The organism is Vibrio sp. LB10LO1 (assembly GCF_010092875.1).
Classification (GTDB): Bacteria; Pseudomonadota; Gammaproteobacteria; order Enterobacterales; family Vibrionaceae; genus Vibrio; species Vibrio campbellii.
In genome coordinates this window covers 57,672-115,342 of record NZ_JAADJW010000006.1, presented here as the reverse complement: position 1 = coordinate 115,342, position 57,671 = coordinate 57,672, and the positions used below count along the sequence as shown (strand labels likewise).

Below are 57,671 nucleotides of genomic sequence, written 5' to 3'. Positions count from 1 at the left end.
CGGTAGTAACAAAACCGTTCAGCTTTGAAGGCAAAAAGCGTTTGGCATTTGCAGAGCAAGGTATCGATGAGCTTTCTAAGCACGTTGACTCTTTGATCACGATTCCAAACGAAAAGCTACTTAAAGTACTTGGCCGTGGTGTAACGCTGCTAGAAGCGTTTGCAAGCGCGAACGACGTTCTTAAGAACGCAGTTCAAGGTATTGCAGAGCTAATCACTCGTCCTGGCATGATCAACGTCGACTTTGCAGACGTACGCACTGTGATGTCTGAAATGGGTCACGCAATGATGGGTAGCGGCATCGCGAAAGGCGAAGATCGTGCAGAAGAAGCAGCAGAGATGGCTATCTCTAGCCCACTTCTAGAAGACATCGATCTAGCGGGTGCTCGTGGTGTTCTTGTTAACATCACTGCTGGTCTGGACATGCGTCTTGATGAGTTTGAGACTGTAGGTAACACAGTGAAAGCATTTGCTTCGGACAATGCGACAGTGGTTATCGGTACTTCTCTAGACCCAGATATGACGGACGAAATCCGCGTAACAGTTGTTGCGACAGGTATCGGCAACGAGAAAAAACCAGACATTACGCTAGTTGCTGGTGGCAAAGCGAAAGTAGCTCCGACGGCTGCACCGCAAGCTCAACCACAACAGCAAGCTGTAGCGCCACAAGCTGAAGAGAAACCGGCACAAACTTTGCAGACTACTCCAGTGCAAGAGAAGCCACAGGTAACTCCTCAGCCGACAAACACAGTTTCTTCTTCTCCAGCTTCATCTGCGGGCCAAAGCTCAGCAGCACCAAAGCAAGAGAAAGAAAGCGGTTATTTAGATATTCCGGCATTTTTGCGTCGTCAGGCTGATTAATCTTTAACCCGTAAATTTGACATAGCTCAAAATTATGGTAGCATTCACGGTCGACGTTACAGACGGCCGTGTTTTGTAGCATATTTTAGAGAGGCAAGCAGATGATCAGACAACGTACTCTGAAAGAAATAGTGAAAACAACTGGTGTGGGTCTCCACTCTGGTCGTAAAGTCACACTTACTCTGCGCCCAGCTGCTGCTAATACAGGTATCATTTACCGTCGTACAGATGTAAACCCACCTGTAGATTTTCCAGCTGATCCAGCGTCTGTTCGTGACACTATGCTATGTACAGCACTAGTGAACGATGAAGGCGTGCGTATTTCAACTGTTGAACACTTGAACGCGGCACTTGCTGGTATGGGCATCGACAACATTATTGTTGAAGTTGACGCACCTGAAATTCCAATCATGGATGGTAGCGCTAGCCCATTCGTATACTTGCTACAACAAGCAGGTATCGAAACGCAAAATGCGCCTAAGCGTTTTATCCGTATTAAGAAACCAGTTCGTTTTGAAGATGGCGATAAGTGGGCAGAATTTGTTCCATTTAACGGCTTCCGTATGGACTTTGAAATTGAATTTAACCACCCTGCGATCGAATCAGACGAGCAACGTCTTCTGTTTGATTTCTCATCTCAAGGTTTCGTTCGCGAGATTTCTCGTGCACGTACATTTGGTTTCATGCGTGATATCGAATATCTACAATCTCAGAACCTAGTTCTTGGTGGTAGCTTTGATAACGCAATCGTACTGGATGATTACCGCATTCTTAACGAAGAAGGCCTACGCTTTGATAACGAGTTTGTTACTCACAAAGTATTGGACGCGATTGGTGACCTTTACATGTGTGGTCATGCAATTATCGGTGAATTCCGTGCGTTCAAATCAGGTCATGGTCTAAACAACCAACTTCTACGTGCTGTTCTTGCTGATCAAGAAGCATGGGAATGGACAACATTCGAAGAAGAAGAAGGTTCACCAGTCGCATTTGCACAACCAAATATGGTTCTAGCGTAAAATACGCAAACGCAAACAAATTAAAAAAGCCAGGCAATGCCTGGCTTTTTAGTATCTGAAGTTTCGTTGCTATTTTTCGCTTTTCTTCTCTGCCATATCGGCAAGGCGCTTCAAACGTTCTTGGATCTTCGGTGGCGCCATATCAGCAATGATCAACAGTGAGTTTGCCGCGGATTCGGTTAATGGTGGACGCTTTGGTTTGTTCTCTTGTTCGAACCGATTACGGTAAAGGGAAGGGTTGATTCTTACCTCCACACTCATTAATTTTGCGTAGCCCTGAGTTCTCAGTTTATTGAGGATCATTAGGCGATCGTAATCGATCTTCATTTTGATCGCAGCACTTGATACATCAATTAATAAATGACCGCTGCGAACGTTCGCCACACGGCAATGATCGGCCGTTCCTTTTGGCAAGATCTCCTGCAATGCCTGATTCAGCTGCAAGATTTCCCCTGCGTGCTCTTGAATCTGCTTAAACTGAGATTCAGCAATAAGGTCGTCTGTTGAGGTAGGGCGATGATCACGCATAGGTAAAATCTAATTTTGTTGAGATATGGGTATTCTAGAGCAGCTTTCTGCTTAGGTATAGTTTACATTATGGCCTTAATCTTCAACTTCACCAGACGATTTGGGTTTAGCAAGTAAAAGCGGATTGTTTTGAAAATGCTGACTTTACGCCGTGAGGCTTGTGTAATACTGGCTAATCCTCCATCAGTTTGTCTAAAAACTTACGAGTGCTTCAAACAAATACGTCTATTTATGGTTGTATCGATGAAAAATCCTTACACTAAGCCACATTGATTCAAAATTTAGCCTTGAAATATGGATGTTTGAACTCAATATCTTTGATAAATGATTTATCTCAGTATTCTTAGTTCCAAACTGGCAGAGACTGAAGGCATTACGAGTAGATCGGGAACGGTCTGATTAAAGAGAGATCCACGAAAAATGATAACTAAGCTACTGACAAAAGTAATTGGCAGTCGCAACGACCGAACACTGCGCCGCCTTAGAAAAATTGTAAAAGAGATTAATAACTACGAACCAACGTTCGAAGCACTTTCTGATGAAGAGCTAAAAGCGAAGACAGTTGAGTTCCGTGAGCGCCTAGAGCAAGGCGAAACTCTTGATAAGCTACTTCCAGAAGCTTTTGCTACGGTTCGTGAAGCATCTAAACGTGTTTACGGCATGCGTCACTTCGACGTTCAGCTTATCGGTGGTATGGTACTGAACGGCGGTCAAATTGCGGAAATGCGTACTGGTGAAGGTAAAACTTTAACTGCAACCCTTCCTGCTTACCTAAACGCACTTCCAGGTAAAGGTGTACACGTAGTCACAGTGAACGACTACCTAGCAACGCGTGATGCTGAGACTAACCGTCCACTATTTGAATTCTTAGGTATGACTGTTGGCGTAAACGTGCCAAACATGCCTCCTCAAGCGAAGAAAGAAGCTTACCAAGCTGACATCCTATACGGTACAAACAACGAATTTGGTTTTGACTACCTACGTGACAACATGGCTTTCCGCAATGAAGACCGTGTTCAACGTGAGCGTTTCTTCGCTGTAGTCGATGAGGTGGACTCAATCCTTATCGATGAAGCTCGTACTCCTTTGATCATTTCAGGTCCTGCAGAAGACAGCTCTGATCTATACACTCGTATCAACCTGCTTATTCCACAGCTTCAAAAGCAAGATAAAGAAGATTCTGAAGAATACCGCGGTGACGGTCACTACACAGTAGATGAGAAATCTAAACAGGTTCACCTAACAGAAACGGGCCAAGAATTCGTTGAAGAATTGATGGTGAAAAACGGTCTGATGGAAGAGGGTGATACGCTTTACTCTCCAACGAACATCAGCCTACTGCACCACGTAAACGCAGCGCTTCGCGCACACGTGTTGTTCGAACGCAATGTAGATTACATCGTTAACGAAGACGGTGAAGTTGTAATCGTTGATGAGCACACGGGTCGTACAATGCCGGGTCGTCGTTGGTCTGAAGGTCTTCACCAAGCGGTTGAAGCAAAAGAAGGCGTTAAGATTCAAAACGAAAACCAAACGCTGGCTTCGATTACTTTCCAGAACTACTTCCGTCTATACGAAAAACTGTCAGGCATGACAGGTACAGCGGATACAGAAGCATTCGAATTCCAATCGATTTACGGTCTTGAAACGGTTGTTATCCCAACTAACAAGCCAATGATCCGTAACGATATGCCAGACGTGGTTTACCGTACTGAAGCAGAGAAGTTTGCTGCAATCATCGAAGACATCAAAGAGCGCGTAGAGAAAGGTCAACCATCTCTAGTAGGTACGGTTTCTATCGAGAAATCAGAACTGCTATCGAACGCACTTAAGAAAGCGAAGATTAAGCACAACGTACTGAACGCGAAATTCCACGAACGTGAAGCTGAGATTGTTGCAGAAGCTGGTACACCTGGTGCAGTAACTATCGCAACGAACATGGCAGGTCGTGGTACCGATATCGTGTTGGGTGGTAGCTGGCAAGCGAAAGTGGAAGCACTGCAAGATCCGACTAAAGAACAGATCGACGCGATTAAAGCTGAGTGGAAACAAGTTCATGATCAAGTACTAGAGTCTGGTGGTCTACACATCATCGGTACTGAGCGTCACGAATCTCGTCGTATCGATAACCAGCTACGTGGTCGTTCTGGTCGTCAAGGTGATGCGGGTTCATCTCGTTTCTACCTATCGATGGAAGATTCACTATTGCGTATCTTCACTTCAGACCGTATGGCTAGCCTTATCCAAAGTGGTATGGAAGAAGGTGAAGCAATCGAATCTAAGATGCTGTCTCGTTCAATTGAAAAAGCACAGCGTAAAGTGGAAGGCCGTAACTTCGATATCCGTAAACAGCTTCTTGAATACGATGACGTAGCGAACGATCAACGTAAAGTGGTTTACGAATTGCGTGATGAGCTAATGAGCGTTGACGACATTAGCGATATGATCGAGCAAAACCGTGAAGATGTAATCACTGCGATCATCGACGAATACATTCCACCACAATCTCTAGAAGACATGTGGGATGTGGAAGGTCTACAAGAGCGCTTGAAGGCAGACTTCGATCTAGACGCGCCAATCAAGCAATGGCTTGAAGAAGACGACAAGCTATACGAAGAAGCGCTACGTGAGAAGATCACTAACCTAGCGGTTGAAGTTTACAAAGCGAAAGAAGAAGTGGTTGGCGCACAAGTGCTACGTAACTTCGAAAAATCAGTAATGCTTCAAACGCTAGATACGCTATGGAAAGAGCACCTAGCGGCGATGGATCACCTACGTCAAGGTATTCACCTACGTGGTTACGCGCAGAAGAACCCGAAACAAGAGTACAAGCGTGAGTCGTTTGAACTGTTTGAAGGTCTACTAGAAGCGCTGAAAACAGACGTAATTACTGTTCTATCTCGTGTTCGTGTTCAACAGCAAGAAGAAGTTGAACGTATGGAAGAGCAACGTCGCGCGCAAGCTGAAGAAGCGGCACGTCGTGCACAAGCTCAACACGCGGCAGCACAAAACCCATTGTCTGAAGGCGAAGAGTCTGAAGAAGGCGCTCACCAACCAATGGTTCGTGAAGAACGCAAAGTGGGCCGTAATGAGCCTTGTCCATGTGGCAGTGGCAAAAAGTACAAACAGTGCCACGGTAAAATCGACTAATACAGTCTGAAAACATAAATAAAGAGTCGCTTAGGCGGCTCTTTTTGTATTGATAGATCTAGGAACGAATCTAATGAAAAGAATTCACATTGTTGCGGCGATCATCTTTAACCAAGACAAATCGCAAATCTTCATCACCAAACGTCCAAGCGACAAACACAAGGGCGGTTTTTGGGAGTTCCCTGGTGGTAAAGTTGAACAAGGCGAAACGGTTGAACAAGCGATGGTTCGTGAGCTTGAGGAAGAGATTGGCATTACGGTGACTGAGCAAGCTTTGTTTGAACACTTGGAATACGATTATCCTGATAAGTCCCTGAAGTTTGATTTTATGACAGTATCTCAATTCGATAACCAACCTTATGGTCGCGAAGGCCAAGAAGGTTGTTGGGTGGATATTGCAGCATTGCCTGAGTACGCCTTTCCTGAGGCGAATGTGCCGATTCTGGAACGTGTGGTTAAAGAGTTTTCTTAACCTGCATCTAACTGCCTTGTGGTTAACACGGGATATTGTTAGTTTAAAAAGATACAGCGAAACGAGAGAAGGCGAGGTAAGCCTCGTTTATCCAGAGAAGGAGAGAAAGCGCAATGGTTCGTATTGCAATCGCAGGAGCTGCCGGCCGTATGGGTCGCAATCTAGTTAAAGCATCACATATCAATCCAGAAGCATCCGTTACTGCTGGTTCTGAACGTCCAGAATCGTCTCTAGTTGGTGTTGATGTAGGTGAACTGTGTGGTGAAGGTAAGTTTGATGTCTTTCTGACGGATGATTTAGCCAAGGAAGTCGACAACTTTGACGTTGTAATCGATTTTACTGCTCCAGTGAGCACGTTAGCGAATCTAGAGCTGTGTAAACAACATGGTAAAAGCATTGTCATCGGTACTACGGGCTTTAGTGAAGAAGAACGTGACCTGATTGATGAAGCAGCAAAGCAAATTCCTGTTGTTATGGCTCCGAACTACTCTGTAGGTGTGAACCTAGTCTTTAAGCTTCTTGAAAAAGCAGCCAAAGTGATGGGCGATTACTGTGATATAGAAATCGTAGAAGCGCATCACCGTCATAAAGTTGATGCTCCGTCTGGTACCGCGATTGGTATGGGGGAAGCCATTGCTGGCGCGATGGGTAACAAACTGAGTGACGTTGCGGTATATGCACGTGAAGGTATCACGGGCGAACGTACCAAAGATGAGATCGGTTTTGCGACTATCCGCGCTGGTGATATCGTCGGTGAGCATACTGCAATGTTTGCTGATATCGGTGAGCGTGTCGAAATTACCCACAAAGCAACGGATCGTATGACCTTTGCTAATGGTGCTGTAAAGGCCGCAGTTTGGTTACATTCTAAACCAGCGGGCTTTTATACCATGACCGATGTCCTCGGGTTGAATGAGCTTTAAGTACATAATTATTCGCCGGCGTAAGCCGGCTTTTTTGTATTTGAAGAAAATTATGTAAATGAAATGAGTACGTGCGATGCGCGTGTTATCGATAGTTTGGTTGGTTTTTTGGGTGGTTTAACTGTTTATTTGTGTGTAATGCTCAAAAATGATAGTTGATTTTGCTGGATGAACGTTTGCGCAAAAAACTCGGAAAATTTTGTGATCTGTAATAAGTTCAAATTTGTAAAATTCACAAAAAAGTCATGGCAACTGATGTGTAGGTAAGTAAAACTTACTTTTTTAGGGCTTTTTCTGTTGAAATGCCCTTACTCGCTAGAAAGTACTAATTTATTTTTCAATGTGTGTTGACAGTTTCCAAGTCCGTCTTTAGAATACCGCCAATTTGTCAAAAATACCTGTTTATGTAAATAATCAAGGTAAAGGAAGGCAAATTTGCAGCTTAATTTATTTTTTATGCATTTTTATTCTGGAGGTTGTCTTGGGTAAATTAGCACTGTTAGTCCTAGAAGATGGGACAGTGTTCCGCGGTGTTTCCATTGGAGCAGATGGTATTTCCGTTGGTGAAGTTGTTTTTAATACCTCGATGACGGGGTACCAAGAAATTCTCACTGATCCTTCCTATTCTCAACAAATCGTTACTCTTACTTATCCTCACATAGGCAATACCGGAACCAATTCCGAAGACGAAGAATCTTCTTCAATCCACGCACAAGGCCTTGTGATTCGCGATCTCCCTCTTATCGCTTCTAACTTCCGTAATGAACAATCCCTTTCTGATTACCTCAAGTCGCAAAACATCGTCGGCATTGCAGACATCGACACGCGTAAGCTAACTCGTATCCTGCGTGAAAAAGGTGCTCAAAACGGTTGTATCGTAGCTGGTAACAATCTAGACGAAGCTTTGGCACTAGCGAAAGCAAAAGAATTCCCTGGCTTGAAAGGAATGGATCTTGCGAAAGAGGTTACAACAAAAGAAGCGTATCAATGGAAACAAGGTTCGTGGACGCTTGAGGGTGGACTTCCAGAAGCGAAAGACGACAGCGAATTGCCATATCACGTTGTTGCCTACGACTTCGGCGCAAAACGCAACATCCTGCGCATGTTGGTTGACCGAGGCTGCCGCCTAACGGTTGTTCCTGCTGAAACTTCAGCAGAAGAAGTTCTGGCTCTAAACCCAGATGGCGTTTTCCTATCAAACGGCCCTGGTGACCCAGAACCATGTACTTACGCGATTGAAGCGACAAAAGTATTCCTAGAAAAAGGCCTGCCAATCTTTGGTATCTGTCTAGGCCACCAAATCCTTGCGCTAGCATCGGGTGCACAAACAGTGAAAATGAAGTTTGGTCACCACGGCGCAAACCACCCAGTAAAAGATTTGGAGCGTAATGTTGTGATGATTACGTCGCAGAACCACGGTTTTGCAGCAGACGAAGCAACACTACCTGAAAATCTACGTGCTACTCACGTATCGCTATTTGATGGCTCTCTACAAGGTATTCACCGCACAGACAAGCCAGCATTTAGCTTCCAAGGTCACCCTGAAGCGAGCCCAGGTCCACACGACGCGGCACCGCTATTTGACCACTTTATCGAACTAATCAAAAAACACAGCGCTTAATTCGGAGTAGTAGATAATGCCAAAACGTACTGACATTCAAAGTATTCTTATTCTTGGTGCTGGTCCGATTGTTATCGGTCAGGCATGTGAGTTTGACTACTCTGGCGCACAAGCGTGTAAAGCACTGCGTGAAGAGGGTTACCGAGTTATCCTAGTAAACTCTAACCCTGCAACCATCATGACTGACCCAGACATGGCGGATGCAACTTACATCGAGCCAATCCAATGGGAAGTGGTTCGCAACATCATCGCGAAAGAAAAGCCGGATGCAGTACTACCAACAATGGGTGGTCAAACTGCATTGAACTGTGCACTAGACCTAGAGAAGCACGGTGTTCTTGAAGAGTTCGGCGTTGAGATGATTGGTGCGACTGCTGACGCAATCGACAAAGCGGAAGACCGTTCTCGTTTCGATAAAGCGATGAAGTCTATCGGCCTTGAGTGTCCACGTGCAGATACTGCAAAAACGATGGAAGAAGCTTACGCTGTACTCGATATGGTTGGCTTCCCTTGTATCATCCGTCCATCATTTACTATGGGTGGTACTGGTGGTGGTATCGCATACAACAAAGAAGAGTTCGAAGAAATCTGTCGTCGTGGCTTGGACCTATCTCCAACCAACGAACTTCTTATCGATGAATCTCTTATCGGTTGGAAAGAGTACGAGATGGAAGTGGTTCGTGACAAAGCGGACAACTGTATCATCGTATGTGCGATTGAAAACTTTGACCCAATGGGCATCCACACGGGTGACTCAATCACGGTTGCGCCTGCGCAAACACTAACAGACAAAGAATACCAGCTAATGCGTAACGCATCTCTAGCAGTACTGCGTGAGATTGGCGTTGAAACTGGTGGTTCTAACGTACAGTTTGGTATCAACCCGAAAGATGGCCGTATGGTTATCATCGAGATGAACCCACGTGTATCTCGCTCTTCTGCTCTAGCTTCAAAAGCAACAGGTTTCCCAATCGCTAAGATTGCTGCGAAACTGGCAGTTGGCTTTACGCTAGACGAGCTAATGAACGACATTACTGGCGGCGCTACGCCAGCATCATTCGAACCAACAATCGACTACGTAGTAACTAAGATTCCTCGCTTTAACTTCGAGAAATTTGCTGGTGCTAACGACCGTCTAACGACGCAAATGAAGTCAGTTGGTGAGGTAATGGCAATTGGTCGTAACCAACAAGAATCACTACAGAAAGCACTTCGCGGCCTAGAAGTTGGCGCGACAGGCTTTGATGAGATGGTAGACCTAGATGCACCAGACGCACTGACGAAAATCCGCCATGAGCTGAAAGAAGCAGGCGCAGAGCGTATTTGGTACATCGCGGATGCATTCCGTGCGGGTATGTCAGTAGATGGCGTATTCAACCTAACGCAAATCGACCGTTGGTTCCTAGTTCAAATCGAAGACATCGTGAAGCTTGAGCAAGAGCTAAAAGCAAAAGGCTTCGCTGGTCTAAACAAAGAAGAACTTAACAAGCTGAAGCGCAAAGGTTTTGCTGATGCACGTCTATCTAAGATTCTAGGTGTTGCGGAAAGCGAAATCCGTCGTCTACGTGACCAGTACGACATCCACCCAGTGTACAAGCGCGTTGATACGTGTGCGGCTGAGTTCTCTTCTGATACAGCTTACATGTACTCATCTTACGATGACGAGTGTGAAGCGAACCCAACAGACAAAGACAAGATCATGATTCTAGGCGGCGGTCCAAACCGTATCGGCCAAGGTATCGAATTTGACTACTGTTGTGTACACGCATCGCTAGCACTGCGTGAAGATGGCTACGAAACTATCATGGTTAACTGTAACCCTGAGACTGTTTCTACGGACTACGACACGTCTGACCGTCTGTACTTCGAACCAGTAACACTGGAAGACGTACTAGCAATCGCTCGTGTTGAGAAGCCAAAAGGCGTTATCGTTCAGTACGGTGGTCAAACACCACTTAAACTGGCTCGTGCACTTGAAGCGGCTGGCGTGCCAATCATCGGTACTAGCCCAGATGCAATCGACCGTGCAGAAGACCGTGAGCGTTTCCAAGTTGCTGTTGACCGTCTAGGTCTTCTACAGCCAGAAAACGCGACAGTAACGACGATGGAGCAAGCGGTAGAGAAATCTCGTGAAATCGGTTACCCACTGGTTGTACGTCCTTCTTACGTACTTGGTGGTCGTGCGATGGAAATCGTATACGATGAGCAAGACCTACGTCGCTACTTCAACGAAGCAGTAAGCGTATCAAACGAATCTCCAGTTCTACTAGATAGCTTCCTAGACGACGCAGTTGAAGTCGATATCGATGCTATCTGTGACGGTGAGCGTGTGGTTATCGGCGGTATCATGGAGCACATCGAACAAGCGGGTGTTCACTCTGGTGACTCAGCATGTTCTCTTCCTGCATACACGCTAAGCCAAGAAATCCAAGACGTAATGCGCGAGCAAGTTGAAAAGCTAGCGTTCGAGTTGGGTGTTCGTGGTCTGATGAACACGCAGTTCGCGGTTAAGAACAACCAAGTATACCTAATCGAGGTGAACCCTCGTGCAGCGCGTACAGTACCGTTCGTATCTAAAGCGACAGGTGCACCAATCGCTAAGATTGCTGCGCGTGTAATGGCGGGTCAATCGCTTGAAGCTCAAGGATTTACGAAAGAAATCATCCCACCTTACTACTCAGTGAAAGAAGTTGTACTTCCATTCAACAAGTTCCCTGGTGTTGACCCACTGTTAGGCCCAGAAATGCGCTCTACTGGTGAGGTTATGGGTGTTGGTGCTACGTTTGCAGAAGCTTACGCGAAAGCAGAATTGGGTTGTGGCAACATTTACCCAGAAGGTGGTCGTGCACTACTGTCTGTTCGTGCAGGTGACAAAGAGCGCGTTGTAGACCTAGCGTCTAAGTTGACAAAACTTGGTTACCAGTTGGATGCAACACACGGTACCGCTGTCATTCTTGGTGAAGCGGGTATTAACCCACGTCTAGTAAACAAAGTACACGAAGGTCGCCCTCACATTCTTGACCGTATCAAGAACAACGAGTACACCTACATCGTAAACACGGCTGCTGGTCGTCAAGCGATTGAAGACTCTAAAGTTCTGCGTCGCGGCGCACTGGCTGAGAAAGTGAACTACACGACAACGCTAAACGCTGCATTCGCAACTTGTATGGCACATACGGCAGATGCGAAGAGCACAGTAACTTCGGTTCAAGAGCTACACGCAAAAGTGAAAGCTAGCCTAGAAGCGTAATAGATAAAAATCAGTAAGCCCGAAAAATAGGGCTTATATGACAACCTCATTGCCCGCTCATTTGAGCGGGCTTTTTTTGTCTTTAAGGTTTCTTAAAATGGAGAGAATTGAAATGCGCTAAGAAAGCTTGGTAGAGCGGACTTTTGTATAGCATCAAACTGATAACTGAAAGTAACGTCCCTAAAGATGAAGCAATAGTACTGCCATTTGTAATAACAAAATTAGCGCTGCAAGTAACCAGAATAAATGCAATGGTGAGCAAGTTTACTTTCGCTGCAATACTCAAGCCCTTACTTATCGTCAGAATGTTTGGCACACATATTACTGCTGCAGTTATGGTACCGAAGAGAATGAAATAAGTATCGAGTTCCATTTGTTGAGTGATAGAAAACCACTCATTCCAGATGCTTAGGCTTATTGCTAGACCAATGATCAAGCATAGATATAAAGCTACAGGGAGAACCATTTTAGTCATGTGACTCTCTTTAATTTTTAAACTGAAATTCGGTATGTGTCCGACACTACGAAGTAATTCATAATTAGATCAGTGCTCCACATGCTGAGCTCTATCAGTGTGTAGTTATAAAAAACTCTACTTACTTATTTATTTTGTATGCTCTTTTTTCCAGTAAAATATTGTAAGTCGATTCGTCTTTGCTAAATGTATAGTTATTAGACTTAGCAAATACATCAGCTAAGATAGTTGCAGGGTATAATGATAAAAAAGTAGTTATGGAGAGTGCTAAAAAAATCTTACTTGATTTTTTGAATTGGCTCTTAGTTACAAAGTTATTTGATATAATTGAGATAACAAGTATTCTCAAGCATTCAAAAAGAATGAAACTCGCTCCAAGCATATATACATATACTTGATCAAAAGTTGCTATTTCACTTTTAGTGGTTATATTGTCATAGAAGCCACTTATTCCTTTTAGTGAGTATATAAATAGAGAGGTTGATGATATGAGTAAGAATATCAAGTAGAACAATGCTTGTTTTCTATCGTAGTTACCATGCGTCATCATAGTAGTCCTTTGCTCATGTTTTGAGAAAATACCATTGAATGAGCTCTTCTGATAGTTTCGTTGTGTTCTTCTTCTATGTCACTTTTTATGCTTCTATTTATGCTCTCTATATGGTTGTCAATAGAACGAATTAGCTTTTGAGTTAAGCCTTTATCCTGATCTTCCTTATTTAGATAAAGGCCAACAGCGCTACTTATTACAATGGCTGCAAGAATAGGTCCAGCACTTAAAGTCACAGTTACACCAGCAACAGAAGCCGCAAAATTAACAAATATGGCAGCGGCAGCTGATGAAAGTCCAACCTTAATTATATCACTCGCTATAGTTCCTAATAGCTTCGAAAGAGTCTGCTTATCACCTAAGAAGTAATCAACAACTCTGTATGAGCTCAAAAGGATTATCGTGATAACACCACCACTTTTTATCGAGTTAAGAGCAGCTTCAGGCCCAACTGCAAATTTTGCAACTGTTGGTGTAGGTAATAATTTAGCAACTCCTTTTATCTTGACTTTGATAGCTGGTGAGCCTGTCACTATAATGTGCGGTGCTCCAGAGTAGTTCTTGACAACTATCGTACTATTATTCCCGTACAAGTAATTTGCTAGGGTAGATATGAATACTAGGTCTTGCCCTGTAGCAAAATATCCAGCTGAGTTTTCAAACGTTGATTTAATGTTTTCCCAACGAGTTAGCCTTATTTTGTCTTTGATATAATGTTTAACTATGATATCGAAACTATCTAAAGAAAAAATAACGACTTCTTTGTCACTTCTTTTTCTCTCACTTAGAGGATAAGCGCTATTGTATGAAGCTGTACTTCGACTGTTGCTGTGTTTTAGTGGGTAACTACTCATTAGTTGGTTTGCATCCTGCATTCGTTGTTTCTAAAGAATGATGATATAGAACAATGTTAAGCATCTAGTTTTATACCTTTGCTTCGGTTCATCTTCTCAAGTTTGGGATTGTTTTTGCGACGGTACTCTAAACTTCATTTTTTCATTCGTGTTTTTGAGTTGCTTTTTCTAACCGTGCTCTAATTGATGAAAATATGGAATAGGTTAGTGTCTTGAGTTTCCTTTTGTGCGTTTGCTTGGCAGTGCTATCGTTGCCTCATCTTAGTTACAAATATTTACAAGGACGCACAAGTGGAAGTTACGTTCGAAATCTTAATTGCCCTGTTTTTTGTCGCATCCGCTGCGGGATTTATTGATGCGATGGCGGGAGGTGGTGGTCTCTTGACGCTGCCTGCTTTGTTGGCCGCAGGCTTAAGTCCTACTCAGGCATTGGCGACCAACAAACTCCAAAGCTCGTTTGGAAGCTTTTCTGCCAGTTGGTACTTTGTGCGTAATGGCATTGTTAGCCTTAAAGAGATGCGCTTAGCGATTCTATGCACCTTTATTGGTTCCGCTATTGGCGCAGAGGCTGTGCAGTTTATTGATGCCGGTGTGCTCACTAGTCTTATCCCTGTCTTGCTGATCGCGATCTCACTCTATTTTTTGCTCTCTTCAACTTCGAAAGCCGCGGAAGGGGAGCCAAAGCTCTCTGAAGCGATGTTCGCTTTGTGCGTCGGTGGCGGCGTGGGCTTTTACGATGGCTTTTTTGGTCCAGGTACTGGCTCTATCTTTGCGCTTTGCTTTGTCGCACTTGGTCACTTCTCGTTGGTTGATGCGACCGCTCGTACTAAGATTCTAAACTTCACCTCAAATATCGCGGCTCTGCTGTTCTTTATTCTTGCTGGCTTGCCTGTGTGGGAAATCGGTCTGACCATGGCTGTGGGAGGCTTTATTGGTGCTCAGCTTGGTGCCAAAGTAGTGGTGACCAAAGGCCAAAAGTGGATTCGACCTTTAGTTATAACTATGTCAATGCTGATGGCGGCGAAACTTCTTTGGCAACAACATCAACAATGGCTTCTATCACTGTTTTAACTCGTTCATTACGATAGGCGTTGTGGCGTAGGCAGATGTGTATTGGACGAATCAAGGGGGCGAGTTCCTCGAAGTTGTAACAGTACTCCTCCGCTATATTCAGTGTTTTAATGATCGATCTTGGAATTAGAGCTGGCGCCATACCACCTAACGCTAATTGTGCTGCTGCCGTGTACGAATCCATTTCCATTAAAGGCTGGATATTGTGTTTAGAGAGCACGGCCTGCTGATAAGTGTTGGCTGGATTATTTAAGTCATTGGTCAGAATTGCTTTTGGCATCTTTGTGAGCTCATGCCTGCTTATGATAGAGAAAGGCTCATCTGCTAGATGATAACTCATCAAACCATGATGAGGAGGTAAGTAACCCGCGCAGAATCCAAGAGTGGCTTTGCCTGATTTTACGTTTTCTACGATTCGTGGCGTATGGTTGGTTGAAATTCTTAGGTATGGATCTTGGGCTAAGCGCTCTTCCATGATCAAACTGAGGTAACCTGCTACCAACGTTTCCGAACAGTCCATTTTTATCAATGACGAATCTTCGAGCTCTTGTTGGTCATGTATCTGACCACGCAACTCATTAAATGTAGGCTCGATAGTGCTTATTAGTGCTATAGCATCTGAAGTGAGCTTTATATGGCGACCACTTGGTTCTATCAACTTCTTCCCTAGTTTTTTTTCTAGGTTCGCAATCCGTTTGCTGACTGCTGATTGACTGATGTAAAGCTGACTTCCAGTACGACTCATGGTCTTTTCTTTACTCAATACCAAGAGTGTTTCGATACCTTCCAGTAACATGTCTATCCATGAATGTTGGGAATAATAGGCCTAATATAGCCAAGCTTGAGATGAGAAGCGACAGGTGATTTTCCAAACAAAAAGAGCCGACGTTTCAGTCGGCTCTTTTGCGTAAATTGATTGGTATCGATCAGCGATTGATAGCAAAGGTTGGCAGTGACAAGTGCCAGCGAATCGCACCAAGTCGAATAATCAAGGTTGAGATGACACCTGCGAGTAGGGCGACTGAATGGTCGTGTCCCATACTCAATGCCGTTGTATGGAAAATTCCGCCTATGATACATGCGGTCGCATAGACTTCACTTCGCAGTACCATGGGTACCTCGCGAGCCAGCACATCACGAATAATACCGCCACCACAGCCAGTAATGACGCCCATGATCACCGCTACCATGCCTGATGCATTGTAGGCTAGGGCTTTCTCGACACCGATACCGACGAATACCGCCAAGCCAATAGCATCGCATACAGGAAGCACCCACCAGGGCAAGCGCTTAGGGCGACGAATGAGAATCATCGTGAGCAAACAAGTGATGAAAATTACCCAAAGATAAGTGGTGTCAGTGATCCAGAAGACCGGGGTTGCCCCGAGCGCCATATCACGAATAGTGCCGCCGCCAATAGCTGTCACACTACCGAGTACGATCACACCGAAAGGATCCATCTTTAATCGGCCTGCGAGTAAAACGCCAGAAACCGCAAAGACAGCAGTACCGAATAAATCGATCATATAAAGCAGCATGGAGTCCATGTTACTTGGTACCTTTTAAACAAATTGTGGGGGAACAGAAATGGGACGGAAATTGTACGGGATTTCCAACGAAAACGTTAGCGTTTTTGCCGAACGGTTTCAAAGTGTTCACACACCTCTGTGATCGCGTTTAAGGTTCTTGAGGTTGGGCGGTTGATCCAATCTGAATTGAGTGACCAAACATGGTTGTTCTTTAATGCTGGGATGTCGTTTTTCCACTCAGCCCAAATGCCATCATTACTCATGGCATGGCGAGAGGTAAACAGGACTTCGGGTTGGCGAGTAATCACTTGCTCGATGCTGACTTGTGGGTAAGGGGCACTGCCTTTAGCAAAGATATTCTCACCACCACAGAAGGTGAAGACTTCACTTGGCCAGTTCTTACCCGCAACGGTGATGATCGGCTTCTCGCTTAATTGATAGAAGTAACTGACTTTATCCCCGGTATTGTATTTTTCTTTTAACGCTTCTAACTGCGCGCGGAATTCTGCGGCGGCTTTTTGCCCAACTTCTGGCTTCTCACTGTACTGGCTAAGTTGCTCAATGTTCGTAGCGATGTCTTCTAACGTTCCAGTAGTTGAGTAGTAGATAGGAATGCCAAACTGCTTGAGCTTTTCAAGTTCTTTGGCTGGATTACCTGCAGGCCAAGCGATAACTAAATCGGGTTGAAGGGCAATGATGCGCTCTAACTTGATGCCTTGATAGTTTGATACTTTCTCTAAATCTTTAGCTTGCTCGGGGTAGTCACTCATCTCGCTGACGGCAATCAGTTTGTCACCAAGACCTGCAGCATAGGCGATTTCTGTTGAGTGTGGTGCCAGGCTGATGACGCGTTGAACTGGTTCATTGGCAAAAGAAGCAGCAGAGAAGATAAGAGGAAGAGCAAAGCAAAGTTTGTTCATCATAGTCCTTGATAAATGAGTCCGAGAATCAGGCTTTGGATAATGATCCAAGCAAAAATACGCCATACAATGAGGGTTTGGATTTGTGCCAAATGAATAGCAGATGGCGCTATACGACCACCAATTTTCGCTCGTTCAGCTCGTTGACCTTGGTACAGCGCTGGGCCGCCAAGTGACAATTGAAGCTTGTTACCAATCGAGCACAACAACCAAGCAGGCCCTGGAAGTGGCCAAGACTTCGCTTGTTGAAGCATGGCAGTCGAAACACTCGATAGGTTTTTACCCGTGCTAATGAAGACGGCAAATAAGCGTAAAGGAACAATCTCCAATGCAGCCGTTAGCTGAATAGCAGGCTTACCAAAAGGTGAATACTGACGGCGACTTGGGGACCAAGCACGAGCGAGCTCTGCCGTTAGGCGATACATTAATGCGCCAATTCCACCAGTCAATCCATACCAGAACAACACGCACACAACGTTACGTCCGTAGCCCATGATGATGGTCTCTGCGCCTGCTTTACCAATGCCAAGCAGTGACAAGCTCTCGGTATCTCGATTAAGGTAAGGCTTGAGTAGTGCTCGGCACTGCACTTTGTTCTCATTCGACATCGCGGTGACTAGTTGTTTAGCAAGTGACTCGTTGTTCCGCCAGTCAAGAGCAATCAGCAGTAATGCCAACTCAAATAAGGGCGCTTGCCAAACTAAGGGCTTCATCGCGAGCAGTAATATCAAGCAGGGTACAAGCATAAGAAGCAGTGCGAGTCCGCCAGAGAGAATGCTTTGTGAGTAGCTGTGGTTGTTATTAACTTTGTTCGCCAGTTGTTCTGCGAATTTATGCCACAACGTTACAGGATGAGCTGCGTGAGGAATGGGGATTAATAAGTGGAATAGTAATGCGCCCCACATGACGAGGAGCGCACCATTGGCATAGAGCTGTTGAAATATTTCTTCCATGAAATTCTGGGGACTTACTTAGTCAGTTCCAACATTTTGCATACCATTTCTGAAGAGCTTTTCGCTGCTAGCGGTAGGAACTCTTCGAAGCTCATTGGTGATTCTTTGTCTGCTACGTCAGAGATAGCACGAACAACAACAAACGGTGTGTTGAATTGGTGGCAAGTTTGAGCGATAGCAGATGCTTCCATTTCTACAGCGATAACTGAAGGGAAGTGTTTACGGATAAACTCTTGGCGTTCTGCTGTGCAAACAAAAGCATCACCAGTACAGATCAGGCCGCGAACGGCGTGAGTGTTTTCCATCTGAGCCAGTGCTTTTTCAGCAAGGTCCATTAACTTCTCATCCGCTTTGAATGCCGCTGGTTGGCCTGCCATTTGACCCATTTCGTAGCCAAACGCAGTTACGTCTGCATCGTGGTGACGAACTTCTGTTGAGATTACAACGTCGCCTAGGTTTAGGCTTGAATCGAAGCCACCCGCAGAGCCAGTGTTGATAACCACATCTGGTTGGTACTCGTCTAGCAGAATAGTTGTGCCTACTGCAGCCGCTACTTTACCGATGCCAGATTGAAGCAGTACCACATCAACGTCGTTAATCTGACCAGAGAAAAACGTACAACCTGCTTTGCTTACTGTTTGGCAGTTTGTCATTGCTTCTTTCAGGATGGTGACTTCTTGTTCCATCGCACCGATGATACCAACTTTCATAACACTCTCTTTCGATAAAAATTTAAGTTGGCGAGAGTATACCACTCTGCACCAATATGTGGTCGTTATTTGATTAACTCAGCATTCGCCAACAGTGAACGTAATTGTTCAGCACGCTTACGGTTCACGCCAAAGTCTGAATAGCCAACGCGAGATTCAGAACGAACAGTAAGCTGGTCGCCTTCGATCTTAAGCTCTAAATCGTCCACAAAGCGCATTATTTTAGATGTGCATTCGATACGTAGATAATTGCCTTCTTTAACGGCTGTCTTCGCGCCTGGCAGTTCAAGCGCCACTTGCTCAATTGCATCGATGTTCGTGGATTCGGTTAGGGTGAATGGTGTTAGGTTGTATTCTTCACGCGTGTCTTGGGTGGAGACGCAGTTTGGTTTGTCACCACAAGGTGATTGCGAACGATCCGTCATGGTTGTGACTCCTTGGCTACAAGCGGTTAAGCCGAGCAAAGTAATGGAAAGGAGAGCGGCTTTTTTCATTGGTTTTATCCCTTATCTTAGGAATTTAATTATATGTAATAAAAGAAAAAAGGATCCAATAGTAGGATCCTTTTTGAGACGTTAACAGTGATTAAACTTCAAGGTAATCGAGAATACCTTCTGCGGCTTTTCGACCTTCATCAATTGCGGTCACTACCAGATCTGAGCCTCGAACCGCATCGCCACCAGCGAAGATCTTTTTGTTGCTGGTCTGGAATTGGAACTCTTGTTTCGCAGGAGCTTTGATACGGCCCCATTGGTCCAACTCGACATCAAACGGCGCCAACCAATCCATTTTGTGTGGTTGGAAGCCAAACGCCATGATAACGACGTCTGCTGGTAGAACGTGCTCACTGCCTTCGACGGGTTCTGGACGGCGACGACCCGCTTCATCAGGCTCGCCAAGGGCAGTTTTCACCACTTTGACCCCCGAGACCTTACCTGACGAATCGACTTCAATTCCTAAAGGCTGGAGGTTGAACATAAACTTCACGCCTTCTTCTTTGGCGTTTTTCACCTCGCGGCGAGAGCCGGGCATATTGGCTTCATCACGACGGTAAGCACATACCACGTTTGACGCGCCTTGGCGGATAGAGGTACGAACACAGTCCATTGCGGTATCACCACCACCAAGTACGACGACGCGTTGTTTTGCCATGTCGATAAAAGGTTTGTCGTGCTCAAAGCCCATGACCTTGTAAGTATTTGAAATCAAGAATGGCAGAGCATCGTAAACGCCCGGCGCACCTTCATTTTCTAGTCCCGCACGCATGTACTTGTAAGTACCAACACCCAAAAAGACGGCATCGTACTCATCAAGTAGCTCTTGCATCTGTACATCTTTACCTACTTCGACATTCATCTGGAACTCTACGCCCATCTCGGTGAAGACGCGACGGCGGTTTTCCATTACGCCTTTTTCAAGCTTGAACGAAGGGATACCGAAGGTCAGTAGGCCTCCAATTTCAGGATAGCGGTCAAATACGACAGGTTTCACGCCATTGCGCACTAGGATATCAGCGGCTGCCAAGCCTGCAGGGCCTGCACCAATGATAGCAACCTTTTTATCGGTCCACTCCACCTTGGACATGTCAGGCTTCCAGCCCATTTCAAAGGCTTTGTCGGTAATGTATTTTTCAACGTTACCTATAGTGACTGCACCAAAGTCCTCATTGAGAGTACAAGAGCCCTCGCATAGACGATCTTGCGGACATACTCGGCCACAAACTTCAGGCAAGCTGTTGGTTTGGTGTGATAGCTCAACGGCTTCGAGGATACGACCTTCATTGGCTAGCTTTAACCATTGTGGGATGTAGTTGTGTACTGGGCACTTCCATTCACAATATGGGTTACCACAATCTAAGCAGCGATCCGCCTGCGCAGTCGCTTGTTGCTTGGTAAATGGTTCATAGATTTCAACGAATTCGATCTTACGCACTTTGATAGGTTTCTTCGCAGGATCTACGCGTTGAACATCGATAAATTGATAAACGTTCTGACTCATGATTCAAACATCCTCCATGATTACTGGGCTTGAACGCGCAGTTCTGCGGCACTGCGACTCTGGTGGCCAAGTAGCGTGCGCAAGTCCGCCGCTTGTGGTTTCACCAAGTAGAACTTTGGAATCCATTCATCAAAGTTCGCCAAGATATCTTCTGCGTGGCTAGAGCCGGTTTCTTCAAGATGTTCGGCAATAAGACCACGTAAGTGCTCTTGGTGGATATAGAGATCTGACAGAGATATCGCTTCAACCGATTCGTTGTTCACGCGACCTTGGAAATCTTGGTTCTCATCCAATACGTAAGCAAAACCGCCAGTCATGCCTGCGCCAAAGTTCACGCCTGTCGCGCCAAGAATGGCAACAATACCGCCGGTCATGTATTCACAAGCGTTATCGCCAGCGCCTTCGATGACGGCAATCGTACCTGAGTTACGTACGCCAAAACGCTCACCTGCTTTACCTGCCGCAAACAGCTTACCGCCGGTCGCGCCGTACAAACAGGTGTTACCAATGATGGTCGCTTCATTACACTTAAATGCAGTGCCAAGGTGAGGTTTGATAACCACCTTACCGCCAGCCATGCCTTTACCTACGTAGTCGTTTGCATCGCCAGTGAGGTAAAGCTCTACACCACCCGCATTCCAAACGCCAAATGACTGACCAGCAGTGCCATCCAAGTGCAGTTTGATTGGCGTTGCTGCCATGCCTTGGTTGCCGTAACGCTGAGCGATTTCACCTGATAGGCGAGCACCCACAGAGCGATCAGTGTTGATCACGTTGTAGAAGAAGCTAGCAGATTGACGTTTTTCAACCGCTTGTAGTGCATCTTCGATGATCTTGTTGTTTAGCTCTGCTTTATCAAATGGTGTATTTGGTTGTGTCCAGTAAAGAGGGTGTCCTTCTGGAGAGACTGGTGCTTCAAGGATATTCGACAAATCCAGCTTGGTTTGTTTTGCTGTCAGACCTTCAACGGTTTCCAACAAATCGGTACGACCAATCAAGTCAGTCAGTTTTTCAACACCAAGTTCAGCGAGCAATCCGCGCACTTCGTCCGCCAGACCGATGAAGTAGTTCATCACCATTTCCGGTAGGCCTTTGAAGTACTCTTTACGCAATGTCTCGTCTTGAGTCGCAACGCCAGTAGCACAGTTGTTGAGGTGACAAATACGTAGGAATTTACAACCCATTGCCACCATTGGCGCAGTACCAAAACCGAAGCTTTCCGCACCGAGAATCGCCGCTTTCACCACGTCTAGACCCGTTTTTAGACCACCATCTACCTGTAGACGTATCTTATGGCGTAGACCATTGGCAACCAGTGCTTGTTGGGTCTCTGCCAGTCCCAATTCCCAAGGGCTACCTGCGTATTTCACTGAGGTTAGTGGGCTTGCTGCAGTACCACCGTCGTAACCCGAGATGGTAATGAGATCAGCGTAAGCTTTCGCGACACCTGTTGCGATGGTGCCGACGCCTGGTTCAGAAACTAACTTCACCGAAACCAGCGCATTTGGATTGACTTGTTTTAGGTCGAAGATCAGCTGGGCTAAATCTTCAATCGAATAAATATCGTGGTGTGGAGGAGGGGAAATCAGAGTCACCCCCTGTACCGAATAACGCAGTTTTGCAATTTCTGCGGTGACTTTGTGTCCCGGTAACTGACCACCTTCGCCCGGCTTCGCACCCTGTGCGACCTTGATCTGCAGTACGTCCGCATTGGTTAGATAGTGAGGGGTAACACCAAATCGACCTGAAGCAATCTGCTTGATGCGCGAGTTACGCTCTGTACCGAAGCGACGTGGATCTTCACCGCCTTCACCCGAGTTAGAGTAGCCACCAAGGCGGTTCATCGCTGTTGCAAGTGCTTCGTGTGCTTCTGGGCTAAGTGCACCAATGGACATTGCCGCCGAGTCAAAGCGTTTGAAGAGTTCTGTGCTTGGCTCGATTTGGTCAAGTGGTAATGGGGAATCTGATTTTTTCAGCGCCATTAAGTCACGCAGCATGGCAACAGGACGTTGGTTCACCTGTTTAGCAAAGCTCTGATAATCGTTACTTTCGCCTGATTTAACCGCAGTTTGCAGTGTGCCAACCACGTCCGGGTTGTAGGCGTGATATTCACCACCGTGGACATATTTCAATAAACCACCATGCTCGATAGCTTTACGTTTCGCCCAAGCTTTACGAGAAAGGTTGTACAAATCTTGTTGGAAGTCGTCGAAGTTCGCGCCTTCAATACGAGTCGTCACGCCTTTAAAGCACAAATCGACGACTTCTTGGCTCAGGCCAACTGCTTCAAACAGTTGCGAGCAACGGTAAGAGGCGATGGTAGAAATCCCCATTTTCGACATGATCTTGTACAGACCCTTGTTGATGCCGTATTGGTAGTTTTGCATCACATCGCGATAGTCTTTTTCTAGCGCTTTATCATCAATCAGTTTGCCTAGCGCTTCATAAGCTAGGTATGGGTAAACTGCAGTGGCGCCAAAGCCAAGCAAGACAGCAAATTGGTGTGGGTCACGTGCAGTTGCTGTCTCGACAACAATGTTGGCATCACAACGTAAGTTGGCATCGATCAAGCGAGTTTGAACCGCACCGACCGCCATTGCTGCAGGAATTGGCAACTTGCCTTTGACTAAAGCGCGATCTGAAAGCACCACTAGAACCGTGCCTTCACGCACCACTTGTTCTGCTTGCTCACACAGATCATCAATGGCTTGTTTGAGATCTTTCTGTTGTGGGTCGTAGTTGATGTCGAGAATGGTATTACGGTAGTGATCGTCACCAAGCTCAAGCAATTGCTGCATGTCTGAGTAAAGTAACACTGGCGAATCGAAGGTGACTCGGTAGGCGTGGCCATCGGTTTCACAGAAGACGTTCATCTCCTGACCAATACTGGTCGCTAGTGACATTACGTGTTTCTCACGCAATGGATCGATTGGCGGGTTGGTTACCTGAGCGAACTTCTGACGGAAGTAATCAGTCACCAAGCGCTCTTTCGACGATAAGACGGCCATCGGGGTGTCATCACCCATGGAGCCGACCGCTTCTTGGCCCATATCACCAAGAACACGCAGTACTTGATCGACCTCTTCATTGCTCATAGCAAATTGCTTTTGATAAGTCTTGAGTAAGTCTTCATCAAAGCTGCGCTCACCCACTTGATCTTCAGGTAGCTGAGCAAAAGGAGTGAGTTTGCGAACGTTGTTTTCCATCCATTCGCGGTAAGGGTGGCGAGATTTCAAATCGTTATCGATCTCGCTAGACTGCCAAAGCTTACCTTTACGAGTATCGACAACCAGCAGTTCACCCGGACCAACACGGCCTTTCTCGGCAACTTCATCGGGAGCGTAATCCCAAATCCCTACTTCTGATGCCAGGGTGATAAATTTGTCTTTAGTAATCACATAACGTGCAGGGCGTAGACCATTACGGTCTAGGTTACAGGCAGCGTAACGGCCGTCGGACAATACGATACCTGCCGGACCATCCCATGGCTCCATGTGCTTGGAGTTGAAGTCGTAAAACGCTCGCAGATCCGGGTCCATGTCTGGGTGGTTTTGCCATGCTGGTGGCACAAGCATACGCATGGCACGGAAGATATCCATACCGCCAGAAAGGAATAGATCCAACATATTATCTAAGCTGGAAGAATCTGAACCTGTCTCGTTCACAAACGGTGCTGCGGTTTGTAGGTCCGGCAGTAGCGGTGACGAGAACTTGTAAGCACGCGCTCGCGCCCACTGTCTGTTACCTTCGATAGTGTTGATCTCACCATTATGTGCAAGGTAACGGAACGGTTGAGCCAGAGGCCAACGCGGTTGAGTGTTGGTAGAAAAACGCTGGTGGAACAGGCAGATAGCGGATTCCATGCGTAGATCAGCAAGATCAAGATAGAAGCGCGGTAAGTCCGCAGGCATGCACAAGCCTTTGTACACCAAAACTTGTGTCGACAAGCTACAGATGTAGAAGTCAGGATCTTCGGTGATTTGTTTCTCGATGCGACGGCGTGCAATATAGAGGCGACGCTCAATGTCACGCTCGCGCCAACCTGCCGGAGCAGAGATAAAGACTTGCTGAATGTCTGGAAGTGAATCGGCGGCGATTGGGCCGAGTACTTCTGAATTGGTTGGTACTTCACGCCACCCAGCTACCGTCAGAGTCTCTTGTGCGAGCTCTTTGTTGATGATGTCTTTGGCGAGTTGGGCTTTCACCGGATCTTGGTTGAAGAAAATCATCCCAACGGCGTATTGCTTGCCAAGGTTGAAGCCATTTTCTTCGGCGATAAGGCGTAAATAGGAATCGGGCTTTTGTAGAAGAAGACCACAACCATCACCGGTTTTTCCATCGGCGGCGATGCCACCACGGTGGGTCATGCGATCAAGTGCAGAAATTGCTGTACGTACCAGCTTGTGACTTTGCTCGCCTTCCATGTGCGCGATCAAGCCAAATCCACAGTTGTCTTTCTCAAGACTTGGATCATAAAGAGCCATTGCAATTCTCCCTTTGCTTATCTGTCATCCCGACAGATATATCAACACTGCTCAAGTTGATAATGATGACTAACTATGCGTCACTTTCTAAGTTTTATGTATATCTATTCAATAAAATTCGTCAAATATCTTAACAAAAATTGTGTGTTTTATTTTCACCAACTTCACAAGCTATAGCTTATTGTAAAAAAGGTCAAGTTATTAGTGAATCATCGCGTGAATATGCGATTTACCATTTAAATGGCTGAAATAGTTCAAGAAAAACAGTGAGATAGAAAAATGATTGTTACAAAAAAGTAACATTTGATTCTGGAGGGAATAAAAAAGACCAGCACAAAATGCTGGTCAAAATAAAAAGATTGGAAGGAACTGTTTTCTTTCCTGACAACCAGCCATCTATAGTACTGATGGCTGGATTTATGCTCCGAAAAGAGGAAGTGAGCGCACTCCCTTTAAGCTGAAAGCATCAGTGAATCTGCTTTTGCTTCTAGGTTCGTGCCACCCATTAGGTAATCATCGATAGCACGGGCACATTCGCGGCCTTCATTGATACAACGAACCACCAAAGATTGGCCTGTTCGCATATCACCGGCAGCAAATACACCTTCTTGGTTAGTAGCAAAACCTTGAGTTGCTACGTTACCGCGATCATCTAGTGCGATATCCAATTGAGCAAGTACACCTGTTGGTTCTGGGTGCAGGAAGCCCATCGCTAGGAATGCCATATCACATGGAATCACACGCTCGCTACCTTCTACTTCTTTGAAGCTTGGGCGCTCGCCTGGTTTCGCATCTTGCCAAACGATATCAGCTAAACGAAGGCCTGTAACTTCACCTTTGTCATTGCCGATGAACTCTTTGGTTAGGATGTTCCAGTGACGATCAACACCTTCTTCATGAGACGTCGAAGTACGTAGGATCATCGGGTACTGTGGCCATGGCATATTGGCAGGGCGTTTCTCTGGTGGAATCGGCATGATTTCAACCTGAGTGATGCTTGCTGCGCCATGTCGGTTTGAGGTACCTACACAGTCAGAACCCGTATCACCACCACCGATAACGACAACATGTTTACCCGCGGCGTGAAGTTCTTCACCTTTAAGATCCATGTCGTTGGCACGGCGGTTGTTTTGACCTAGGAATTCCATTGCGAAGTGAACGCCTTTTAGTTCACGACCCGGAACTGGCAAATCACGAGGAACGGTTGAACCACCCGTTAGTAGAACCACATCGAATTCTTGACGAAGTTGCTGAGCATTCACATCAACACCAACGTGTTGGTTAACTTTGAATTCAATACCCGCTTCTGCCATTAGGTTGATCTTACGATCAATCACGTCCATACCCAGTTTGAAATCTGGGATACCAAAACGTAGTAGACCGCCTACTTTCTCGTCTCGCTCGAATACTGTCACAGTATGACCGGCGCCGTTTAGCTGCTCAGCAGCCGCAAGGCCAGCAGGGCCCGAACCGATGATCGCAACGGTTTTGCCAGTGCGAGAACGTGGTGTTTTTGGTTTGGCGTACCCTTCACGATACGCTGTTTCTACGATGGTTTTCTCGATATTACAGATAGTGATTGGATCTTGGTTGATGCCAAGTACACAAGCACTTTCACATGGAGCAGGGCAAACACGACCAGTGAACTCTGGGAAGTTATTGGTTGAGCTTAGAATGTTCCAAGCTTCTTCCCAGCTATCACGATAAACCGCATCGTTAAACTCTGGGATGATGTTACCGATAGGGCAGCCGTTATGACAAAACGGCACACCACAATCCATACAACGAGAAGCTTGAGTATTGATCTTGTCACCAAACTCCTCGTTCAGAACGAACTCTTTGTTGTTCTTGATGCGTTCAGCTGGGTCGATCTTCTGTGGTAGTTCACGACCATGCTCTAAAAATCCAGTAGGCTTACCCATTATACGGCCTCCACTTGAGTTTCGTTTCCTTGAGACTGTGCTTCAGCTTTACGCTTTTGAAGAACCGCTTTGTAGTCACGCGGCATTACCTTAACCATAGAGGCAAGGCTAGCTTCAAAGTTGTCTAGGAAAGACTGAGCGACTTCACTTCCTGTGAATTGAACATGCTTAGTTAGCATGTCGAGTAATAGATCTCTGTCTTCTTGCTCGATTGGATCTAGGTCTACTAGCTCTGGGTTCAGTTTTGACTCAAAGTCACCTGATTTATCCCAGACGTAAGCCACGCCACCACTCATACCTGCGGCAAAGTTACGACCTGTTGAACCAAGGATGATGGCTGCACCGCCAGTCATGTATTCACAACCGTGGTCACCGACGCCTTCTACTACTACTTTCGCGCCTGAGTTACGAACACAGAAACGTTCACCAGCCATACCGCGAATGAAAGACTCACCCGAAGTTGCACCGTAGAAACACACGTTACCAACCACGATGTTGTCTTCCGCGACAATGCTTGATTTCGCATCTGGATAAAGTACTAAGGTACCGCCAGATAAGCCTTTACCCCAGTAGTCGTTCGCGTCGCCTTCCACTTCAAACTTCACGCCCTTAGCGAGGAATGCACCGAATGACTGACCCGCAGAACCTTTGAACTTCACGTTCATTGGCTGAGGTAGACCGGCATCTTTGTACACTTTCGAGATTTCGTTCGACAACATGGTACCTGCAGAGCGGTCCGTGTTAACGATAGGGAACTCGGCATTCACCGCTTCGCCTTTCTCGAGTGCAGGAATCGCTGCTTGAATCAGCTTACGGTCTAGTACTTCTTCTAGGTTGTGGTTTTGCTGAGCTTGGTTGAATACACCATCAGCTTCACGTGGTTGCTCAACATGGAGAACAGGAGACAGATCAAGGTTCTTGTATTTCCAGTGAGAAACGTCTTGGCGAATCTTCAGCTTTTGACCTTGACCGACCATCTCATCGATAGTGCGGAAGCCAAGTTCAGCCATGATTTCACGCAGACCTTGTGCCATGTATTGGAAGAAGGTTACGACGTCTTCTACGCGACCATCAAAGCGCTCGCGAAGTGTCTTGTTTTGAGTCGCGATACCAACAGGACAGGTGTTCTTATGACACTTACGCATCATGATACAACCTTCAACCACCAAGGCTGCGGTTGCCACGCCCCATTCTTCTGCACCAAGTAGTGTTGCCACTGCAAGGTCGCGAGGTGTCTTCATCTGACCATCCGCTTGAACCACGATACGGTTACGTAGACCGTTCTTAAGTAGCGTTTGGTGCGTTTCTGCCAAGCCAAGTTCCCAAGGAAGACCAGTATGACGGATTGAAGACATTGGGGATGCACCAGTACCGCCGTCAAAACCTGCGATAAGTACAACGTCCGCTTTCGCTTTCGCTACACCAGAAGCGATCGTACCTACGCCAGCTTCCGATACCAGCTTAACGTTGACACGGCCCGCGCGGTTCGCGTTCTTCAAGTCGTAGATAAGCTGAGCCAAATCCTCGATTGAATAGATATCGTGGTGTGGTGGTGGCGAGATAAGGCCAACGCCCGGAGTCGAGTGACGTGTTGCACCGATCCAGTCATCTACTTTATCGCCTGGTAGCTGACCACCTTCACCTGGCTTCGCGCCTTGAGCCATTTTGATTTGTAGCTCTTCAGCGTTAGTTAGGTAGTAAGAGGTTACGCCGAAACGGCCTGAAGCCACCTGCTTGATTGCAGAGCGTTCCCAATCGCCGTTCTCTTTACGCTCGAAACGCATTGGGTCTTCACCACCTTCACCAGAGTTCGATTTCGCGCCAAGACGGTTCATCGCAACAGCCAGTGTGGAGTGTGCTTCGTAAGAAATAGAACCGAATGACATTGCACCTGTCGCGAAGCGTTTCACGATGCTTTCAATTGGCTCGACTTCGTCGATAGAGATAGAACCTGCTGGGTTCTTAATGAACTCAAGTTGGCTACGCAGGGTTACCGCGTTGTCACCTTGTTTATCTACGGCTGTCGCGTACTGCTTGAACTGATCGTAGTTCTTGTTGCGCGTAGACTCTTGAAGTAGAGAAATAGTCTCTGGGTTGAATAGGTGCTTCTCACCACGCTGTTTCCATTGGTAAACACCACCAACATCCAGCATTTGAATTGGGATTTCGCGTTGTGGGTAACCGATGCGGTGACGGATCAGCACTTCTTTGGCGATATCATCAAGGGTTAGACCTTGGATACGAGAAACCGTACCAGTGAAGTATTTGTCGACCACTGATTTGTGGATGCCCAACGCTTCGAAGATTTGCGCACCGTGGTACGACTGTAGCGTAGAGATACCCATCTTCGAGAAGATCTTCAGAAGACCGCCATTGATCGCTTTACGGTAGTTGTTGAACAGATCGCGAGGGTTCGCTTCTGGATCCAACTTCTTAGTACGTTGAAGTTCAATGATGGTTTCAATTACTAGGTATGGGTTAACCGCATTCGCACCGTAACCAAGTAGCGTTGCAAAGTGGTGCGTTTCACGCGCGTCACCAGTTTCAACCACGATGTCACACTTCGCACGTAGACCTTTACGGATCAAGTGGTGGTGCACTGCGCCAACTGCCAGCATTGCTGGAATCGCTGCGTGGTTTGAGTTCACTGCACGGTCAGTTAGTAGGATGATTGAGTAACCATCGATAACCGCGTCTTCTGCGTATTGGCAGATACGTTTTAGTGCACGTTCAAGCTTGCCTTGATCTTCATTGGCTTGGAATACGATATCCAAAGTCTTCGCTTGCAGGTGCTCGTTATCGATCGCACGCAGTTTTTCAAGCTCAGAGTTCGCCAGAACAGGCGATTCCAATTCAACTTTCTGACAGTGAAGTGGTGTTTCAGTCAGAAGGTTTTGGTCTTTACCCAAGTAAGTGTTCAGCGACATAACCATACGCTCACGGATCGGGTCGATCGGTGGGTTAGTTACCTGTGCAAACAGCTGCTTGAAGTAGTTTGAAAGATGCTGAGATTGATGAGATAGAACCGCAAGAGGCCAGTCGGCACCCATTGCTGATAATGGCTCTTTCGCATCATTCGCCATTGGAACGATGATTTCGTTCACTTCTTCAGTGCTCACACCGAAAGCTTGTTGACGGTGTAGCAAGCGCTCAGGAGAAGGTTGGCTGAACTGGTTGCTCGCATCTGGCAACTTCTTCAAGCTCAGTAGGTTTTCTTCTACCCACTTCTCGTAAGGCTGCGCCGTTGCAATGGTGTCTTTCACTTCTTCATCAGAGATGATGCGACCTTGCTCTAGGTCTGCAACGAAGATACGACCTGGTTGTAGACGACCACGGAACTCAACGTTCTCTGGCTCAATATCCACAACACCAGATTCAGATGCCATTACTAGGAAGTTGTCTTTGGTCACTGTGTATCGAGAAGGGCGCAAACCGTTACGGTCTAGTGTCGCACCAACTTGAACACCATCAGTAAAACATACTGAAGCAGGACCATCCCATGGTTCCATGATGTTCGCGTGGTACTGATAGAACGCGCGACGTTTAGGATCCATGTTTTTGTTTTCTTGCCATGCTTCCGGGATCATCATCATCAATGCGTGTGGCAGGCTGCGACCAGAAAGAACTAGGAGCTCAAGTGCCATGTCAAAGTTAGATGAATCCGAGCTGCCTTCCTGACAGATTGGAAGAAGCATGTCGATTTCAGCCTGAGTAAACAGGTCTGATTCTAGGATTGCTTCACGGGCTTTCATCCAGTTCAAGTTACCGCGAACTGTATTGATTTCACCGTTGTGGGCAATGTAACGGAAAGGCTGTGCAAGACGCCATTTCGGGAAGGTATTGGTAGAGAAGCGAGAGTGTACCAGTGCCAGTGCGGTCACCATGGTCGGGTTTTGTAGATCAAGGAAGTACTGAGGTACTTGCTCGGTCGTTAACTGACCTTTGTACACCAATGTCTTGTAAGACATGGAGTTAATGTAGAAGTCGTCACCAATGTTCGAAACGCTTTCTAGGCAAACACGTACAGTGTAGTTACGAAGTACGTACAGTTTGCGTTCTAGCTCTTCAGGTGTGATGCCAGGGCCACCAGAGATAAACACATGCTCAAACTGAGGTTCTGTGCTTAGTGGGTCTGCACCGATCATTGAGTTGTCGGTTGGCAAAACGCGGTAGCCGATAACTTCAAGATCTAGACGCTGTGCGTTACGTTCTAGAATGTCACGGCATTGTTCGCGTTTGTATTCGTCTTTCGGGAAAAGAACGACACCAACACCATACTTTTCAAACGAAGGCAGTTTAATGCCTAACTTAACGGCTTCTTCTAATAGGAATTCATGAGGTTTTTGTAGCAAGATACCCGCACCGTCACCGCTGCATGGGTCACAACCTTGACCACCACGGTGTTCCATGCGAGCCAGCATATCCAATGCTTGAGTCACTACTTCATGAGATTTACGGTTTTTAAGGTGAGCAACAAAACCGATACCACAAGCGTCATGCTCCAGCTCCGGAGTGTACAGACCCTGTGAATTTTGCTCTCTATCTACCATAGATACATCCTTCCAGTTCAATGTCGACGCAAGAATCCCGGACAGATCTCGACTGCCTTAGGTGCGCTCTTTGCGTCTTGTCCTTTATATTTATGATTCGCCACTGGCCGAGGTTGACCAGTCTTGATTCCTTTCCGTATCTCGCAGGAAAAATTTTGCGAGAAAAACAATCCTTGGTGATATCCCTTTATTTATTGCCACAATTTAGTGACTTATATAGGTGGGAGCGGGGTATCGCCGACAATTCCCGCAGTTATTGTTGTAATAAAAGTCACAAAAACAACGGGGTTGTGTAAGTATCCTACAATTTTGTGACTTGAGAATGCAACGAAAAGTCGCTTTTGTGACCCAATTTTTTCGTTTAAATATTCACTTTTTGTTTAACATTTGCGCAACATTGCGGGTTTTGAGTTGGTTTTATGCAGTTTTATTGATTTCACACCGCTATCTGTTTGTTTGAATTGACTAGAATTATTTGTTTTTTCTTGCAGGGATGTAATTTATTTACATGAATCGTAGTGAGATTTATTACGGTTTACTATTGGTGAGAATCTATGCAGTTACATGAGTTGGTCAATACACTAGGCCAAGATCTTCAGCGTCGCTACGGCGAAAAAGTCCATAAGCTGACTTTACATGGTGGCTTTAGTTGCCCAAACCGCGACGGCACGATTGGCCGAGGTGGTTGTACATTCTGTAATGTGGCTTCGTTTGCTGACGAAGAAGTGCAGATCAAAAGCATTCACGATCAATTGAAAGATCGCGCTGGAGAGATCCATCGAGCGAAGAAGTATCTGGCTTATTTTCAGGCGTACACCAGTACCTATGCAGAAGTACAAGTTCTTAAAAACATGTACGAAGAAGCTCTCAAAGCGGCTGATATCGTCGGCCTTTGTGTGGGCACTCGTCCTGATTGCGTTCCTGATGCGGTATTAGATCTGCTTTCGGATTACGTGAATCAAGGCTATGAGATTTGGCTAGAGCTAGGTCTTCAAACGGCCAACAATGACACCCTCAAGCGTATCAATCGTGGTCATGATTTTGAGTGCTACGCAGAAATCACCAAGCGTGCTCGTGCACTTGGTATCAAAGTGTGCACCCACCTGATCGTTGGTTTGCCGAAAGAGACACGCGACGACAACGTTGAAACACTGCGTAAAGTGCTCGAAGTCGGTACTGACGGCATCAAGCTTCACGGTCTACATATTGTCGAAGGCAGTACTATGGCAAAAGCGTGGCGTGCTGGAAAGCTAGAAGCGCCTGAGCTTGAAGAGTATGTGGCTATCGCCAGTGAAATGATCCGTATGACGCCAAAAGAGGTGATTTATCATCGTGTTTCTTCTGCGGCGCGTCGTCCAACCTTGCTATCACCACTGTGGTGTGAGAACCGCTGGCTCGCGATGACCGAAATTGGTCGCGCATTGGACCGAGAGGGTGCACAAGGTAGCTTAACCGGCGATGCTTTCATCTATAGCAAACCAGAATTAAAGGCAGAATGATCGATTAAGAACTGTTATATTTCTCCCGATTTGCTTTAAAGGTCGGAAAAATGGATCAGTTACTCAATTGGCTCTGGGATGGGCAGGGCGACTACGGATTTGTGGTCCTGCTCTCTGTGGTATGTGTAATCACTGTTACGCTGATCTATCTGCGATTCCAATCCGCTTTAAAACACCTCGTTACTGATTCTCCTTACCCCGTACTTGTACTCGACGCAAGTCATGGTCAATTACTGCTTTCTAACGATCCTGCGATGCAATTACTTGGCATCCGCGCATTAGGTTCTGGCTTTCTTTATCCTGCCTCTTTTCACACTGAAGAGCTGGTGGCGCTACTCGATAGCTTTTCTAGCCGCCATTTCCGCCATCAATTATTTGATTGGCGGTTATCTGAAACAGAAAACGTCAAAGTTGAACTGTCTGGTAAAAAGAGTGTGCTGCGTGGTCATCGTGTCTGGATTATCTACGCTCAACCTTACCAAGCGACACTTCAAGAGCAGCAGAAAGAGCTAGAAAAATTAGGCATTGCTCGCTCTGCGATCGATTCTCTATCTGAGTTAATTTGCTTACAAGATCAGCAGGGTAAAGTGTTAACAACTAACCGAGCGTTTGATCTTTTCTGGGAGGGGCGGAGAGAAGAAGCCTGCTCTGCAAGCATTAGCCCGATCGCAACAAGAAAAAGTGAGCGTCGTTGGACGACAGACCCTCAAGGACGAAGTTGTTTGCTTGAGGTTAATCAGAGCTCGTTAGTCTCTCAAAGTGGAGAGTTGATCGGCACCTTGTCTATCAGCCATGATGTCACTGAATGGCACAAGATGCAGCAGAACCTACGTGATGAGATGGAGCGCCGTAAAGATACCGAAGTCGCTTTGGCACAGCGCGATACCATCTTACAAACCATTCTGGATGCTAGTCCGGACTCGATCGGTATCTTCAATGAAAACATGGTTTACCAAGCCTGTAATAAACCCTTTGTTAACGCTCTCGGCATTTCCGATGTGGGAGATTTGATTGGTAAGCGCCTGCAAGATGTCATTCCTGAGGATATCTATATCCGCTTAGAAGCGAGTGACCTACAGGCTTTACAACAAACTCAGCCAATTCGATACATCGATAAAGTGAGCAGCACCGATGGTTACTACACATGGTTTGATGTGGTGAAATCGCCGTTCAAAGATAAAGCCTCTGGCACCAATGGTGTGCTGATCATGGCACGTGATATTTCAGAGCGTTATCTTGCTGAGCAGAAACTTGAAGAAGCGAATTTAGAACTAGAGAAACTCAGCTTCTCAGACAGCTTAACTCAAGTGGCCAACCGTCGTCGTTTCGATGAGCAACTGCATACCCTTTGGTACCACCATATTCGTGAGAAGTTACCACTGACCATCATGCTATGTGATATCGACTTCTTCAAAGATTACAACGACTGTTATGGTCACCAGCAAGGTGATGAAGCCTTAGTGAAGGTGGCTGCGGTATTCCAACGAGTCGCGAGCCGATCTTCTGACTGCGTGGCGCGTTACGGTGGTGAAGAGTTCGCTTTCATTCTGCCTAATACGACGACGGAGGGGGCGCTGAAAGTCGCACAGCGCATCCATGAGCAAATTCACGAACTGGCGGTCGAACATCGCAGTTCAAATACATCGGACCGACTGACAGTCAGTATCGGTTTTGTCGCTTATGTTCCTCATCATGGTGATGAGCCAGAAATGGGCGTTGCAATGGCAGACAGTGCGCTTTACCAAGCCAAGGCTGATGGCCGTGATTGCACCAGTGTTCATCCAAGTTCTTACTAACGCTTTGTGACCGCTTGCTCTAAGTTGAGAGTAGGCAGTTTAAATCACCGTATTAAACACGTTAAACTGCAAGCACATAGGATGAGGCGTTGATGAGCCCTGAAACACCGCTACTCCATCCGTGTGTCTTTCAAATAGGTAAATCGTTGTTGCTCCTTCGCTCAGCGGTTTCGCTTTTCATTTTGTCAGGGTTCGATATCTAGCTTGTTCCGTGGAGTAGTGAATGAAGCCCATGAAAAATCTCGCCCAGTACTATGTTGACCTATTGGTCAAGCTGGGGATTGTCCGTTTCTCGATATTGCTGGCGCTGGCGTTGGTGGCATTGGCTGTTGTGGTGCAAGTGGGGATTACCTTAGCGCTGAAAGGCAATGTCGACGATATTGATATTGTCCGTTCAGTGTTCTTTGGTTTGTTGATCACCCCTTGGGCTGTGTACTTCCTGTCTGTGGTGGTCGATCAACTAGAAGAGTCACGTCAAAGACTAACCAAGTTGGTGTCTAAGCTTAAAGACATGCGTTCTCGTGACCAAGAGCTGAACTTCCAGCTACAGCAGAACATTGAGAAGCTCAACCAAGAGATTGAAGAGCGCATTAAAGCAGAAGAAGCTCGCGAAGAAGCGATGCAAGATCTTGAGAACGAAGTGTTCCAACGTGAACGCACTCAGCTTGAGCTTGCCGAGCGCACGGCACTATTGCGTTCTTTTATCGACGCATCTCCTGACTTGATTTACTACCGTAACGCTGACGGTGTTTTCTCTGGCTGTAACCGCGCGATGGAAGAGCTAACTGGTAAGAAAGAGCATCAGTTAGTCGGCTTGAGCCCATGGGATGTCTACAGTAAAGAAGTGGCGGAGCATATCGTCGATACCGACCAAAAAGTCTTTGCCGACAATCAAGCCATTACTTACGAACAATGGCTGGAATACCCTGACGGACGTAAGCATTACTTTGAACTGCGCAAGGTGCCGTTCTACAGCAAAGATGGCCGCCATCTTGGTCTGGTTGGTTTCGGTCGTGATATCACTGAGCGTAAACGCCACGAAGAATCACTAGAAAAAGCCAGCCGTGACAAAACCACGTTTATTTCTACGATCAGTCATGAGCTGCGTACGCCATTAAATGGCATCGTTGGCTTGAGCCGTATGTTGCTTGATAGTCAGTTGACTGAAGAGCAGCGTAAGCACATGCAAACCATCAATGTTAGTGCCATTACTTTGGGCAACATCTTCAACGACATCATCGATATGGACAAGTTCGACCGTCGTAAGTTGGAGCTGTTACCTGCCCCATTGAACTTTGAAGACTTCGTCGCTGAAATCGAAAGTATCTCGGCTCTGATGGCTGAGCAAAAAGGGTTGCGCTTCGATCTAGAGCGTCTGAGCTCGTTGCCAAAAGCGATTGAAGTGGATGCGACCCGCCTGCGTCAGGTGATTTGGAACCTCGTTAGCAATGCCATGAAGTTCACTAAAGAAGGTGGCGTAGTGATGACGGTGAGTGCAGATGTAGAAGACGATTACGCGACCATCATTATGGAAGTGGAAGATACTGGTATCGGTATTCCAGATGAAGAGTTGGATAAGATCTTCGCTATGTACTATCAAGTGAAATCTGGTAAAGATAACCTGCATGCGGTAGGTACTGGTATTGGTTTGGCAGTTTCTAAGCAGCTGATCAACATGATGGACGGTGATATTACCGTAGCGAGTGAAGAAGGCTTTGGTAGTACCTTCACCGTGTCCATTCACGTCCCAATTGTTGAGATCGCAGAGCCCGTTGTCGATGCAAAACGCGATAACGTGCGCCTGAATATCTTTATGGTGGAAGACATTGAGTTGAACGTCACCGTTGCTAAGTCACTGCTTGAGAGTTTAGGGCATACCGTGACCGTTGCAATGACAGGCCAAGAGGCGCTAGTGAACTTTGTACCGGATGAATATGATTTAGCACTGCTTGATATTCAATTGCCTGACATGACAGGTTTTGATGTCGCCAAGTACTATCGCGAGCACTACGACAATCTGCCGCCGCTGGTGGCCTTGACGGCTAACGTCATGAAAGATCGTCGCGAGTATCTCGATAATGGTATGGACGATGCCATCAGCAAACCGCTTGCGGTTCAGGCAATGCAGGCAGTGATTGATAAGTTCTTCGTTAATCGTATTGAAAGCCAAGAAGAAGTCGTTATCGAGCCTGAAGTGGTTGAGGATGTTACACCTACCCCATCACCAGTGATCAATACGCATTTGCTTGATTTGGATATGCTAGAGTCGTACGTGGATATCGTGGGCGTGAAGCCTGTGTACGATAGCATCAAGATGTTCGAAGACATGATGCCGGATTATATTGAAGTGCTCGACTCAAATATGACGGCGAAAGACCAAGATGGCATTGTCTCCGAAGCTCACAAGATCAAAGGTGCGGCGGGCTCCATTGGTCTTAAACACATTCAAAGCGTTGCTCAAAAAGCGCAGTCTCCAGATATGCCAGCATGGTGGGAGAACATCTCTGATTGGGTCGAAGAAATTAAAAACGAGTATCAAAACGATATTCAAGTCTTGAAAAGTTGGTTGGAACAGAGGAAATAACATGAAGAAATTTGCATCGGCAGCACTGGCAATGGCGCTTCTGGCGGGTTGTAGTTCTGCTCCTCAGGTTGGTTGGCAAGGGGACAGTCAAATCACCATGAATAAGGTGAATGTCGAACTGAAAAGCAATCTGTGGGTAAATCTAATGCCAACCATTGGCGAAGTTCAAGAACAGAACGTGCATGGCGCACTTTACTTGAAGGCCGATAAAGAACTTCCCGCAAACTTGACCGTTGATTCGTTGATCATCAAGCAGGGTGACTCTGAGTGGGAAATCGATGGTGATCTGCTCGAACTGCGTACTCACAGCGAAAATCAGTGGGAAGTGGCGTTTGTATGGCAAATTGAAGCGGATATGGAGAAGTCGGTCGATTTAGCACTGTTGTTGGATGACGCAGGTAAGAAAGGCTGGTTAGTCGAAAAAGGCATCCGAATCGACAAGGTGTACTAATCACTAGGTTTGTACTAATTACGGTTTTTGTATTATTTGCTCGTTTACAGATAGAAAAAGGGCTTGCTCATAGAGCAAGCCCTTATTGTTTTTACTGGAGCAGATTAGTCTTCTAGATCGCCACAGAAGCGGTAGCCTTCACCGTGAATTGTCGCGATGATTTCTGGTGTACCTGATACTGATTCAAAGTGCTTACGAATACGACGGATAGTTACGTCTACAGTACGGTCGTGTGGCTTAAGCTCACGGCCAGTCATCTTCTTAAGAAGATCAGCACGAGTTTGAATCTTACCTGGGTTCTCACAGAAGTGCAGTAGAGCACGGAACTCAGAACGAGGCAGTTTGTAGCTATCACCAGCTGGGCTCACTAGCGAGCGGCTGTTGATGTCTAGCACCCAACCGTTGAACTCGTATTTTTCTACCGAGCGTTTCTCTTCCTGTACAGCGTTAGTGCTCATAGAGCGGCTTAGCAGGTTGCGCGCACGGATAGTCAGTTCACGTGGGTTAAATGGTTTAGTGATGTAGTCATCAGCACCAATTTCAAGACCTAGGATCTTGTCTACTTCATTGTCACGACCAGTTAGGAACATCAGAGCGATGTTCGCTTGCTCGCGAAGTTCACGTGCTAGAAGGAGACCATTCTTGCCTGGAAGATTAATGTCCATAATAACCAAGTTGATTGAATTTTCAGACAACACTTGGTGCATCTCTTCACCGTCACTGGCTTCAAAAACAGCGTATCCCTCTGCTTCAAAAATACTCTTAAGAGTGTTACGAGTTACTTGCTCATCTTCAACGATAAGAATCTGCGGGGTTTGCATTGGCGGTACCTAAATTTGTGACAAAATTGTGCTAATAGAATAAATTCTAGGCAAAAATATAACATACAGGTAATGTGATTTTGATAATAAATCAAGTTGATCAAAAAAACACTTCTTTCAGTTATCCGCCCTCCTTGGAATTTTGCCAACTCACCAGTATCCAATGGCGACGTTTATTCTATAGGGCTTGTTTACCTTTCAATTCCAGTATTTATGGGGCCTGAAACGTAAACACCCTAAGATATGGAGCGGATTTTATATTGTTAACAGCATGCTAACAATGCTCAAATGTTAATTCCATTCAGTTTGTTGATTTACATCAATTGATGAAATGTAACTGTTATTAATCGTTTAAGAGTTATGATAGAAAAAAGTAATACGAACATAGACGCATCGTTATGGAATGCTTATTCAAAGTCTTTCTTCCGTTTTCATGCTGAATGGCAGGCTACCAGCTACGCAGTGATAACTGCTTGGAACCCTTACAGTAATTTGCGGTCAAAAGAAGAGAATTGCATAAGTAATCATAAGCTCGAGAAACAATTAAACCACGTAAAGTACGTGCCTGTCACGGTAGGCGATCAGGCATTTGAGTGGTTGGAAGAAAGTTACGCTGCGGAGTTAACCCCACAAGCAGCGGTAGAGTTGGCCAATAAGTTCCAGCAGAACGCGATTTACTACGTTATTGATGACGAACTTTATTTGATTGCTTGTTCCGCCCCTGAGGTGATGCACAAGCTAGGGTCGATAACACCGCGACTCGTATAGAAGGATACTACTCACCTGAGCGTCGGTTCGGATGAGACAATTCACGGAGGAACTATGAGAGACATAACACCAGACATTTGTGACCAATTTGAGGACCAAGTTACCCTGCTGAGCTTACCATTGCAGAACTTTGGTCAACGCAGTGCCTTTCACGGCGAAATTGTCACTGTGCGCTGCTACCACGATAATTCCAAAGTACGTGAAGTACTGAGTGAAGACGGCACAGGAAAAGTGCTGATCGTGGATGGACACGGCTCTTGTCAAAAAGCTTTGCTTGGCGATCAATTGGCGATTCTTGGTATCGAAAATGGATGGGAAGGTATCATCGTTTACGGTGCGGTTCGTGATGTGGCGCAGATGTCACAGATGGACATCGGTATTCAAGCATTGGGTACATGCCCGTTTAAAACTGAGAAGCGTGGCATGGGAGAAGTCAACGTGACACTGACCATGCAAAACCAGATCGTACAACCTAAGCATTATGTGTATGCGGATTGGAATGGGGTATTAACTTCGAAAGAGGCGTTGGATTTTTAGAAGCGGAAACCTAGGCCGACTTCAAAGCCTTGTTGCCAGTCTTGATAATCCAAAGTGGCGTGAAGATCCAAGTTCTCGGTGATTTTCACGCGGCTCGATACTTCTGCGGCAAGGCTACTGTCTTCTTCACGTGTGCCTTCTGTCGTTTCGCCTTTGTAAGAACGCACCGTACTTTTCACCGTCACGCGATCGTTCAAGTGATAGCTGATACCACTTAAAAAGCCGCTCTGATTCTGAGTTGGAGAGTTATTGACGCGAGCACCCACGTAAAGATCGACAGAGTCAAACAGCTCATACGCGTACCCACCATCGATATTCCAGACGTCAAAGCTGTCGGTTTGGTAGTTTTCACTAGAAATGAAAAGTTTGTGTGGAGACGAGGAAGTTTTGCCCGGTAAAGGCGGAAGATCACTGGCGACAGAAATGCCAGGCACAACGAACAGTAACAGAAAAATCCATTTTTTCATGTTGACCACTCCTTGTGTCTAACTTTGTTATTAGTATGTGCTAAAAGCTTCTCACTATTAAAGCATAGAATATGAAATCCAGCTCATTTATTTTCTGTTTAATTCGATCCTATGAACATTGATCACGGTTAAGTGTTTGTTAAGTAATGTCAGTAAAGGATGGCATTTTGATCTTGTGCTCAGCGTTTAAGATCGGCTCCAGGATCATTCGATGATTTGGTTTTTAGTGAGGCTCGAACTGTGCACAAAAAAGTAACCCAAACCGCTGTAACGGTAAATCCTTGTAATTACTTTGAAATATCAATGACATTGCGTAGCAGAAATCTCTGTAAGGCCGGAAAATAAACAATTTTTTGTTGACTCTGTTTACGAAACTCGGTAAACGTAGAGTTAAGCAAACACATAATTATCGTTGAATATTTATTTATGACATCTCACAGCCAAGTAGTAATGACCACAACCATTATTATTACCAACACGACCAATGTTGGGGCAGGCTGCTGAGCGAAAGAAATTCACAAAGAAGGCCTGTATCCAACAAGATACAGGCCTTTTTTTATGCTTTTTTATACAGAATTTAGACAGATTTAAGAAGATACATCGGAGGAAGGGATGCGAGTATTAAAGTTTGGCGGCTCATCATTAGCAGATGCAGATCGCTTTTTGAGAGCAGCGGATATCATCGCCAACAACGCACAACAAGAAGAAGTCGCAGTGGTACTTTCTGCACCTGGCAAAACAACCAACAAGCTGGTAGCGGTTATTGAAGGTGCGCTTCGCAATGGTGAAGCTGAACTGCAAATCAATGAGCTGGAAGCTTCTTTCAAAGCTCTGTTTGCAGATATCCAAGTTGTATTACCAAACATCGATGGTGCAGCTTTCGATAACCAAGTTAAAACGTCACTTTCTCAACTTCGCCAGTTCGTTCATGGCATCAATCTTCTTGGCATGTGCCCAAATAACGTCAATGCACGTATCATTAGTAAAGGCGAGCGCGTTTCGATTCAGCTGATGAAAGCGGTATTGGAAGCGAAAGGGCAACCAGCGCATCTTATCGACCCAGTTGAATACCTCTACGCAAAAGGCGATCACTTAGAAGCTATGGTCGATGTTGAAGTTTCAACTCAGAACTTCCGTCAGAATCCTCTTCCTCAAGGTCACGTAAATATCATGCCTGGTTTTACCGCCGGTAACGAGAAAGGTGAACTAGTTACACTAGGTCGTAATGGTTCTGACTACTCAGCAGCGGTTCTTGCGGCGTGTCTGCGCGCAGATTGCTGTGAAATTTGGACTGACGTTGATGGTGTTTACAACTGTGACCCTCGCCTAGTAGAAGATGCTCGCCTGCTTAAATCGCTTAGTTACCAAGAAGCGATGGAGCTTTCTTACTTCGGTGCTTCTGTTCTGCACCCGAAAACCATCGCACCAATCGCACAATTCCATATTCCATGTCTGATCAAAAACAGCTTTAACCCACAAGGCGCGGGTACGCTGATTGGTCAAGACACTGGCGAAGATAACCTCGCTATCAAAGGTATCACGACGCTGAACGACCTAACGATGGTTAACGTGTCTGGCCCGGGTATGAAGGGTATGGTTGGCATGGCAAGTCGAGTATTTGGCGCAATGTCATCAGCAGGTGTGTCTATCGTTCTGATCACTCAATCTTCTTCTGAGTACAGCATCAGCTTCTGTATCGAAGCGCAAGACAAAGCAAAAGCACAACAAGTATTGGCGGATGCGTTTGAACTTGAACTAAAAGACGGTCTACTTGAACCAGTCGAGTTTATTGATGATGTGTCTATTGTCACTTTGGTTGGTGATGGTATGCGTACTTCACGCGGTGTTGCATCTCGCTTCTTCTCATCTCTTGCTGAAGTGAACGTAAACATTGTAGCCATCGCACAGGGCTCATCTGAGCGTGCTATCTCTGCCGTGATTCCTGAAGACAAAATCTCTGAAGCGATCAAAGCGTGTCACGAGAACCTATTCAACTCTAAGCACTTCCTAGACGTCTTCGTGGTTGGTATTGGCGGCGTTGGTGGTGAGTTGGTGGATCAGATTGAGCGTCAACAAGCGAAGCTGGCTGAGAAAGGTATCGTGATTCGCGTGTGTGGCTTGGCAAACAGTAAAGGTCTTTTACTTGATAGCGAAGGTCTGCCACTAGAGCATTGGCGTGACCGTATGTCGGCAGCGACAGAAGAGTTCAGCCTAGCGCGTTTGATTTCTTTGGTTCAACGTAACCACATCATCAACCCAGTATTGGTGGACTGTACTTCAAGTGAAGATATCGCGAACCAATACGCTGACTTCTTAGCGGCTGGTTTCCACGTAGTTACACCAAACAAGAAAGCAAACACAGCCAGCATGTCTTACTACCATCAGCTTCGCGATGTTGCGCGCAGCTCTCGCCGTAAGCTGATGTACGAAACAACCGTAGGCGCAGGTCTACCGGTGATCGAAAACCTACAAAACCTAATCTCAGCGGGTGATGAACTAGAGCGCTTCAGCGGTATCCTTTCTGGCTCTCTGTCATACATCTTCGGTAAGTTAGATGAAGGTATGAGCCTAAGTGAAGCAACCAACATCGCCAAGCAAAATGGCTTTACTGAACCGGATCCTCGTGACGATCTATCGGGTATGGATGTGGCGCGTAAGCTACTTATCCTTGCTCGTGAAGCTGGCATGTCTCTAGAACTAGAAGACGTTGTGGTTGATCAAGCTCTGCCACCAGGTTTTGACGACTCAGGCAGTGTTGAAGAGTTTATGGAGCGCTTACCAGAAGCGGACGCCTACTTTAAAGAGCTGTCAGCTAAAGCGGCAGAAGAAGGCAAAGTACTGCGCTACGTTGGTGAAATTGTTGATGGTAAATGCACAGTAAGCATTGCAGCAGTCGATGAAAACGACCCGATGTTTAAGATTAAAGACGGTGAAAACGCACTGGCATTCTACAGCCGCTACTACCAACCAATTCCACTGGTATTGCGTGGTTACGGTGCGGGTACTGAGGTTACGGCTGCTGGCGTATTCTCGGATGTGATGCGTACTTTAGGTTGGAAGCTAGGGGTATAACGACAATGAGTTCAAGTGATATGGATGTAGTGGTTTATGCCCCAGCATCAATTGGTAATGTAAGCGTAGGTTTCGACGTTCTGGGGGCGGCGGTGTCCCCAGTTGATGGCACACTATTGGGCGACCGAGTATTGGTTAAGTCTGGGGCTGAGCCGTTCAGCCTAAAGACGGCGGGTGATTTTGTTGAGAAGCTGCCAACCGAGCCGAAAGAGAACATCGTTTACGATTGTTGGGTGGTGTTTGCTCGTGAGCTAGACAAAAAAGGTGTTGAGCTAAAGCCACTTGAAATGACACTAGAAAAGAACATGCCAATCGGCTCTGGATTAGGCTCAAGTGCATGTTCTATTGTTGCTGCATTAGATGCATTGAACCGATTCCATGGTCAGCCGCTTAACGAGACAGAGTTACTGGCGCTGATGGGAGAAATGGAAGGCAAGATCTCTGGTGGTATTCACTACGATAACGTCGCGCCGTGTTACCTTGGCGGTGTGCAATTGATGCTTGAAGAGCTAGGTATCATTAGCCAAGAAGTGCCTTGCTTTGACGATTGGTTCTGGGTGATGGCGTATCCGGGTATCAAAGTATCAACTGCAGAAGCGCGTGAGATCCTACCATCTCAATACCGCCGACAAGATATCATTGCTCATGGTCGTCACCTTGCGGGCTTTATTCATGCGTGTCATTCTGGTCAGCCAGAACTCGCTGCAAAAATGATCAAAGACGTGATCGCAGAACCGTATCGTGAGAAACTGCTTCCTGGCTTTGCGAATGCACGTCAATACGCAGCGTCTGCGGGGGCATTGGCAACCGGTATTTCTGGCAGTGGTCCGACACTGTTCAGTATTTGCAAAGAGAAAGATGTCGCTGAGCGAGTTGCTCGCTGGTTAGAACAGAACTACGTACAAAACGAAGAAGGATTCGTCCACGTTTGTCGCCTAGATAAACAGGGTTCGAAAGTAACAGGAAGTGAGCTATGAAGCTTTACAATATAAAAGAAAATGATGAACAAGTTTCCTTTGGCCAAGCCGTTCGCCAAGGACTAGGCCGTAACCAAGGTCTATTTTTCCCATCGGAATTACCAAAATTTGAAGATGTTGATGCTCTGCTGGCAGAAGACTTTGTCTCTCGTAGCACGAAAATCCTATCAGCACTGATTGGCGATGAGTTGGCGGAAGAGCAAGTTAACGCATTGGTTGACGCTGCATTCCAATTCCCAGCACCAATCAACCAAGTAAAAGACGGTGTTTACGCTCTGGAGCTTTTCCATGGTCCAACGCTTGCGTTTAAAGACTTTGGTGGTCGCTTTATGGCGCAATCTCTTGCTGCCGTTTCGGACGGTGGCAAGATCACCATTCTGACTGCAACTTCTGGCGATACTGGCGCAGCCGTTGCGCATGCTTTCTACGGTATGGAAGACATCAACGTTGTGATTCTTTACCCGAAAGGCAAGATCAGTCCACTGCAAGAGAAGCTATTCTGTACGCTTGGTAAAAACATTCACACTGTCGCGATCGATGGCGACTTCGATGCGTGTCAGGCTCTGGTTAAGCAAGCTTTTGATGACTCCGCACTGCGTGAAGAGATCGGCCTGAACTCTGCAAACTCAATCAACATCAGCCGTTTGATGGCGCAAATCTGTTACTACTTTGAAGCAGCTGCGCAAATGAGCAAACAAGAGCGTGAAAACCTAGTGGTATCAGTACCAAGCGGTAACTTCGGTAACCTAACTGCTGGCCTACTGGCAAAAGCACTGGGTCTGCCTATTAAGCGCTTCATCGCTGCAACGAATGCCAATGACACTGTGCCACGTTACCTAGAAACGGGTCAGTGGGCGCCGAAACCAACGGTTGCAACAACATCGAACGCAATGGACGTGAGCCAACCAAACAATTGGCCTCGTATCGAAGAGCTATGCCGCGTGAAAGAGTGGGGCTTGGAGACGCTAGGTAAAGGTGCAGTGTCTGATGAGCAAAGCGCTCAGTCGGTAAAAGACCTATACGCACTTGGCTACCTATGTGAGCCACACGGTGCGATTGCTTACCGCGTTCTTGAAGAGCAGCTGCAAGAGGGTGAAACCGGTCTGTTCCTATGTACTGCTCACCCTGCGAAGTTCAAAGAAGTGGTGGATGATATTCTAGAATCCGACATCGACCTTCCTGCACCACTAGCGAAGCACGCTGCGATGGAGCTCCTATCGGAAGATCTCGATGCTGACTTTGACGCATTGAAACAAGTACTGCGCCGCGTGCAGTAAGCTTCAAAAGTACAGTAAGTATCAAAAACAGAAATAACGAGAGGTGAATGAGCAATCATTCACCTTTTTTATTGCTAGTAAGTTTTAACTCTCTTTAAGATTGAAAAACGAACTTAACTACATGAGATGGAAAGAGCAGCATGCATTTTTTGATTTTTCTTGGCTCAGTCAGAGACAGTACGCCACCACGACCAGCGCGTTTAGGTATGCGAGTCAGTAGAGCGTGTGAAAAACTTATCGCGAGTCAGCACTCACAACATACGGTCGAAATCATTGACCCATTGAACTACGACTTTGGTGATGTGTTTAAGCCCGAGTTTGCTTATCACCGCTCAAAAGTGCCGGAGCACCTCAGCGAGTTGGCAGATAAAATCAAACATGCGGATGGGTATGTGATGGTTAGCCCGGAGTACAATCATTCGATGAGTCCTGCTTTGGCAAACATGCTTAATCACTTTGGCAGCTCGCTGTTTTCCTATAAGCCAAGTGCTATCGTGACCTATTCTGCAGGGCAATGGGGCGGCGCTCGTGCTGCAGTGTCGATGCGCACTTTCTTATCCGAGTTGGGATGCTTACCCGTGTCGGCAATGATCCATATTCCGAAAGCACAAGAGGTGTTTGATGAGCACGGTGTTGTTGCGGATGAGTCGGATCAGGCGCAGTGGGATAGCTATATGAATCGCACTTTGCATCAACTGATTTGGTGGGCAGAAGGGGCGTCATTGCAAAGAGAGAGGCTTGATCCAACCTCGTTGGCACAAGCGTTCAAGAAAGATCCTTCGCAAAGAAACGCACCTTAGAAAGATGCGTTCGCCACTATCGGAGGGGACTCGAAGGATCTAGAAACAAAAAAAGCTTGGTCATTGCTGACCAAGCTTTTTAAATTCTAGCAAGCTAGTCTACTGAGAGATTATAGAGACTCAGTAAAAGTACGAGCGATTACGTCACGTTGTTGTTCTGGAGTTAGCGAGTTGAAACGTACTGCGTAACCAGAAACACGGATAGTTAGCTGTGGGTAGTTCTCTGGGTGTGCAACTGCATCTTCTAGAGTTTCACGCTTAAGAACGTTCACGTTTAGGTGTTGACCGCCTTCAATGCGAGGAGCTGTTTCGATTGCTACTTCGCGGCTTTCGTAGTCACCTAGGTCGCTGATTGCGATAACTTGGTCTGCTTCGTAAGTTGATGCTGCAGCAACACAACGCGCTTCGTTCTTCTCGCTATCTAGTAGCCAGATTGAGTTTAGTAGTTCGTCGTTAGCTGCTTTAGTAATTTGGATACCTTGGATCATCACTATCTCCTAGACCACTTACGTGGTGATTATTGGTGTTAATTTTCGAATTTTTGTCGAGCTAAGTATTATATAGCGAATATCCATTATTTTAATATTGATTTAAGTCAAAAAACAACCAAAAACCTTAATTTTTTGAAGGTAATTTTCTTGCGCTAAATCAATAAAACGTTTGAAAACATACTATTTACAATTTATTTGATAATATAAAAAATATTTAATAGTTAGTTTTGTTGTAAATTTACTACAAAATAAACTCAAAACTTAACCTTGCTAACGCAACTGCCTGTATTTAGGTAGCCATACTGAAAGTCTAAAGTGATTAAATGACAAACATAAAAAACACGTTTGGAAACAAATTTATTGGTGCTCATGTCTCGGCTGCGGGTGGTGTTGACCAAGCGCCTCTTCGCGCTCGCGAAATTGGTGCGAATGCATTTGCTTTGTTTACCAAGAACCAACGTCAGTGGGTTGCGAAGCCGCTTGAAGAGAAAACCATTAGCGCATTCAAAGCGAACTGCAAAATGCTTGGCTTTGGCGCAGAGCATATTCTTCCCCATGATTCTTATCTGATTAACTTAGGTGCACCGGAAGAAGAAAAGCTGAATAAATCCCGCGCGGCATTTATTGATGAGATGGAGCGTTGTAATCAACTTGGGTTAACGCTGCTGAATTTCCATCCTGGCAGTCATCTAAAGAAAGTGTCGGAACAAGAGTGCTTAGCGACGATCGCCGAGTCGATCAATCTTGCGCACAAAGCGGTGCCCAATGTGATCGCTGTGATTGAGAACACAGCTGGTCAGGGGACAAACCTAGGTTGGAAGTTTGAGCACCTTGCTGAAATCATCGATCAAGTGGAAAACAAAGAGCGTGTTGGCGTATGTCTCGATACTTGCCACACGTTTACCGCCGGCTACGATCTGCGTACTAAAGAGGATTGTGAGCATACCTTTGCTGAATTCGATCGTATTGTTGGGATGCACTATTTAAGAGCAATGCATCTAAATGATTCAAAAGTTGAATTCGCTAGCAAGGTTGACCGCCATCATTCATTAGGTAAAGGCGAGATCGGTTGGAGTTGTTTTGAGTACATCGCTAAAGATCCGCGCTTTGATGGTATACCTCTGATTTTAGAGACAATTGATCCCGATATTTGGCAGCAAGAAATCAATACTTTGCGCAAATTCCATATCGAAGAGATCGCTAATTCTTAACGAAACAGCGAAGTTGGCATCCTTCTTTCTTAGCTAGATACATGAGCCATTCGCGCTTGTTTTAACTGCCTGAATCCAGAGTGGTATTTAGGCGAAGCTAGTTAGGAGGATGACAGCATGTCTCGACCAGTTTCTTTGAGCCCAGTGACACACACTCGACGAGTATTACGTTTACCAACCCCAAATCGCCATATATCAGGGCAGGGGCACTATCGAACGCCGCAGCGCAATTAGCGGTACTAGTTCTAGTTATCTCAGGCTGTATTAGGTGTCGCACCGATCAACGCAGACAGTTCGCGTATCCGTTTTTGAGAAGCCGTCTCAAGCTGGTGGTAAGTTTTTGTTTGTTTTGGTTTCGCTCGTTAGAATAGAGGGAAATTTTAGGATAGGAACCTTCCATGAATCAGTTACCCACTTGGCACGATGTAATCGGCGAAGAAAAACAGCAGAGCTACTTTGTCGACACTTTGAATTTTGTTGAAGCAGAGCGAGCGGCGGGCAAAGCTATCTATCCGCCAGCCAAAGACGTGTTCAACGCGTTTCGTTTTACCGAGTTCAATGACGTTAAGGTTGTGATTCTAGGACAAGACCCTTACCACGGCCCTAACCAAGCACATGGTTTGTGCTTCTCTGTATTACCTGGCATCAAAACCCCGCCGTCTTTGGTGAACATGTACAAAGAGCTGGCGCAGGATATTGAAGGTTTCCAAATTCCTCAGCATGGCTTTTTGCAAAGTTGGGCAGAGCAAGGGGTGTTGCTACTGAATACTGTATTGACGGTAGAGCAGGGTAAAGCACACTCGCATTCGAAAACTGGCTGGGAAACGTTTACTGACCGCGTTATTGAAGCCATTAACCAGCATCAAGAAGGTGTGGTGTTCTTGTTGTGGGGGTCACACGCGCAGAAAAAAGGGCGTTTTATCGACCGTAATAAACATCACGTGTTAACGGCTCCGCACCCGTCACCATTATCTGCTCACCGAGGATTCTTTGGCAGTAAGCCATTCTCACAAGCAAACCAGATTCTTGTTCAGCAAGGGAAAGAAGTTATCAATTGGCATTTGCCAATGACGGTATAAAGCCCACTTTTCCTCTTAATATAAAGAAAGAAAAAATAGTACAGCGATCGTGACACTACGATCGCTGTTTTTTTGAACACCGTCGAGTCAGGTATTGGCTTTCTCATATACACTTATTAAAAGTAGGTGTTAAGGAGAGACGCTATGATGATCGAAAGAATTCGACGCGAACACGGCTATATGGTCCGTCTGTTGGCGATACTGCGCCACAAATTGAATGAGATTAAACAAGAGCACGCTATCAACTATGCGTTGGTGAGTGAAATTGTGGATTACCTCTCTAACCATTCGGAAAAGATTCACCACCCTAAAGAAGACATTCTCTACCACTATTTTCTGGAACACTACGGTCAGCAAAAGACCATGGAAAACTTAGAGCTTGAGCATCAAGAGTTAGCGGAGAAAACCAAAGCGTTTTCGATGTTAATAGAGATGATCCTTCAGGATGCAGTTGTCCCACAAGACATGTTTATTGCACAGTTAGAAGATTTCATTGTGACCCAAAAACGCCACCTTGAGCTGGAAGAGCGCCAAATCTTACCTCTAATTGAAGAGCTCTTTACTTCTGAAGATTGGCAGTACGTTGAAAGTTTATGGCATGAGAATGAAGACGACCCAGTGTTTGGTAATACGATTGCCGATCGCTACAAGCAGCTCGCCGATCGAGTACGTCAGAGTGACGCTGAGTTTGTCTAAATCACAAAAACGACGAAGTAAACGATTGCGTAAGCAGAGTTTGTTTCGTCATTTTCTTATCCAGTGGGAATCTCTGGGAAATTGTTTGGCTAATGCTATGAGTAAAAACAGAGGGAAATTCTCAACAGGTAAGAATTGGTGTTATGCCAATATAGTCAGACTCAAAATCCTCCCATTTTTTCGCTATCCATAAAAGACAAAAGGCACCATCGAGGTGCCTTTTGTACAAATTATAGTTTGATGTCATCCAGAGTGATGTCGTTGCAGACATCGAGTTCACGCAGTTCCTTGAGTAAAGTGCGTCTATCGTTCATTTCTTCAATTTCTCGCCACTTACGCTTCACTGGTTTCGAACGAGATTTGGTTGTTGAGGTAGTATCCAGACCAAATAGGTCATCGAGTTGAAAGCCTTCCATAAGCCACCTTTACCTTTTTCTATCTAAACTGTTATATCCAGTCCTTGTGGAGTTTTTTAAGTACCACAATAGCCGTGAGGATAACCATGATATATTTCGCATTTGTGTCGGTAACATGACATTTTCGTGCAAAAATACTCACAGAATCACATTTTGCATGCATTTAAAATGAACAAAAAACAAGCGAACGATCTCACGAAAACGATTAAATGAAGAGATTTGGTATGTTAATTCGAAGGGCTTATTTCACTCAATTTTTGAATACTAAGGTTGCATAGCATCGCTTTGATTAAAATGTATCCAATGGTAACAAACCGACACAGGAAATATTTGTCGGATACCTTGTGATTGCTAGCCTCATTAAAAATAAACGATACGTCGTTTTGTTAAGTTTGAGGGGGCTAGTTATGTTGAATTTTGATAAACAAGATGTTGCTGTTTGTGAGCGTTAAGTTTTCCTTTTATGTTAACTTTTGGTGACTTTATAGTGAAAAATAACAAGCTTATTTTACTTGTTGCATATTGATTTTTGCCTTTCGAGGCTGCATTATCCGCCCGTCAAAAAATACGCTGGTACGTAAAATGGATGCATGAAGCGACATTTACGATTCTAGATTGCACAATAAACATTACTCAAAAAGCTAAGCACACTTTGACACTTAGCAGGCAATCTGGTGGATGGCTCGGAAGCAAAGACCGGCGCAACTCACTTTGAGGTACACATGACAGACTTAATCAATTTGATGAACGATCTCCTTTGGGGTTCGATTCTGGTTTATCTTCTTGTTGGTGTAGGAATCTACTTCACCGTTCGATTGGGTTTCATCCAATTCCGTCACTTCGGTCACATGTTCTCTGTTCTTAAGAACAGCCGTAAAGCAGACAAAGCTGGTATTTCTTCTTTCCAAGCGCTTTGTACTAGTCTTGCTGCACGTGTAGGTACCGGTAACATGGCGGGTGTTGCAGTTGCATTGACTGCGGGTGGCCCTGGTGCAATCTTCTGGATGTGGTTGATTGCAATGCTTGGTATGGCGACGTCGTTTGCAGAAAGTACGCTAGCGCAGCTATACAAAACCAAAGATGATGATGGCAACTACCGTGGTGGTCCTGCTTACTACATGGAAAAAGGTTTGGGCATGCGCTGGATGGGCGTGTTGTTCTCAGTTTTCCTAATCATCGCTTTTGGTTTGGTATTCAACGCCGTTCAAGCAAACTCAATTGCAAACGCAATGAGCACGGCATTTGGTTGGGATGATCTTTACGTTGGTATCGCAGTTGTTGCGCTATCAGCAGTGGTTATCTTTGGTGGTATCAAGCGTATTGCGAAAGTAGCAGAGCTGATTGTTCCTGTGATGGCACTTGCTTACCTAGTGCTAGCACTGTTCGTTATGTTCTCTAACCTAGACAAACTTCCTGATGTACTGATGCTTATCTTCAAGAGCGCATTTGGTCTGCAAGAAGCAGCGGCTGGTGGTCTTGGTTACGCAATCGCACAGGCGATGATCAACGGTATCAAACGCGGCCTATTCTCGAACGAAGCTGGTATGGGTTCTGCACCAAACGCGGCGGCATCAGCAACGCCTTACCCACCACACCCAGCATCTCAAGGTTATGTTCAGATGCTAGGCGTGTTCATGGATACTATCGTTATCTGTTCGGCGACTGTGGCTATCATCCTGATGTCAGGTGAATATGTAGGCCAAGCGACGGAAGTGACAGGTATCGAGCTAACTCAGCGCGCATTGAGCTCGCAAGTCGGCGATTGGGGCGGCATCTTTGTTGCTGTAGCAATCTTCTTCTTCGCGTTTACTTCTATCATTGCAAACTACTCGTACGCAGAAACGAACTTAATCTTCCTAGAGCACAACCATAAAGCGGGTCTAGGTATCTTCCGTATCGTTGTACTAGGTATGGTTATGTTTGGTGCGCTAGCTTCTCTACCAGTGGTTTGGTCATTGGCCGATGTTTCTATGGGTCTGATGGCGATTGTGAACTTGGTGGCGATTATCTTGCTATCAGGCATCGTGATTAAGCTGGCGAAAGACTACAACCGTCAGCTAAGCGAAGGCAAAGTGCCTACGTTTGATCCGAATGACTTCCCTGAGCTGAAATCTCAGTTAGAAGAAGGTATTTGGGACAACAACAAGAAAGATAGCTAATTGATGTCCAATCATCGTTGAAAGCTATCAACACGATTCAAAAAGCCATGCAGACAATGCATGGCTTTTTTTGTACCCTAATGGAAAACAAAATTAGGGAAGTTAAAGTCATGCTTATCGTAGTTTCTCCAGCTAAAACGCTCGATTACGAATCACCACTCGCGACCGAGAAGTTTACTCAGCCAGACTTGGTTAGCTATTCAAAAGAGCTGATCGAGGTATGCCGTAAATTAACACCTGCCGATGTGTCATCACTGATGAAAGTGAGCGACAAAATCGCTGATTTGAACGTTGGTCGCTTCCAAGAGTGGAGTGAAACCTTCACCACCGACAACGCGCGCCAAGCGATTCTTGCGTTTAAAGGTGATGTGTACACTGGTCTTGAAGCGGAAACTCTTTCAGATGCCGATTTCGATTACGCGCAAGATCATCTACGAATGCTGTCTGGCCTTTACGGTCTGCTTAAGCCGCTTGATTTGATGCAGCCATACCGTCTTGAGATGGGCACTAAGCTAGCGAACGAAAAGGGCACTAACCTTTACCAGTTCTGGGGCAACGTCATTACCGATAAGCTGAATGAAGCGATTGCTGCGCAAGGCGACAACGTACTGATCAACCTAGCATCGAACGAATACTTCAAAGCGGTGAAGCCAAAGAACTTAGATGCACAAGTGATCACACCAATCTTCAAAGATTGTAAGAATGGTCAATACAAGGTGATCAGCTTTTACGCGAAGAAAGCGCGCGGCATGATGGCTCGTTACATCATCGAAAACCGTATCGAAAGCGTTGCTGACCTCACTAAGTTTGATGTTGCGGGTTACTACTTCGTTGAAGAAGAGTCGACACCAACAGACTTAGTGTTTAAACGAGAAGAGCAAAACTGATTGAGCGAAGTTAAGTTTCAGCTCTGCTAAACAATTCAAACGAAAAGCCGGATAGTTATCCGGCTTTTTTTATTTCATCGAACACTGATCTTAATTTCATTTATTACATAAAAATTTTAGTTATTAAAAAATAGTTGAGTAAGAAGGTTTAAAGTTGTATTTTAAATGCAACTTTAAAAATAAAGGAGTTCTCCTATGTCAGACTTCAAGCTCACACACAAAAAAGCCTCTAAGTTATCAGAGTACGTTGCACTGCGTATTACCAAGTTGCTGAAATTCACTCTGAACATCTTCTACGGCAAGAAATACGCAAAGCGAGCGGTGATTCTTGAAACGATCGCAGCTGTGCCCGGTATGGTTGCGGGCATGTTCAACCACCTCAAAGCGCTACGTCGAATGAAAGATGATGAAGGCTGGATCCGAGAACTCCTCGACGAGGCCGAGAACGAGCGCATGCACCTGATGATTTTCCTCGATATTGCCAAGCCGAGTTTGATTGAGCGTTTGCTCGTGCTGCTTGGGCAAGGCGTGTTTATTCTCGTGTATAGCTTCATCTATCTACTGTCTTCTAAAATCGCTCACCGTGTTGTGGGCTACTTCGAAGAAGAAGCATGTAATAGCTACACAGAGTACCTAGAGAAAATTGATAGTGGGGAAGTGGAGAACGTACCAGCTCCGACTCTGGCGGTTGATTACTATAAGCTGCCTGCTGATGCGATGCTAAGAGATGTGATTTTGCGGATTCGAGAAGATGAAGCGGGGCACCGTGACCGTAACCATGGCTTCGCGGATGCCTATGAAGACAAAACGCTTCCAGCCCATCAGCTGTAAACATGAAAAACAAAAAGAGCCGCGATTGCGGCTCTTTTAGATTTGGAATTAATCAGACGTGATTACTTTTTCTTAGCGGTTTTCTTCTTAGCTACTTTCTTCTTGTCGTCTTTTTTCTTTTTCTTCTTAAACACAGGTTTTTTGTGTTTAGGGCGCATCTCTTTCACGAAACGCTCTTTGATGTCTTCTTTTACGTAACGAGCAACGCGATCCATCATTGGTTGGTCGTGTGCTTCTACGATTGAGATAGCGTTACCTTTCTTACCAGCACGAGCCGTACGGCCTATACGGTGAAGGTATACGTCAGCCGTGCGCGGCATATCGTAGTTGATTACGTGTGATACGTCTGGAAGGTCGATACCACGCGCCGCTACGTCTGTCGCTAGTAGTACGTTAACTGTGCCTTCACGGAAGCGAGAGATTGCGTTGTTACGACGATCTTGAGGCATTTCACCTTGAATCCAAGAACATGGAATCTGCGCGCTTTCTAGTTGTGCACGAAGCTCTGCTAAACGCTCACGAGTCTTCAAGAACACGATAGTGCGTTCTGCTTGCTCTGTAATGATGTGTTTTAGTAGGGCAAGTTTATGCTCTGCGTCATCAGCACGGTGGTACCACTGTGCAATCTTCTTACGCTCACGCAGTGGGGATTTAGCGTCGATCTCTGCTGGTTCGTTCAGTAGGTCTGCTGTGAAACCTTCAACGCCTTTGCCTTCTAGTGTTGCTGAGAACAGAAGGGTTTGTTTACGCCAGCGACATTCGTTAGACAGGCGGTCAACCGTTGGCGCAAAGCCCATGTCTAGCATGCGGTCTGCTTCATCAAGGATTAGCCATTCAATTGCACGACAGTCAAAACGTTCTGCGTCGATGTATTCACGTAGACGACCTGGTGTTGCTACTACGATGTCTTGTGTGGTTGCTAGGATGTCTGCGTGTTCTTGGTATTGAACGCCACCTGTGATGGTGAAGATGTTTAGCTTGGTGTTTTTCGCTAGTGCACGCGCTTGATCCGCTACCTGCATCGCAAGCTCACGAGTTGGCGTTAGGATCAGAATACGAGCAGGCCCAGGTTTACGACGTGGGAAATCTTGCAGGTATTGCAGTGCTGGCAGGACGAACGCTGCCGTTTTACCCGTACCAGTTGGTGCTGACGCTAGAATGTCACGACCATCTAACGCTTGTGGAATCGCTTCTGCCTGAATTTTAGTTGGGCGTTCATAGCCCATCTCATCAATGGCTTCAAGTAGGTTTTGGTCTAGATCAAGTTCAGCAAAGGTTCTGATCACAATGAGTTCTCCACAAGCAAAGCTTGGTTAATGGTTCGCCACAGCAGCATAGAATATAAAAAGGTCGCACATTATAAAGTGATTGGTGACAAGGATCACATGTTATTTCACATCTTAAGGTAAAACTCGCGAGTTAGCTGGATAAAGTCGTCGCTGTAGCCCTCGCTCGAGTGGATGATCAAATGCGTTTCTTGAGTATCACAAGCTTGTTTGGCTAATTCAAACAGTAAACGGTGCACGGGCTTTTTCTGTGATGGTTGCACGCGGCACAGACGTGACAAGTGCCACCCCTGTTGCAGCGCCATAGTAATAAATTGCTCGCCTTCGGTAATCGGCAGGACGAAATTGGCTGTCCCTTCCTCAGTCAGCAGTTCATGACATCGGTTGAGTAATGCGCTGTGCTGCAAGGTATCTGTGTGCCTGGCGGTTGCGCGCTGGCTTTGTTTCGATTGCTCGCCACTGTTGAAGTAGGGCGGGTTGCAGATGATGTGTTCAAAGCGCTGCTCAGATTCAAATTGCAATACATCGGTGTGGCGAACGCAGAGTCTGTCTGACCACGAAGATTGGGCGAAGTTTTTCTGTGCCGCTTCGACCGCCGAGATTTCAATATCAAGGGCAGTGATCTGTGCGTTAGGAAACCGCTGAGCGCACATTAATGCCAGCAAACCTGTGCCCGTGCCGACGTCCAAAATTTTATTCTGTGGTGTGCAATTTGCCCAAGCACCAAGCATCACACCATCGGTACTGACAGGCATGCCACTTTCGCCACCGTAAATGGAAAATTGCTTGAACTTGAAGCCTTTAGTCTGAATTCTTTCGCTCTTCATGATTGTTTTATATTTACTCAATAATAGAGAGAAATGCTCTATTGTTTCTTAATTGTGTAGATTGTTATCTTGTTGGTTATTAAATTGTATTCTCAATTGATCGAGACAAAGAACTGGTCATAAAACCTAGAGTAGTGATATTCACTGCTTTTAAGTTGGCGAACTAAATTAATATGGTGTTTTTTTCTTAAAGGTTGCCAAATGATGGGTCTTTCGTCATTATGCGGCGGAAAATTTATAGATTGAACCACAGGTACTCATTTTATTTGGGTATACAAAAAGTGGTCGATGCATACACAACATTCATTAATTCAGAAAAAGGGTTATCTGTGAAGCAGACGTTAAAACTAACAGATATTATCGCAGTAGGCTTTATGCTATTTGCGTTCTTTTTGGGTGCCGGCAACATCATCTTTCCACCACTAGCGGGTCAGCTAGCGGGTGATCATTTGATGCCAGCAATGTTCGGTTTCTTGCTAACAGCGGTAGGTCTACCTCTTATTACTATCGTTGCTATTGCTGTAGCAGGCGGCTCTTGGGATCACTTGACTCAAGATCTTCCTAAGAAAGCAGCAGTGCTGATGGCGGCGTTGATCTTCATCATCATCGGTCCTGCATTTGCTGCACCTCGTACTGGCCTTGTGGCTTACGAGATGGCTATCAAACCATTCTTCTTAGATGCATCACAAGCGCATCTAACGTCATTCTCAATCTTGTTCTTCGCGGTAGCAATGGCTTTCGCTTGGTTCCAAGGTCGTTTGATTGACTTGATTGGTAAAGTGCTAACGCCAGTACTGTTCCTTGGTCTTATCGTTCTTGCGATCGCTGTATTTGTTGACCCGCAAGGCGAAATGATGGGCGCGCATGGCGAGTACCTAACTCAGCCGCTAACCAAGGGCT

The 57,671-nt window shown here is 45.9% G+C and carries 45 protein-coding genes and 1 other annotated feature (2 of these 46 cut by a window edge); of the genes, 25 read left to right on the top strand and 20 right to left on the bottom strand.

Translation table 11 applies throughout. From position 1 onward, the window contains the following. Positions 1–860, top strand: the 3' portion of a protein-coding gene (ftsZ, locus tag GXP65_RS06310; RefSeq protein ID WP_005528698.1) for a cell division protein FtsZ. Its footprint begins 388 nt before the window's first position; the window shows 860 of its 1,248 coding nt (coding positions 389–1,248); the start codon falls outside the window, past its left edge; the stop codon is at positions 858–860. 101 nt (positions 861–961) lie between these two features. After that, positions 962–1,879 (top strand): UDP-3-O-acyl-N-acetylglucosamine deacetylase, encoded by a 918-nt coding sequence (gene lpxC / locus GXP65_RS06305; protein ID WP_005436150.1) that lies wholly within the window; start codon positions 962–964, stop codon positions 1,877–1,879. A 69-nt stretch (positions 1,880–1,948) separates the two neighbouring features. On the opposite strand, the gene GXP65_RS06300 is transcribed toward lpxC, so the two are convergent. Continuing rightward, a complete protein-coding gene (locus GXP65_RS06300) occupies positions 1,949–2,407 on the bottom strand; it encodes a DciA family protein (RefSeq protein ID WP_005528694.1) in 459 nt (152 codons plus the stop codon). Between the two features lie 420 nt (positions 2,408–2,827). Here GXP65_RS06300 and secA point away from each other — a divergent pair, with 420 nt between their 5' ends. From secA to carB, 5 genes are all read left to right on the top strand, one after another. Then, positions 2,828–5,557, top strand: coding sequence for a preprotein translocase subunit SecA (gene secA / locus GXP65_RS06295; protein ID WP_010646536.1), 2,730 nt, complete (start codon positions 2,828–2,830; stop codon positions 5,555–5,557). 73 nt (positions 5,558–5,630) lie between these two features. Further along, positions 5,631–6,029: an 8-oxo-dGTP diphosphatase MutT gene (gene mutT / locus GXP65_RS06290; RefSeq protein ID WP_005425408.1), complete on the top strand. Its 399-nt coding sequence runs from the start codon at positions 5,631–5,633 to the stop codon at positions 6,027–6,029. 113 nt (positions 6,030–6,142) lie between these two features. Beyond that, positions 6,143–6,952 (top strand): 4-hydroxy-tetrahydrodipicolinate reductase, encoded by an 810-nt coding sequence (dapB, locus tag GXP65_RS06285; RefSeq protein WP_005425407.1) that lies wholly within the window; start codon positions 6,143–6,145, stop codon positions 6,950–6,952. A 481-nt stretch (positions 6,953–7,433) separates the two neighbouring features. Then, entirely contained in the window at positions 7,434–8,573 is a 1,140-nt protein-coding gene (carA, locus tag GXP65_RS06280; RefSeq protein WP_010445883.1) for a glutamine-hydrolyzing carbamoyl-phosphate synthase small subunit, read from the top strand. Between the two features lie 16 nt (positions 8,574–8,589). Beyond that, positions 8,590–11,823 (top strand): carbamoyl-phosphate synthase large subunit, encoded by a 3,234-nt coding sequence (gene carB, locus GXP65_RS06275; RefSeq protein WP_005436162.1) that lies wholly within the window; start codon positions 8,590–8,592, stop codon positions 11,821–11,823. Between the two features lie 82 nt (positions 11,824–11,905). On the opposite strand, the gene GXP65_RS06270 is transcribed toward carB, so the two are convergent. From GXP65_RS06270 to GXP65_RS06260, 3 genes are all read right to left on the bottom strand, one after another. Then, a complete protein-coding gene (locus GXP65_RS06270) occupies positions 11,906–12,298 on the bottom strand; it encodes a hypothetical protein (protein WP_162860253.1) in 393 nt (130 codons plus the stop codon). Positions 12,299–12,419: 121 nt separating this feature from the next. Further along, on the bottom strand, positions 12,420–12,848 hold the full coding sequence (locus GXP65_RS06265) for a hypothetical protein (protein ID WP_158652654.1): 429 nt from the start codon (positions 12,846–12,848) through the stop codon (positions 12,420–12,422). Further along, positions 12,845–13,723, bottom strand: coding sequence for a hypothetical protein (locus GXP65_RS06260; RefSeq protein ID WP_224727121.1), 879 nt, complete (start codon positions 13,721–13,723; stop codon positions 12,845–12,847). The genes GXP65_RS06265 and GXP65_RS06260 overlap by 4 nt, the downstream gene beginning before the upstream one ends. Positions 13,724–13,993: 270 nt before the next feature. Here GXP65_RS06260 and GXP65_RS06255 point away from each other — a divergent pair, with 270 nt between their 5' ends. After that, entirely contained in the window at positions 13,994–14,773 is a 780-nt protein-coding gene (locus tag GXP65_RS06255) for a TSUP family transporter (RefSeq protein ID WP_162092318.1), read from the top strand. Here the strand turns inward: GXP65_RS06255 and GXP65_RS06250 are convergent. From GXP65_RS06250 to gltB (GXP65_RS06205), 10 genes are all read right to left on the bottom strand, one after another. Continuing rightward, complete coding sequence (locus GXP65_RS06250; RefSeq protein ID WP_071234956.1) at positions 14,703–15,569, bottom strand: LysR family transcriptional regulator; 867 nt, start codon at positions 15,567–15,569, stop codon at positions 14,703–14,705. The two genes, GXP65_RS06255 and GXP65_RS06250, sit on opposite strands and share 71 nt — an antisense overlap. A gap of 130 nt (positions 15,570–15,699) precedes the next feature. Beyond that, positions 15,700–16,320 (bottom strand): TRIC cation channel family protein, encoded by a 621-nt coding sequence (locus GXP65_RS06245; protein WP_005425397.1) that lies wholly within the window; start codon positions 16,318–16,320, stop codon positions 15,700–15,702. Between the two features lie 77 nt (positions 16,321–16,397). Further along, positions 16,398–17,222 carry a vitamin B12 ABC transporter substrate-binding protein BtuF gene (gene btuF, locus GXP65_RS06240; protein ID WP_162092340.1) on the bottom strand — a complete coding sequence of 275 codons (825 nt, stop codon included), beginning with the start codon at positions 17,220–17,222 and terminating at the stop codon, positions 16,398–16,400. Further along, positions 17,222–18,175, bottom strand: coding sequence for a cobalamin biosynthesis family protein (locus GXP65_RS06235; protein ID WP_162092317.1), 954 nt, complete (start codon positions 18,173–18,175; stop codon positions 17,222–17,224). Before GXP65_RS06235 ends, btuF begins: the two co-directional genes overlap by 1 nt. A gap of 14 nt (positions 18,176–18,189) precedes the next feature. Next, entirely contained in the window at positions 18,190–18,885 is a 696-nt protein-coding gene (gene mtnN / locus GXP65_RS06230; protein ID WP_005436177.1) for a 5'-methylthioadenosine/S-adenosylhomocysteine nucleosidase, read from the bottom strand. A gap of 65 nt (positions 18,886–18,950) precedes the next feature. Beyond that, complete coding sequence (locus tag GXP65_RS06225) at positions 18,951–19,379, bottom strand: DUF1499 domain-containing protein (protein WP_162092316.1); 429 nt, start codon at positions 19,377–19,379, stop codon at positions 18,951–18,953. Between the two features lie 91 nt (positions 19,380–19,470). Next, the gene (locus GXP65_RS06220; protein ID WP_162092315.1) at positions 19,471–20,883 is read right to left on the bottom strand and encodes an FAD-dependent oxidoreductase; all 1,413 of its coding nucleotides are present in this window, start codon (positions 20,881–20,883) and stop codon (positions 19,471–19,473) included. Between the two features lie 20 nt (positions 20,884–20,903). Continuing rightward, entirely contained in the window at positions 20,904–25,367 is a 4,464-nt protein-coding gene (gene gltB / locus GXP65_RS06215; RefSeq protein WP_162092314.1) for a glutamate synthase large subunit, read from the bottom strand. A gap of 452 nt (positions 25,368–25,819) precedes the next feature. After that, entirely contained in the window at positions 25,820–27,289 is a 1,470-nt protein-coding gene (locus GXP65_RS06210) for a glutamate synthase subunit beta (RefSeq protein ID WP_162092313.1), read from the bottom strand. Next, a complete protein-coding gene (gene gltB / locus GXP65_RS06205) occupies positions 27,289–31,839 on the bottom strand; it encodes a glutamate synthase large subunit (RefSeq protein WP_005425388.1) in 4,551 nt (1,516 codons plus the stop codon). Before gltB (GXP65_RS06205) ends, GXP65_RS06210 begins: the two co-directional genes overlap by 1 nt. A gap of 554 nt (positions 31,840–32,393) precedes the next feature. On the opposite strand from gltB (GXP65_RS06205), the gene GXP65_RS06200 reads away from it, so the two are divergent. The 4 genes from GXP65_RS06200 to GXP65_RS06185 all read left to right on the top strand — a co-directional run bounded on the left by GXP65_RS06200 (position 32,394) and on the right by GXP65_RS06185 (position 38,169). Beyond that, positions 32,394–33,338 carry a TIGR01212 family radical SAM protein gene (locus tag GXP65_RS06200; protein WP_045369973.1) on the top strand — a complete coding sequence of 315 codons (945 nt, stop codon included), beginning with the start codon at positions 32,394–32,396 and terminating at the stop codon, positions 33,336–33,338. A 50-nt stretch (positions 33,339–33,388) separates the two neighbouring features. Continuing rightward, the gene (locus GXP65_RS06195) at positions 33,389–35,134 is read left to right on the top strand and encodes a diguanylate cyclase (RefSeq protein ID WP_162092312.1); all 1,746 of its coding nucleotides are present in this window, start codon (positions 33,389–33,391) and stop codon (positions 35,132–35,134) included. 223 nt (positions 35,135–35,357) lie between these two features. After that, entirely contained in the window at positions 35,358–37,718 is a 2,361-nt protein-coding gene (gene arcB, locus GXP65_RS06190) for an aerobic respiration two-component sensor histidine kinase ArcB (protein WP_045402293.1), read from the top strand. Between the two features lies 1 nt (position 37,719). Next, positions 37,720–38,169, top strand: coding sequence for a hypothetical protein (locus GXP65_RS06185; RefSeq protein WP_005425382.1), 450 nt, complete (start codon positions 37,720–37,722; stop codon positions 38,167–38,169). Between the two features lie 104 nt (positions 38,170–38,273). Here GXP65_RS06185 and arcA read toward each other — a convergent pair whose 3' ends face one another. Further along, the gene (gene arcA / locus GXP65_RS06180) at positions 38,274–38,990 is read right to left on the bottom strand and encodes a two-component system response regulator ArcA (protein ID WP_005436194.1); all 717 of its coding nucleotides are present in this window, start codon (positions 38,988–38,990) and stop codon (positions 38,274–38,276) included. Positions 38,991–39,350: 360 nt separating this feature from the next. On the opposite strand from arcA, the gene GXP65_RS06175 reads away from it, so the two are divergent. Beyond that, a complete protein-coding gene (locus GXP65_RS06175; RefSeq protein ID WP_162092311.1) occupies positions 39,351–39,758 on the top strand; it encodes a DUF3293 domain-containing protein in 408 nt (135 codons plus the stop codon). Positions 39,759–39,812: 54 nt separating this feature from the next. Next, a complete protein-coding gene (locus tag GXP65_RS06170; RefSeq protein ID WP_005426466.1) occupies positions 39,813–40,295 on the top strand; it encodes a putative 4-hydroxy-4-methyl-2-oxoglutarate aldolase in 483 nt (160 codons plus the stop codon). Here GXP65_RS06170 and GXP65_RS06165 read toward each other — a convergent pair. Then, complete coding sequence (locus tag GXP65_RS06165) at positions 40,292–40,762, bottom strand: hypothetical protein (protein WP_050914545.1); 471 nt, start codon at positions 40,760–40,762, stop codon at positions 40,292–40,294. The genes GXP65_RS06170 and GXP65_RS06165 overlap by 4 nt on opposite strands. Positions 40,763–41,204: 442 nt before the next feature. Then, positions 41,205–41,321, top strand: a sequence feature (Thr leader region). Positions 41,322–41,374: 53 nt separating this feature from the next. Between GXP65_RS06165 and thrA the strand changes: the two genes are divergently transcribed. From thrA to GXP65_RS06145, 4 genes are all read left to right on the top strand, one after another. Next, positions 41,375–43,834 carry a bifunctional aspartate kinase/homoserine dehydrogenase I gene (thrA, locus tag GXP65_RS06160; RefSeq protein WP_038888975.1) on the top strand — a complete coding sequence of 820 codons (2,460 nt, stop codon included), beginning with the start codon at positions 41,375–41,377 and terminating at the stop codon, positions 43,832–43,834. A gap of 20 nt (positions 43,835–43,854) precedes the next feature. Continuing rightward, positions 43,855–44,811, top strand: a complete 957-nt coding sequence (gene thrB, locus GXP65_RS06155; RefSeq protein WP_005447861.1) for a homoserine kinase — start codon at positions 43,855–43,857, stop codon at positions 44,809–44,811. Continuing rightward, positions 44,808–46,088, top strand: a complete 1,281-nt coding sequence (gene thrC, locus GXP65_RS06150) for a threonine synthase (RefSeq protein WP_005534177.1) — start codon at positions 44,808–44,810, stop codon at positions 46,086–46,088. The genes thrB and thrC overlap by 4 nt, the downstream gene beginning before the upstream one ends. Before the next feature lie 140 nt (positions 46,089–46,228). Next, positions 46,229–46,888 carry an NAD(P)H-dependent oxidoreductase gene (locus GXP65_RS06145; protein ID WP_005534175.1) on the top strand — a complete coding sequence of 220 codons (660 nt, stop codon included), beginning with the start codon at positions 46,229–46,231 and terminating at the stop codon, positions 46,886–46,888. Between the two features lie 110 nt (positions 46,889–46,998). Here the strand turns inward: GXP65_RS06145 and grcA are convergent, their stop codons facing one another. Continuing rightward, positions 46,999–47,376: an autonomous glycyl radical cofactor GrcA gene (grcA, locus tag GXP65_RS06140; RefSeq protein ID WP_005426458.1), complete on the bottom strand. Its 378-nt coding sequence runs from the start codon at positions 47,374–47,376 to the stop codon at positions 46,999–47,001. Between the two features lie 326 nt (positions 47,377–47,702). On the opposite strand from grcA, the gene nfo reads away from it, so the two are divergent. The 3 genes from nfo (at position 47,703) to GXP65_RS06125 (ending at position 50,365) form a co-directional block, all read left to right on the top strand. Further along, on the top strand, positions 47,703–48,590 hold the full coding sequence (gene nfo, locus GXP65_RS06135) for a deoxyribonuclease IV (RefSeq protein ID WP_038888978.1): 888 nt from the start codon (positions 47,703–47,705) through the stop codon (positions 48,588–48,590). Positions 48,591–48,988: 398 nt separating this feature from the next. Next, positions 48,989–49,669, top strand: a complete 681-nt coding sequence (gene ung, locus GXP65_RS06130) for a uracil-DNA glycosylase (RefSeq protein ID WP_012127020.1) — start codon at positions 48,989–48,991, stop codon at positions 49,667–49,669. Positions 49,670–49,813: 144 nt separating this feature from the next. Then, a complete protein-coding gene (locus GXP65_RS06125) occupies positions 49,814–50,365 on the top strand; it encodes a hemerythrin domain-containing protein (RefSeq protein ID WP_043882983.1) in 552 nt (183 codons plus the stop codon). Positions 50,366–50,595: 230 nt separating this feature from the next. Here GXP65_RS06125 and GXP65_RS06120 read toward each other — a convergent pair whose 3' ends face one another. Beyond that, entirely contained in the window at positions 50,596–50,781 is a 186-nt protein-coding gene (locus GXP65_RS06120) for a DUF3545 family protein (protein WP_005426455.1), read from the bottom strand. 722 nt (positions 50,782–51,503) lie between these two features. Between GXP65_RS06120 and GXP65_RS06115 the strand changes: the two genes are divergently transcribed. From GXP65_RS06115 to GXP65_RS06105, 3 genes are all read left to right on the top strand, one after another. Next, complete coding sequence (locus tag GXP65_RS06115; RefSeq protein ID WP_038889001.1) at positions 51,504–52,940, top strand: sodium:alanine symporter family protein; 1,437 nt, start codon at positions 51,504–51,506, stop codon at positions 52,938–52,940. Between the two features lie 110 nt (positions 52,941–53,050). After that, positions 53,051–53,827 (top strand): peroxide stress protein YaaA, encoded by a 777-nt coding sequence (gene yaaA / locus GXP65_RS06110; RefSeq protein WP_010646571.1) that lies wholly within the window; start codon positions 53,051–53,053, stop codon positions 53,825–53,827. A gap of 195 nt (positions 53,828–54,022) precedes the next feature. Beyond that, a complete protein-coding gene (locus GXP65_RS06105) occupies positions 54,023–54,658 on the top strand; it encodes an alternative oxidase (RefSeq protein ID WP_010646572.1) in 636 nt (211 codons plus the stop codon). Positions 54,659–54,720: 62 nt separating this feature from the next. Here the strand turns inward: GXP65_RS06105 and srmB are convergent, their stop codons facing one another. Further along, positions 54,721–55,944, bottom strand: a complete 1,224-nt coding sequence (srmB, locus tag GXP65_RS06100; RefSeq protein ID WP_005447883.1) for an ATP-dependent RNA helicase SrmB — start codon at positions 55,942–55,944, stop codon at positions 54,721–54,723. Positions 55,945–56,051: 107 nt separating this feature from the next. Further along, positions 56,052–56,771, bottom strand: coding sequence for a tRNA1(Val) (adenine(37)-N6)-methyltransferase (locus tag GXP65_RS06095; protein WP_162092310.1), 720 nt, complete (start codon positions 56,769–56,771; stop codon positions 56,052–56,054). 329 nt (positions 56,772–57,100) lie between these two features. Between GXP65_RS06095 and brnQ the strand changes: the two genes are divergently transcribed. Further along, positions 57,101–57,671, top strand: the beginning of a protein-coding gene (gene brnQ / locus GXP65_RS06090) for a branched-chain amino acid transport system II carrier protein (protein ID WP_162092309.1). Its footprint extends 743 nt past the window's final position; the window shows 571 of its 1,314 coding nt (coding positions 1–571); the start codon lies at positions 57,101–57,103; its stop codon lies off the right edge, out of view.

Coding starts and splice junctions, on each gene's coding strand:
- GXP65_RS06235 (WP_162092317.1), bottom strand. CDS start 18,175: ATGGAAGAAATATTTCAACAGCTCTATGCCAATGGTGCGCTCCTCGTC.
- mutT (WP_005425408.1), top strand. CDS start 5,631: ATGAAAAGAATTCACATTGTTGCGGCGATCATCTTTAACCAAGACAAA.
- dapB (WP_005425407.1), top strand. CDS start 6,143: ATGGTTCGTATTGCAATCGCAGGAGCTGCCGGCCGTATGGGTCGCAAT.
- GXP65_RS06170 (WP_005426466.1), top strand. CDS start 39,813: ATGAGAGACATAACACCAGACATTTGTGACCAATTTGAGGACCAAGTT.
- arcA (WP_005436194.1), bottom strand. CDS start 38,990: ATGCAAACCCCGCAGATTCTTATCGTTGAAGATGAGCAAGTAACTCGT.
- grcA (WP_005426458.1), bottom strand. CDS start 47,376: ATGATCCAAGGTATCCAAATTACTAAAGCAGCTAACGACGAACTACTA.
- thrA (WP_038888975.1), top strand. CDS start 41,375: ATGCGAGTATTAAAGTTTGGCGGCTCATCATTAGCAGATGCAGATCGC.
- GXP65_RS06195 (WP_162092312.1), top strand. CDS start 33,389: ATGGATCAGTTACTCAATTGGCTCTGGGATGGGCAGGGCGACTACGGA.
- GXP65_RS06115 (WP_038889001.1), top strand. CDS start 51,504: ATGACAGACTTAATCAATTTGATGAACGATCTCCTTTGGGGTTCGATT.
- yaaA (WP_010646571.1), top strand. CDS start 53,051: ATGCTTATCGTAGTTTCTCCAGCTAAAACGCTCGATTACGAATCACCA.
- GXP65_RS06095 (WP_162092310.1), bottom strand. CDS start 56,771: ATGAAGAGCGAAAGAATTCAGACTAAAGGCTTCAAGTTCAAGCAATTT.
- GXP65_RS06105 (WP_010646572.1), top strand. CDS start 54,023: ATGTCAGACTTCAAGCTCACACACAAAAAAGCCTCTAAGTTATCAGAG.
- thrB (WP_005447861.1), top strand. CDS start 43,855: ATGGATGTAGTGGTTTATGCCCCAGCATCAATTGGTAATGTAAGCGTA.
- mtnN (WP_005436177.1), bottom strand. CDS start 18,885: ATGAAAGTTGGTATCATCGGTGCGATGGAACAAGAAGTCACCATCCTG.
- secA (WP_010646536.1), top strand. CDS start 2,828: ATGATAACTAAGCTACTGACAAAAGTAATTGGCAGTCGCAACGACCGA.
- GXP65_RS06245 (WP_005425397.1), bottom strand. CDS start 16,320: ATGGACTCCATGCTGCTTTATATGATCGATTTATTCGGTACTGCTGTC.
- btuF (WP_162092340.1), bottom strand. CDS start 17,222: ATGAACAAACTTTGCTTTGCTCTTCCTCTTATCTTCTCTGCTGCTTCT.
- GXP65_RS06175 (WP_162092311.1), top strand. CDS start 39,351: ATGATAGAAAAAAGTAATACGAACATAGACGCATCGTTATGGAATGCT.
- GXP65_RS06210 (WP_162092313.1), bottom strand. CDS start 27,289: ATGGGTAAGCCTACTGGATTTTTAGAGCATGGTCGTGAACTACCACAG.
- GXP65_RS06220 (WP_162092315.1), bottom strand. CDS start 20,883: ATGAGTCAGAACGTTTATCAATTTATCGATGTTCAACGCGTAGATCCT.
- GXP65_RS06200 (WP_045369973.1), top strand. CDS start 32,394: ATGCAGTTACATGAGTTGGTCAATACACTAGGCCAAGATCTTCAGCGT.
- carB (WP_005436162.1), top strand. CDS start 8,590: ATGCCAAAACGTACTGACATTCAAAGTATTCTTATTCTTGGTGCTGGT.
- GXP65_RS06185 (WP_005425382.1), top strand. CDS start 37,720: ATGAAGAAATTTGCATCGGCAGCACTGGCAATGGCGCTTCTGGCGGGT.
- GXP65_RS06265 (WP_158652654.1), bottom strand. CDS start 12,848: ATGATGACGCATGGTAACTACGATAGAAAACAAGCATTGTTCTACTTG.
- thrC (WP_005534177.1), top strand. CDS start 44,808: ATGAAGCTTTACAATATAAAAGAAAATGATGAACAAGTTTCCTTTGGC.
- gltB (WP_162092314.1), bottom strand. CDS start 25,367: ATGGCTCTTTATGATCCAAGTCTTGAGAAAGACAACTGTGGATTTGGC.
- GXP65_RS06145 (WP_005534175.1), top strand. CDS start 46,229: ATGCATTTTTTGATTTTTCTTGGCTCAGTCAGAGACAGTACGCCACCA.
- arcB (WP_045402293.1), top strand. CDS start 35,358: ATGAAGCCCATGAAAAATCTCGCCCAGTACTATGTTGACCTATTGGTC.
- ung (WP_012127020.1), top strand. CDS start 48,989: ATGAATCAGTTACCCACTTGGCACGATGTAATCGGCGAAGAAAAACAG.
- GXP65_RS06125 (WP_043882983.1), top strand. CDS start 49,814: ATGATGATCGAAAGAATTCGACGCGAACACGGCTATATGGTCCGTCTG.
- GXP65_RS06225 (WP_162092316.1), bottom strand. CDS start 19,379: ATGAAAAAAGCCGCTCTCCTTTCCATTACTTTGCTCGGCTTAACCGCT.
- GXP65_RS06300 (WP_005528694.1), bottom strand. CDS start 2,407: ATGCGTGATCATCGCCCTACCTCAACAGACGACCTTATTGCTGAATCT.
- GXP65_RS06270 (WP_162860253.1), bottom strand. CDS start 12,298: ATGACTAAAATGGTTCTCCCTGTAGCTTTATATCTATGCTTGATCATT.
- nfo (WP_038888978.1), top strand. CDS start 47,703: ATGACAAACATAAAAAACACGTTTGGAAACAAATTTATTGGTGCTCAT.
- GXP65_RS06250 (WP_071234956.1), bottom strand. CDS start 15,569: ATGTTACTGGAAGGTATCGAAACACTCTTGGTATTGAGTAAAGAAAAG.
- GXP65_RS06165 (WP_050914545.1), bottom strand. CDS start 40,762: ATGAAAAAATGGATTTTTCTGTTACTGTTCGTTGTGCCTGGCATTTCT.
- lpxC (WP_005436150.1), top strand. CDS start 962: ATGATCAGACAACGTACTCTGAAAGAAATAGTGAAAACAACTGGTGTG.
- GXP65_RS06120 (WP_005426455.1), bottom strand. CDS start 50,781: ATGGAAGGCTTTCAACTCGATGACCTATTTGGTCTGGATACTACCTCA.
- gltB (WP_005425388.1), bottom strand. CDS start 31,839: ATGGTAGATAGAGAGCAAAATTCACAGGGTCTGTACACTCCGGAGCTG.
- GXP65_RS06260 (WP_224727121.1), bottom strand. CDS start 13,723: ATGCAGGATGCAAACCAACTAATGAGTAGTTACCCACTAAAACACAGC.